Origin of the sequence: Thiocapsa bogorovii, from assembly GCF_021228795.1 — a bacterium.
Lineage (GTDB): Bacteria > Pseudomonadota > Gammaproteobacteria > Chromatiales > Chromatiaceae > Thiocapsa > Thiocapsa bogorovii.
Window position 1 is genome coordinate 2,871,399 of sequence record NZ_CP089309.1, and the last position, 56,667, is coordinate 2,928,065.

General features: G+C 63.7%; 54 protein-coding genes (1 of these 54 cut by a window edge). 15 read left to right on the plus strand and 39 right to left on the minus strand.

The window, feature by feature from the left end; all coding sequences use genetic code 11:
* The 3 genes in view from LT988_RS12985 to LT988_RS12995 are tightly spaced (at most 22 nt apart) and all read right to left on the minus strand, a layout consistent with a single transcriptional unit that may run on beyond the window.
* Positions 1–333, minus strand: the 5' portion of a protein-coding gene (locus LT988_RS12985; RefSeq protein ID WP_232405997.1) for a type IV pilus inner membrane component PilO. Its footprint begins 273 nt before the window's first position; 333 of the gene's 606 nt are visible here — the first part of the coding sequence; it begins with the start codon at positions 331–333; the stop codon falls past the left edge of the window.
* 22 nt (positions 334–355) lie between these two features.
* Entirely contained in the window at positions 356–973 is a 618-nt protein-coding gene (locus LT988_RS12990; protein WP_232405998.1) for a PilN domain-containing protein, read from the minus strand.
* Positions 974–2,059, minus strand: a complete 1,086-nt coding sequence (locus LT988_RS12995) for a pilus assembly protein PilM (RefSeq protein WP_232405999.1) — start codon at positions 2,057–2,059, stop codon at positions 974–976.
* Positions 2,060–2,263: 204 nt separating this feature from the next.
* On the opposite strand from LT988_RS12995, the gene LT988_RS13000 reads away from it, so the two are divergent.
* Positions 2,264–2,872 carry a hypothetical protein gene (locus LT988_RS13000; RefSeq protein WP_232406000.1) on the plus strand — a complete coding sequence of 203 codons (609 nt, stop codon included), beginning with the start codon at positions 2,264–2,266 and terminating at the stop codon, positions 2,870–2,872.
* 25 nt (positions 2,873–2,897) lie between these two features.
* On the opposite strand, the gene LT988_RS13005 is transcribed toward LT988_RS13000, so the two are convergent.
* From LT988_RS13005 to uvrD, 7 genes are all read right to left on the minus strand, one after another.
* The gene (locus tag LT988_RS13005) at positions 2,898–4,193 is read right to left on the minus strand and encodes a citrate synthase (protein WP_232406001.1); all 1,296 of its coding nucleotides are present in this window, start codon (positions 4,191–4,193) and stop codon (positions 2,898–2,900) included.
* A gap of 219 nt (positions 4,194–4,412) precedes the next feature.
* Entirely contained in the window at positions 4,413–5,351 is a 939-nt protein-coding gene (gene mdh, locus LT988_RS13010; protein ID WP_232406002.1) for a malate dehydrogenase, read from the minus strand.
* A 363-nt stretch (positions 5,352–5,714) separates the two neighbouring features.
* Positions 5,715–5,915 carry a 50S ribosomal protein L31 gene (gene rpmE / locus LT988_RS13015; RefSeq protein ID WP_093192065.1) on the minus strand — a complete coding sequence of 67 codons (201 nt, stop codon included), beginning with the start codon at positions 5,913–5,915 and terminating at the stop codon, positions 5,715–5,717.
* 148 nt (positions 5,916–6,063) lie between these two features.
* A complete protein-coding gene (gene hemW / locus LT988_RS13020) occupies positions 6,064–7,248 on the minus strand; it encodes a radical SAM family heme chaperone HemW (protein WP_232406003.1) in 1,185 nt (394 codons plus the stop codon).
* Positions 7,245–8,330 carry a TRAP transporter substrate-binding protein gene (locus LT988_RS13025; protein WP_232406004.1) on the minus strand — a complete coding sequence of 362 codons (1,086 nt, stop codon included), beginning with the start codon at positions 8,328–8,330 and terminating at the stop codon, positions 7,245–7,247. The genes hemW and LT988_RS13025 overlap by 4 nt, the downstream gene beginning before the upstream one ends.
* Before the next feature lie 110 nt (positions 8,331–8,440).
* Positions 8,441–9,658, minus strand: coding sequence for a 30S ribosomal protein S1 (locus LT988_RS13030; protein WP_232406005.1), 1,218 nt, complete (start codon positions 9,656–9,658; stop codon positions 8,441–8,443).
* Positions 9,659–9,777: 119 nt separating this feature from the next.
* Entirely contained in the window at positions 9,778–11,952 is a 2,175-nt protein-coding gene (gene uvrD / locus LT988_RS13035) for a DNA helicase II (RefSeq protein ID WP_232406006.1), read from the minus strand.
* A gap of 584 nt (positions 11,953–12,536) precedes the next feature.
* Between uvrD and hemE the strand changes: the two genes are divergently transcribed.
* The gene (gene hemE / locus LT988_RS13040; protein WP_232406007.1) at positions 12,537–13,601 is read left to right on the plus strand and encodes a uroporphyrinogen decarboxylase; all 1,065 of its coding nucleotides are present in this window, start codon (positions 12,537–12,539) and stop codon (positions 13,599–13,601) included.
* Positions 13,602–13,982: 381 nt separating this feature from the next.
* Here hemE and LT988_RS13045 read toward each other — a convergent pair whose 3' ends face one another.
* Entirely contained in the window at positions 13,983–15,416 is a 1,434-nt protein-coding gene (locus LT988_RS13045) for an FAD-dependent oxidoreductase (RefSeq protein ID WP_232406008.1), read from the minus strand.
* Between the two features lie 353 nt (positions 15,417–15,769).
* Between LT988_RS13045 and LT988_RS13050 the strand changes: the two genes are divergently transcribed.
* Positions 15,770–16,693 carry a DNA ligase gene (locus tag LT988_RS13050; RefSeq protein WP_269752042.1) on the plus strand — a complete coding sequence of 308 codons (924 nt, stop codon included), beginning with the start codon at positions 15,770–15,772 and terminating at the stop codon, positions 16,691–16,693.
* A 37-nt stretch (positions 16,694–16,730) separates the two neighbouring features.
* Here LT988_RS13050 and LT988_RS13055 read toward each other — a convergent pair whose 3' ends face one another.
* The 5 genes from LT988_RS13055 to LT988_RS13075 form a co-directional block, all read right to left on the minus strand.
* Positions 16,731–17,033 carry a DUF3240 family protein gene (locus LT988_RS13055; RefSeq protein ID WP_232406010.1) on the minus strand — a complete coding sequence of 101 codons (303 nt, stop codon included), beginning with the start codon at positions 17,031–17,033 and terminating at the stop codon, positions 16,731–16,733.
* 51 nt (positions 17,034–17,084) lie between these two features.
* Positions 17,085–17,483 (minus strand): hypothetical protein, encoded by a 399-nt coding sequence (locus LT988_RS13060; protein ID WP_232406011.1) that lies wholly within the window; start codon positions 17,481–17,483, stop codon positions 17,085–17,087.
* An 82-nt stretch (positions 17,484–17,565) separates the two neighbouring features.
* Positions 17,566–20,652 (minus strand): efflux RND transporter permease subunit, encoded by a 3,087-nt coding sequence (locus LT988_RS13065; RefSeq protein ID WP_232406012.1) that lies wholly within the window; start codon positions 20,650–20,652, stop codon positions 17,566–17,568.
* A complete protein-coding gene (locus LT988_RS13070; RefSeq protein WP_232406013.1) occupies positions 20,652–21,740 on the minus strand; it encodes an efflux RND transporter periplasmic adaptor subunit in 1,089 nt (362 codons plus the stop codon). The genes LT988_RS13065 and LT988_RS13070 overlap by 1 nt, the downstream gene beginning before the upstream one ends.
* Before the next feature lie 206 nt (positions 21,741–21,946).
* On the minus strand, positions 21,947–23,164 hold the full coding sequence (locus LT988_RS13075) for a TolC family protein (protein WP_232406014.1): 1,218 nt from the start codon (positions 23,162–23,164) through the stop codon (positions 21,947–21,949).
* A 109-nt stretch (positions 23,165–23,273) separates the two neighbouring features.
* Between LT988_RS13075 and LT988_RS13080 the strand changes: the two genes are divergently transcribed.
* Both LT988_RS13080 and LT988_RS13085 read left to right on the plus strand, forming a co-directional pair.
* Complete coding sequence (locus LT988_RS13080) at positions 23,274–23,528, plus strand: toxin-antitoxin system HicB family antitoxin (RefSeq protein WP_269752145.1); 255 nt, start codon at positions 23,274–23,276, stop codon at positions 23,526–23,528.
* Positions 23,529–23,843: 315 nt separating this feature from the next.
* Complete coding sequence (locus LT988_RS13085; protein ID WP_232406015.1) at positions 23,844–24,095, plus strand: type II toxin-antitoxin system HicA family toxin; 252 nt, start codon at positions 23,844–23,846, stop codon at positions 24,093–24,095.
* Between the two features lie 290 nt (positions 24,096–24,385).
* Here LT988_RS13085 and LT988_RS13090 read toward each other — a convergent pair whose 3' ends face one another.
* The 12 genes from LT988_RS13090 to LT988_RS13145 form a co-directional block, all read right to left on the minus strand.
* The gene (locus LT988_RS13090) at positions 24,386–25,720 is read right to left on the minus strand and encodes a sensor histidine kinase (protein ID WP_232406016.1); all 1,335 of its coding nucleotides are present in this window, start codon (positions 25,718–25,720) and stop codon (positions 24,386–24,388) included.
* Positions 25,717–26,379, minus strand: coding sequence for a response regulator transcription factor (locus LT988_RS13095; RefSeq protein ID WP_232406017.1), 663 nt, complete (start codon positions 26,377–26,379; stop codon positions 25,717–25,719). Before LT988_RS13095 ends, LT988_RS13090 begins: the two co-directional genes overlap by 4 nt.
* A 197-nt stretch (positions 26,380–26,576) precedes the next feature.
* Positions 26,577–26,879 (minus strand): PepSY domain-containing protein, encoded by a 303-nt coding sequence (locus LT988_RS13100; protein WP_232406018.1) that lies wholly within the window; start codon positions 26,877–26,879, stop codon positions 26,577–26,579.
* 250 nt (positions 26,880–27,129) lie between these two features.
* Positions 27,130–27,501, minus strand: coding sequence for a helix-turn-helix domain-containing protein (locus tag LT988_RS13105; protein WP_232406019.1), 372 nt, complete (start codon positions 27,499–27,501; stop codon positions 27,130–27,132).
* Positions 27,502–27,509: 8 nt separating this feature from the next.
* A complete protein-coding gene (locus LT988_RS13110; RefSeq protein ID WP_232406020.1) occupies positions 27,510–27,821 on the minus strand; it encodes a type II toxin-antitoxin system HigB family toxin in 312 nt (103 codons plus the stop codon).
* Between the two features lie 72 nt (positions 27,822–27,893).
* Complete coding sequence (locus tag LT988_RS13115) at positions 27,894–30,164, minus strand: TonB-dependent copper receptor (RefSeq protein ID WP_232406021.1); 2,271 nt, start codon at positions 30,162–30,164, stop codon at positions 27,894–27,896.
* A gap of 333 nt (positions 30,165–30,497) precedes the next feature.
* Positions 30,498–31,427 carry a cation diffusion facilitator family transporter gene (locus tag LT988_RS13120; protein WP_232406022.1) on the minus strand — a complete coding sequence of 310 codons (930 nt, stop codon included), beginning with the start codon at positions 31,425–31,427 and terminating at the stop codon, positions 30,498–30,500.
* 177 nt (positions 31,428–31,604) lie between these two features.
* Complete coding sequence (locus tag LT988_RS13125) at positions 31,605–32,660, minus strand: ethylbenzene dehydrogenase-related protein (protein ID WP_232406023.1); 1,056 nt, start codon at positions 32,658–32,660, stop codon at positions 31,605–31,607.
* A gap of 520 nt (positions 32,661–33,180) precedes the next feature.
* Positions 33,181–33,360 (minus strand): hypothetical protein, encoded by a 180-nt coding sequence (locus LT988_RS13130; protein ID WP_232406024.1) that lies wholly within the window; start codon positions 33,358–33,360, stop codon positions 33,181–33,183.
* 106 nt (positions 33,361–33,466) lie between these two features.
* A complete protein-coding gene (locus LT988_RS13135; protein WP_232406025.1) occupies positions 33,467–34,069 on the minus strand; it encodes a diheme cytochrome c in 603 nt (200 codons plus the stop codon).
* 16 nt (positions 34,070–34,085) lie between these two features.
* The gene (locus LT988_RS13140; RefSeq protein WP_232406026.1) at positions 34,086–34,442 is read right to left on the minus strand and encodes a DUF1924 domain-containing protein; all 357 of its coding nucleotides are present in this window, start codon (positions 34,440–34,442) and stop codon (positions 34,086–34,088) included.
* Positions 34,443–34,454: 12 nt separating this feature from the next.
* Positions 34,455–35,066, minus strand: a complete 612-nt coding sequence (locus LT988_RS13145) for a cytochrome b/b6 domain-containing protein (protein ID WP_232410580.1) — start codon at positions 35,064–35,066, stop codon at positions 34,455–34,457.
* Between the two features lie 224 nt (positions 35,067–35,290).
* Between LT988_RS13145 and LT988_RS13150 the strand changes: the two genes are divergently transcribed.
* The 3 genes from LT988_RS13150 to LT988_RS13160 all read left to right on the plus strand — a co-directional run bounded on the left by LT988_RS13150 (position 35,291) and on the right by LT988_RS13160 (position 37,856).
* Positions 35,291–35,647 carry a PepSY domain-containing protein gene (locus LT988_RS13150; RefSeq protein WP_232406027.1) on the plus strand — a complete coding sequence of 119 codons (357 nt, stop codon included), beginning with the start codon at positions 35,291–35,293 and terminating at the stop codon, positions 35,645–35,647.
* Positions 35,647–36,315 (plus strand): response regulator transcription factor, encoded by a 669-nt coding sequence (locus LT988_RS13155; protein WP_232406028.1) that lies wholly within the window; start codon positions 35,647–35,649, stop codon positions 36,313–36,315. Before LT988_RS13150 ends, LT988_RS13155 begins: the two co-directional genes overlap by 1 nt.
* Positions 36,316–36,479: 164 nt before the next feature.
* Entirely contained in the window at positions 36,480–37,856 is a 1,377-nt protein-coding gene (locus tag LT988_RS13160) for a sensor histidine kinase (protein WP_232406029.1), read from the plus strand.
* Here the strand turns inward: LT988_RS13160 and LT988_RS13165 are convergent.
* Together LT988_RS13165 and LT988_RS13170 are read right to left on the minus strand one after the other, a co-directional pair.
* A complete protein-coding gene (locus tag LT988_RS13165) occupies positions 37,835–38,488 on the minus strand; it encodes a cytochrome b/b6 domain-containing protein (protein WP_232406030.1) in 654 nt (217 codons plus the stop codon). The two genes, LT988_RS13160 and LT988_RS13165, sit on opposite strands and share 22 nt — an antisense overlap.
* Positions 38,488–40,143 (minus strand): tetrathionate reductase family octaheme c-type cytochrome, encoded by a 1,656-nt coding sequence (locus LT988_RS13170; protein WP_232406031.1) that lies wholly within the window; start codon positions 40,141–40,143, stop codon positions 38,488–38,490. The genes LT988_RS13165 and LT988_RS13170 overlap by 1 nt, the downstream gene beginning before the upstream one ends.
* Positions 40,144–40,508: 365 nt before the next feature.
* Between LT988_RS13170 and LT988_RS13175 the strand changes: the two genes are divergently transcribed.
* From LT988_RS13175 to LT988_RS13190, 4 genes are all read left to right on the plus strand, one after another.
* Positions 40,509–41,168: a cobalamin B12-binding domain-containing protein gene (locus LT988_RS13175; protein WP_232406032.1), complete on the plus strand. Its 660-nt coding sequence runs from the start codon at positions 40,509–40,511 to the stop codon at positions 41,166–41,168.
* A complete protein-coding gene (locus LT988_RS13180) occupies positions 41,165–42,253 on the plus strand; it encodes a uroporphyrinogen decarboxylase family protein (RefSeq protein WP_232406033.1) in 1,089 nt (362 codons plus the stop codon). Before LT988_RS13175 ends, LT988_RS13180 begins: the two co-directional genes overlap by 4 nt.
* A gap of 2 nt (positions 42,254–42,255) precedes the next feature.
* Entirely contained in the window at positions 42,256–43,881 is a 1,626-nt protein-coding gene (locus tag LT988_RS13185) for a diguanylate cyclase (RefSeq protein WP_232406034.1), read from the plus strand.
* 152 nt (positions 43,882–44,033) lie between these two features.
* Positions 44,034–44,207, plus strand: a complete 174-nt coding sequence (locus tag LT988_RS13190) for a hypothetical protein (RefSeq protein WP_232406035.1) — start codon at positions 44,034–44,036, stop codon at positions 44,205–44,207.
* A 44-nt stretch (positions 44,208–44,251) separates the two neighbouring features.
* Here LT988_RS13190 and LT988_RS13195 read toward each other — a convergent pair whose 3' ends face one another.
* Both LT988_RS13195 and LT988_RS13200 read right to left on the minus strand, forming a co-directional pair.
* Positions 44,252–44,809: an alpha/beta fold hydrolase gene (locus tag LT988_RS13195; protein ID WP_232406036.1), complete on the minus strand. Its 558-nt coding sequence runs from the start codon at positions 44,807–44,809 to the stop codon at positions 44,252–44,254.
* A complete protein-coding gene (locus tag LT988_RS13200; RefSeq protein WP_232406037.1) occupies positions 44,758–45,165 on the minus strand; it encodes an alpha/beta fold hydrolase in 408 nt (135 codons plus the stop codon). The genes LT988_RS13195 and LT988_RS13200 overlap by 52 nt, the downstream gene beginning before the upstream one ends.
* Positions 45,166–45,280: 115 nt before the next feature.
* Between LT988_RS13200 and LT988_RS13205 the strand changes: the two genes are divergently transcribed.
* Positions 45,281–45,781, plus strand: coding sequence for a hypothetical protein (locus LT988_RS13205; protein ID WP_232406038.1), 501 nt, complete (start codon positions 45,281–45,283; stop codon positions 45,779–45,781).
* Between the two features lie 24 nt (positions 45,782–45,805).
* Here LT988_RS13205 and LT988_RS13210 read toward each other — a convergent pair whose 3' ends face one another.
* The 3 genes from LT988_RS13210 to LT988_RS13220 form a co-directional block, all read right to left on the minus strand.
* Positions 45,806–46,348 carry a glutathione peroxidase gene (locus tag LT988_RS13210; protein ID WP_408648005.1) on the minus strand — a complete coding sequence of 181 codons (543 nt, stop codon included), beginning with the start codon at positions 46,346–46,348 and terminating at the stop codon, positions 45,806–45,808.
* 145 nt (positions 46,349–46,493) lie between these two features.
* Complete coding sequence (locus LT988_RS13215) at positions 46,494–48,026, minus strand: alpha/beta hydrolase (RefSeq protein WP_232406039.1); 1,533 nt, start codon at positions 48,024–48,026, stop codon at positions 46,494–46,496.
* Positions 48,027–48,072: 46 nt separating this feature from the next.
* Positions 48,073–48,258, minus strand: coding sequence for a hypothetical protein (locus tag LT988_RS13220; protein WP_232406040.1), 186 nt, complete (start codon positions 48,256–48,258; stop codon positions 48,073–48,075).
* 398 nt (positions 48,259–48,656) lie between these two features.
* Here LT988_RS13220 and LT988_RS13225 point away from each other — a divergent pair, with 398 nt between their 5' ends.
* Together LT988_RS13225 and LT988_RS13230 are read left to right on the plus strand one after the other, a co-directional pair.
* Positions 48,657–48,881 carry a glycine zipper domain-containing protein gene (locus LT988_RS13225; RefSeq protein ID WP_232406041.1) on the plus strand — a complete coding sequence of 75 codons (225 nt, stop codon included), beginning with the start codon at positions 48,657–48,659 and terminating at the stop codon, positions 48,879–48,881.
* Positions 48,882–49,291: 410 nt separating this feature from the next.
* A complete protein-coding gene (locus LT988_RS13230) occupies positions 49,292–49,786 on the plus strand; it encodes a DUF1269 domain-containing protein (RefSeq protein ID WP_232406042.1) in 495 nt (164 codons plus the stop codon).
* Positions 49,787–49,874: 88 nt separating this feature from the next.
* On the opposite strand, the gene LT988_RS13235 is transcribed toward LT988_RS13230, so the two are convergent.
* The 4 genes from LT988_RS13235 to LT988_RS13250 all read right to left on the minus strand — a co-directional run bounded on the left by LT988_RS13235 (position 49,875) and on the right by LT988_RS13250 (position 56,597).
* Entirely contained in the window at positions 49,875–53,492 is a 3,618-nt protein-coding gene (locus LT988_RS13235; protein WP_232406043.1) for a translocation/assembly module TamB domain-containing protein, read from the minus strand.
* 83 nt (positions 53,493–53,575) lie between these two features.
* Positions 53,576–54,274 (minus strand): DUF3611 family protein, encoded by a 699-nt coding sequence (locus LT988_RS13240; protein WP_232406044.1) that lies wholly within the window; start codon positions 54,272–54,274, stop codon positions 53,576–53,578.
* A gap of 199 nt (positions 54,275–54,473) precedes the next feature.
* Entirely contained in the window at positions 54,474–55,685 is a 1,212-nt protein-coding gene (locus LT988_RS13245) for a potassium/proton antiporter (protein ID WP_269752043.1), read from the minus strand.
* 60 nt (positions 55,686–55,745) lie between these two features.
* Positions 55,746–56,597, minus strand: coding sequence for an isocitrate lyase/PEP mutase family protein (locus LT988_RS13250; protein ID WP_232406046.1), 852 nt, complete (start codon positions 56,595–56,597; stop codon positions 55,746–55,748).
* Positions 56,598–56,667 lie beyond the last annotated feature (70 nt).

Sequence of the window (56,667 nt, forward strand, 5' to 3'; positions counted from 1 at the left end):
CCCGGTTTGAGAGACGTCGACCAGGAGCGAGGCGACCTCGGTTCGGTTCGGCAGCTGACGGAGCATCGCTCCGAAGGATTCCTTCATCTCTTCGATCTGCTGGCGATACCCTTCGAGATTGGCCGCTTTGCGCTGCTTGGTCTCGAACGACGCGCGCAGATCGCGCTCGGCTGCTTCGGCACGCTCGAGTCGACCCAACTGCTCCTGCGTATCGAAATAAAAGACGGCCCCGCCCAAAGCGATGCAAGCGAGCAGAATCGCGATCACTTTGACCGAGATCGGCCACTCGCCGACGCTGTTGAGATCGAGTTGGTTGAGCTCGCTCAGGTCCATCCGGAGGTCTCCGCACGTCTCCTCATCGGCGAGTGTCGGCCATGAGTAGCGTCTCCGATCGCGTGCCCTGAGGTACGTGGGTCTGCATCGGTGCGGCATCCGCCGAGGGACTGACTTGATCGAACGCCAAGCGAAACTGGCTCAGGCCGGTGCCGGTCTTGTCCTCGATCAAGAGCAGGCGAGGGCTGCCGATCCACGTCGATGCCTCGATGTTTCGCATGAAGGCGGAGACCCTTGCATTCGACTGCGCGCGCCCCTCGACGACGACGGTCCGGCCGGTCTGCTCCAGTTTGGTGAGATACACCCCTTCGGGAATCGTCACCACCAGCTCCTCGAACAGACGCACGATCTCCGGGCGGCTCTCCTGAAGCTCTTGGATGATCTCCATACGCGATAAGAGATCCGCCTTGATCTTCTCAAGATCCTGTATCTCCTTGATCTGACGGTTCAATTGCGCGATCTCGCCGTCAAGGAGTTGGTTTCTGGCCTGCTGATCGCCGATCCTCCCTTCGATCTGCAAGTGGACCAATACGGCCAGAAGCAGCGTAAAGACAAGTGCAAGACCCCCTGCGGCAGCAAACTCCTTGCGTCGCCGTTGCCGCGCCTCTTCCCGCCAAGGCAGAAGGTTGATGCGGGTCATCTAGTCGAACCCTCGCAAGGCCAATCCGACGGCAACCATCATTCCGGGTGCCTCCCGCATCAATTCCTGGGTGTTGACGCTCGGTGAGACGGACATGCGACGAAAGGGGTTCGCGACACCGGCGGGCAGCTTGAGGCGCTCGGCCATCAGGAGATCGATCCCGGGGATGCTTGCCGGTCGACCCGCAAGCAGGAGTCGATCCACGCGATTGAAGCTGGTCCCGGAATAAAAGAATTGCAGCGCTCGCCCGATCTGTTGTGCCAAAGCCTCCTTGAAAGGTCCGAGCACATCGATCTCGTATCCCTCGGCGACATCTCCGTCGAGGATCTTCCCGAGAGCCACCTCGCGCGACAGGCCGTAACGGCGCTGGACCTCGTCGAGCAATTGCTGACCTCCGAAATTCTGCTCGCGCGTGTAAACGATCTGCCCCTCGTGCATCACATGCAAGGTCGTTGTCGCGGCACCGACGTCGGCCACGGCTACCGTTCGAGTGGCCTCGAGCTCGGTTTCGGCCGGCGCTTCCTCGTCGAGGATCAGCGAACAGGCGTTCTCCATCGCATAGGCCTCGACATCGACGACCGCCGGGGTCAACCCCGCGGCTTCGAGCGCGCCCACGCGGTCTTCGACGTTCTCTTGACGCGAGGCGACCAAGAGTACGTCCACCATCGATGGGTTACCCTTGGTCGGCCCCACGACCTGGAAATCGAGATTGACCTCCTCCAACGGATACGGGATGTATTGATCTGCTTCGAGCTGGATCTGGTTCTCCATCTCGGCGTCGCTGAGGGTTCCGGCCATGGCGATCACCTTGGTGATCACCGCAGAGCCGGCAACGGCAACTGCGGCACGCTTTGCGCGCGTTCCGGTGTTGCCGACGGCTCTGCGGATCGCAGCCGCGACGCGATCGAGATCCGCGATTTTCTTTTCGACAAGTGCGCCCGGCGGGAGGGGTTCGATCGCGAAACATTCGACTCGATACGCTGCGGCCGTCTCGACGGGCAATCGCGACAGTTCGATGAGCTTGATCGCCGTCGAGCTGATGTCGATCCCGACGAGGGGTTTTATTTTATTGCTGAGGCCGAACATCGCCATTTCGTAGGGTGATTTCCGTTCTGTTTCGGTTCGCCGCGCGAGTGGACGAGCGTCCGGTGCGTTTTTCCGGTGCGCTCAGGCCCCGCGCCGGGGCCAAGCCTTGGCTGGCCCCATTATAGACACGCCGAACACCTATGCGCGGACTTTGAGCGTATGAACGAATCGCCGATTCCGGGGCGCAAGTGAATGAGGTACGCCATGCCGACGAGAGAACGGATCGACGCCCAGCGCGAGCGACTTGCCTACGAGGCCGCTCGAATCGTCCTCGAACAAGGTCTGGAAGACTTCGACCGGGCTAGGCGGAAGGCCGCCGAACGTTTCGGCGTGCAGGATCGGCGTCGTTGGCCGAGCAACGAAGCGGTGCAGGACGCAGTTCTGGCGCAACGTCGGCTCTTCATGGGTCCGGCCGACGGGGAGGAGTTGCGACGCATCCGCGCGGCTGCCCTCCAGGCGATGGAGCAACTCGACGCCTTCGCGCCTCGATTGATTGGCAGTGCACTCAGCGGTGCGCTCGGCTGCGGATCAGGCATCGAGCTTCTGTTGTTTGCCGATCGCGCCGAGGACGTGATCTTTACGCTGCTCGACCTACGTATCCCGTGGCGCGAGGCCGAGCGGGCGATGCGCTATCCGGACGGGCTGCGCTGCGCCCATCCAGCCTTTCGATTCGTGGCCGGAGACGTCCGTATCGAGCTGATCGTGCTGCCGCGTCGGGCCTTACGCAATCCACCTTTGGATCCCGTCACGGAACGTACGCAGCGCGGAGCGGATCGGCACGAAGTGGCTCGTCTCATGGCATTCGACAACTGACGCAACGATCGGATCGGCGTTTCTCTTATCGCTTCGAGATGGGTAGGTAGTCTCTCTGGGTGGGGCCATGGTAAATCTGGCGGGGTCGGCCGATTCGATTGTTGGGGTCCGACATCATTTCCATCCAGTGCGATACCCATCCGACCGTGCGGGCCACGGCGAACATGACGGTAAACATATTGCGCGGTATGCCGAGCGCCTGGTAGATGATCCCGGAGTAAAAGTCGACGTTCGGATAGAGTTTCCGCTCAACGAAATATTCGTCGCTGAGAGCGATTTCTTCCAATTTCATCGCCAATTCAAACAACGGGTTGTTGGTATCGGCGAGCTCTTCGAGCACCTGGTGACAGACCTCGCGAATGATCTTCGCCCGCGGGTCGTAGTTCTTGTAGACCCGGTGCCCGAAACCCATCAGGCGAAATGGGTCGTCCTTGTCCTTGGCCTTTTCCATATAGCGTTGGACGTTCTTGACATCTCCGATCTCATGGAGCATGTCCAAAACCGCTTCGTTCGCGCCCCCGTGCGCAGGACCCCAGAGCGAGGCGATCCCCGCCGCGACACAGGCAAAGGGATTCGCGCCGGAGCTGCCGGCGAGACGCACCGTCGAGGTGCTGGCGTTCTGTTCGTGGTCGGCATGGAGAATGAAAAGCAGGTTCATCGCCTTCTCGGCGATCAGTGTGGGCTTATAGACCTCGCAGGGCGTGGCGAACATCATGTGCAGAAAGTTCGCGCAATACCTCAGATCGTTTCGGGGATACATGATCGGTTCGCCGATGCTGTGCTTGTAAGCCGCAGCAGCAATGGTCGGAAGCTTTGCGATGAGACGGTGCGCCGATATCTCGCGGTGGCGTGCATCGTTGACGCTAAGCGAGTCGTGATAGAAAGCCGAGAGTGATCCGACGACCCCGATCAGGATCGCCATGGGATGGGCGTCGTAATGGAAACCGTTGAGAAAGTCCTTCAGGTTTTCATTCAGCATGGTGTGGCGAGTGATCAGCTTCTCGAACCCAACCAGCTCTTTTTCGACGGGTAGCTCACCGTAGAGGAGCAGATAGGCAACTTCCAGAAAACTCGCCTTGGTTGCGAGCTGCTCGATCGGATAGCCCCGATAGAGGAGAATCCCGTCCTCGCCGTCGATGTAGGTGATGGCGCTGTGGCAACTCGCCGTCGACATGAAGCCGGGGTCATACGTAAAAATTCCGGCCTCTTTATAAAGGGAGGAGATATCTGCGGCGGACGGGCCGACGCTGCCGGAGCGTAACGGGAAATCGAAGCTCTCGCCCGTGACATTGTTCGTGATGGTGATCGTTTGGTTCGCCATAAACTCGCTCCTGGCCGTCTTCGGGGCGTCGCCCCGCCGATGTTGGTGTATTGGTCTCGAGTCTCGAGTGCGGCGCTCCGGCAAACAAGCCCGATCTGCCGGGGTCGGTCGCGGCATCCTCTTCGGTCGTCGACGTGCACGCTGCTTTGTCGAAGAAGGGGCAACGACTCGGCCCGGCGCCGTCGGGCACGACGGAAACAAGCAATTATCAGCCCAACCTCACGACAGGGATAGGTTGCGCAGACGCTCGATGTCGGCCCGTACCGCGCTTGCCGAACGGTCGAAGTCTGTGCGCTCGCGCTTATTCAGATCGAGCTCCACGATCGACTCCATGCCTCGCTCGCCGAGGACACAGGGAACGCCCATGGCGATGTCGCTTTCGCCGTATTCACCCTCGAGCAGGGCGACACAGGAGAGCAGTCGCCTGCGATTGTTGACGATCGCGTCGACCATAGCGGCAACCGCGGCCCCGGGCGCATCGTAGGCGCTGGAGTTCTTGCGCAAGGCGAGGATCTCTGCACCGCCTTGGCGCGTACGCTCCATGATGGCCTCGATACGCTCCTCGGAGATGAAGTGCGAGATCGGGATCCCGTTGATGGTGCAAAAACGCGGCACGGGCACCATCGTGTCGCCATGTCCGCCGAGCACCATGGTCGTGATGTCGAGCGCCGAAAAACCGGTTTCCTGAGCGATGAAGCTTGCCATGCGCGAGGCGTCGAGGACGCCGGCCTGTCCGAAGATCCGACTGCGGTCCCAGCCTGTCCGCTGTGCGACCCGATAGGTCAGTGTATCGACCGGATTGGAGACGATCAGCACCATCGCATCGGGCGCATATTGCATGATCTGATCGGTGACGCCGTCGATGATGCGGACATTCGCCTCGAGCACATCCGAACGTGACATGCCCGGCTTTCGCGGCAGCCCCGCGGTGACGATGACCAGATCCGAGTCCCTGAGGATTTGCGGATCGTTGCTGCCGTTGATCGCGCAATCGAATTCGAAGAAAGGAGCCATTTGAAGGATATCCAAGGCAATCCCCTCGGGGATTCCCTCGCGAATATCCATGAGGGCTATCTCGCGACAAAGCTCTTCTTCGGCCAGGATCTGCGCCGTCGTCTCGCCGACTCGGCCAGCGCCGATGATGGTGATCTTGTTCACGTGGCAGTTTCTCCGATCAGTGGTCCGTTGACCACGGTCGCGCGGACCAGCCTCGTCGCCGTGGCCTCTAGGGGCTCAGACGGACTCGGCCCCCGCGGGCTATCTTACACCCGCATCACCATGCGTGACCCGACGTGCGGGAGCGTGGTCGTGTCTGGCAATCGACGGGTTGTTTTGCGGAGGCTCGATCGGGTTCGAGACCGTCGCCATCCTGCGTCGACCACGGTCGTGCTCGGGAGAGATCCTGGAGTAGCGCGGATGAGCCGGTCGGCATATCCGGAGGGACCGGGCGTCACACCGGGGGAGCCGGCTCGGACGACAAGCCGGGGAGCACCGGGCCCGAAAGCGCCCGGTGCATGCGCATCAGCGTGCGTATTTGCGCCTGAACTTGTCGACACGCCCGGCGGTGTCGAGGACCTTTTGCTTGCCGGTGTAGAAAGGATGGCAAGACGAACAAACCTCGACGTGCATTTCTTTGCCCAAGGTTGAGCGGGTCGTAAACTCGTTACCGCAGCTGCAGACCACCTTGACGTCGGCGTAGTTGGGATGGATTCCTTCTTTCATGATGACCCTGGCGTTGGCGTTGGCCCCGATCGGGCGCTGAAAAATCGATGGAACGCGGTAGAATACAACCCCCGGCGCACACCCGCAACCCTGTGTTGCGGCTCGATTGCCCTTTCCTCGCCCGAGCGCCTCTTGCCGGGAATGACCATCATCCGGTCGCGAAACGCCCGACGAGGTCGTCGAGGAAGCGACGACCCCGATCAGTAGGTTCGACGCGTTCGGAAAGGATCCGGAGCATGCCGTCACCCTCGGCGCCGAGGACGATTTGCGAAACGCGTGACCAAGGCAGTCCGGTGGTGCGTGTGAGGAGGTCACGCGGGAATCCCTCGGTCAGGCGCAGGGCGTTGAGTGCAAACTCAAACACGAGATCCTGTTCGCACAAGATCCGCGTGCTGCTGAGCAGGGTTTCAAGGGATGTCTCCAAATATGCCGCGGGGTGGCGGCGTTTGGCGGTTCGCGAAACCTGCCGGCCGTCCCGGGCCGCGTCCTCCCGGGTCAGCTTGCCGTGAGCGCCCGCGCCGATACCTAGATAGTCGCCAAACTCCCAATAGTTGAGATTGTGGCGACACCGCGCTCCGTCCCGCGCATGGGCGGAGACCTCGTATTGTCTGTAGCCGGCCAGAGCAAGGGCCTCTAGACCCTGTTCCGCCATGTCCGCTGCCAAGTCGGGATCCGGTACACGAGGAGGGCGCGCATAAAACGCTGTGTTGGGCTCGAGCGTCAGTTGATAGTAAGAAATATGCTCGGGTTCCAGAGCGATCAGCCCTTCGAGATCCTCTCGTGCCTCTGCAAGGTTTTGCTCGGGAAGCGCAAACATCATGTCCAGATTGAGATTGTCGAAGCCGGCCGCGCGAGCCATCCGCAGGGTGTCGTAAACCTCGTCCGGTCCGTGAATCCGTCCGAGCGCACGCAAACGGGGGGCCGAGAGGCTTTGTACCCCGATCGACAGCCGATTGATCCCCGCCTCACGATAATGCGCAAAACGGGCCGCATCGCGTGTCCCCGGATTCGCCTCGAGGGTCATCTCGATCCCCGGGACGAGATCAGCACGCTCCCGAATACCGTCGAGCAACCGCCGAACCGCCGGGCCGGGGAAAAGGCTGGGTGTTCCGCCGCCGATGAATACCGAGGCCAGCGGTCGTCGTGCACCGGGCCGATCGAGCTCGAGGTCCAGATCCGCCAGCAGGCGTGTCACATAGGGTTCGAACGGCGGGGCGTCCGCGGCATGCGAGTTGAAATCGCAATAGGGACATTTGCTGACACACCAGGGGGCATGCACGTAGAGCGCAAGCGGCAACGCCTGCGCGCCGCCGCTGCTTGCGGATTCGGTCACGCCTGATCGCGTGCCTGCAGGTAGGTCAACTCCCCGATTCCGCTCCACTCCTTGCTTTGGCTGAGGAATTTTTTGTAGGAGCTGTAGACCTTGGACGAAAACTCGTCCTTCTGCGCGATCTCCGCGACGACCTCGTCTGAGAGTGCTCGCAGCTTGAGGACGACGTCGCTCGGAAAGCGTCGCAGGTCGACATTGTGCTTGGTGATCAGGGTCTGCAGCGCGACCGGGTTGCGCGCGGTGTACTCGGCGAGCATGTCCTGATTGACGACTTTGCAGGCGTTCATCACGATCGATTGCAGATCGGGCGGCAGCCCGTCGTAGACCTTCTTGTTGATCATGGCCTCCAGGATGGTGCCCGGCTCGTGCCAGCCCGGATAATAGTAATACTTGGCCGCCTTGTAGAGACCGAACGCAAGATCGTTGTAGGGGCCGACCCACTCGGTCGCATCGATCGTACCATTCTGCAATGCGGTAAAAAGCTCTCCTCCGGGCAGATTGACCGGAATACCACCGGCCCGCGCCAAGACCTCGCCGCCGAGGCCCGGGATGCGCATCTTCAAACCTTTCAGGTCATCGACCGAGTTGATTTCCTTGTTGAACCAACCACCCATCTGAACGCCGGTGTTCCCGGCAGGCGCAGGGACCAAACCGAATTGGGCGTAGAGTTCGGTCCAGAGCTCCATCCCGCCGCCATGGTAGATCCAGCCGTTCATCTCCTGTGCCGTCAGACCGAACGGCACGGTGGAGAAAAACTGAGCGGCCTCGCTCTTGCCTTTCCAGTAATAGGCCGAGCCGTGGCCCATCTCGGCGGTCCCGCGCGAAACTGCATCGAAGATCTCGAAGGCGGGGACGAGCTCGCCGGCACCGAAGACCTTGACCTCGATTCGACCACCGCTCATTTCGCCGATCAAGGCAGCGAGGTTGTTCGCGCCGGTGCCGAGGCCCGGGAAGTTCTTCGGCCAGGTGGTGACCATCTTCCAAGAGTATTCGGCCTTGGCATGAGCCGACTCCATACCGCTGGCCAGCGCCCCGACAGCCAGCGAGCCAGCACCGACCCCTTTGATGAAATCGCGGCGTTGCATCCCCGTCCTCCAATCTGCGTGTTGATGATCTGTTTGCCGTGGGCCCGGGTGCCAACGGCGGAATCCGTGGTCCCCGGACTGCATTCGAGTCTGAGAAGGCCCGAAGACACCTACGATCGGCCTTTCTTCAAGGATTCCTGCAAAAGCGCGCCGAAGCTACCCAAGGTCTTCTCCGCGGCCTCTGCGACGGGTGCCCCGGGCGTGACGCCAGGCGCCTGCGATCCCGCTTCGAATCCCTTGGTGTCGTCGAGCGACAGACTGATCCGACGTCGCTCCGAGTCGACCGCCAAGACGGTTGCTTCGACAGGGTCCCCGACGTTGATGACCTCGCTCGGATGATTCACGCGGCGCCCGGCGCCGAGCTCGCTAATATGGACGAGACCGTCGATCCCGGGGGCGAGCTCGACGAAAGCACCGAAGGGTTGCAGTCGACTCACCGTACCGCTCACGCGCTGACCGACGGGGAAGTTGTCGGCGGCTTCTTGCCAAGGATCGCGGGCAAGTGCACGGATCGAGAGCGCAATCTTCTCCCGGCTTTTCGGACCGCTCGGCGGCTCGATGCGCAGGACCGAGACCTCGACGGGCTGCCCGACGCTGAGGATCTCCCCGGGATGCTTCACATGACCGAAGGCCAGTTGACTGATGTGGATCATGCCCTCGAGACCGCCGATATCGACGAACGCCCCATAGTCCTTCAGCGAGGTGACAACCCCGGACAGCACCGCACCTTCGTGCAGTTGCGCCCGCGTCTCCTCGGCACGCCGGTGTTGCTCCTCTTCGAGCAGCACCTTACGCGATACGACCAGATTCGGTCGTCGGCCGCCTTCGAACTTGGTGATGCGGAAATCGAACCGCTGGCCGACAAGCTCGGAGAGGTCTTCGATGAAGCGGATGTCGACCTGAGAGGCCGGACAGAAGGCACGCAGCCCGGCCACTTGGACCTCGACGCCGCCTTTGACGGCCGCGGTGACCTGACCTTGCACCGGGAGCCCTTGCCGATAGGCGCCTTCGACCTCCTCGATCCCGTGATAGCGGTGCCCGTGCTGACTGCCGAGCAGGAGCGTCCCGGAATCCTCGTCCTTTCCGGTGACATGCGTCTCGACCGTGTCGCCGACGGCAGACTTCAAATTGCCTTCGGCATCTTTAAGTGCCGAAACATCGAGACGACCCTCGGACTTGCCGCCCAGATCGACGAAAGCATACTCATCGCCGATCGAGACCAAGACCCCGCGGACCTTGTCCCCGACCCCCGGCTCCTTCGTGCTGGATCCCGGATGGGTCTGGTCGAACTGCTTGAGGAGGTCTTCGAAGCTTTCGGTCTGGGACATGGTGAAGTCTTGCCGTCGTCGGGTTGAGAGTGAAACCGTGTGTGCCGAGAGATGCCGCCGGTCGCAGTGCGCCCGACCGGCCGGCCACCCGGTTTGGTTGGTTGCTCCGGTCCCTGGAGTCAGCTCGCCGGCTCAAGCCGAGCATAGGCCAGGACCAGCCATTTGGCGCCGGCCTTCTGAAAATTGACCTGTATCCGAGCCGCGGATCCGCGACCCTCGCTGTTCAGGACCACGCCCTCGCCGAACTTCGGGTGAACCACACGTTGTCCGAGCCTGAAGAGACCGGTGTCGCCGCTCGACGTCGATGTCAGACTCGGACTCAGTCCTGACGCCGCACGGCGGGCCGCGCTGCGCGCCCGGACCTCTTCGACCAATCCGGGCGGGACCTCGCGCAGGAACCGCGAAGGCATCGGGGACTCCTCCCGGCCGTAGAGCCGCCGGCTCTCTGCGTGGGTGACATAAAGCTCGCGCATCGCGCGTGTCATGCCGACATAGCAGAGTCGGCGCTCCTCTTCGAGCCGGCTCGGGTCCTCCGCCGACAGACTGTGGGGGAACAGGCCCTCTTCCAGCCCGACCAGGAAGACCACCGGAAATTCCAGCCCCTTCGCGCTGTGTAGTGTCATGAGTTGCACGCTGTCCTCGAAACCGTCGGCCTGGGTGTCGCCCGCTTCCAGAGCAGCATGCGCAAGAAAGACCGCAAGCGCGTCCGTCTCTTCCTCGTGCAGGTCCTCCTCGAAGCGCGCGGCCGTGTCGACCAGCTGCTCGAGGTTCTCCACTCGATCCTGGCCTTTGCCGTCCTTGTTTTTTTTATAGAAATCCGGCAAGCCGGCCGACTCGATCAGGGCAGTCACCAACTCGTGCAACGCCAGACCCTCGCGCGCTCGGCGCTGCTCTCGGATCAGATCCATGAATCCATGCAGTGCGGCACCGCCCCTCGGCCCCAGAACCGAAGTCCCGGTCAGATCGGCCGCCGCCTGCCAGAGCGACACCCGTGTCTCGCGTGCTTGCTGGCGCAACAAGTCCAGGGTGCGGGCACCGATGCCACGGTTCGGTGTGTTGACCACGCGCTCGAAGGCGGCATCGTCGTCCGGGTTGGCGACCAGACGCAGATAGGCCAGCGCATCACGGATCTCGGCGCGTTCGAAGAATCGCAGTCCACCGTACACCCGATACGGGATCTGCGCCTGGATCAGCGCCTCTTCGAAAAGACGTGACTGGGCCGTCGTGCGATAGAGGATCGCGCATTCGTCGCGCCGATGCCCTTCGTTTTGCGTAAAGCGGCGAATCCGCTCCACGACGAAGCGCGCCTCGTCGACTTCGTTGAACGCCGTGTAACGTCGAATCGGCTCGCCCTCGCCGTCTTGGGTCCAGAGGTTTTTCCCGAGACGGCTCGGATTGTGGGCAATCAGGGCGTTGGCCGCAGCCAGAATGTTGCCGCTCGAACGGTAATTCTGCTCCAGCCGGATGACCTGCGTGTTTGGATAATCCCACTGAAACGATTGGATATTTTCAACCTTTGCGCCGCGCCAGCCGTAGATCGACTGATCGTCGTCGCCCACGGCGAAGAGGTTGTCGTTCGTCCCGGCAAGTAAGCGCAGCCAGGCGTACTGGATGGCGTTCGTATCCTGGAACTCGTCCACCAGGATATGCGCGAAGCGTCGCTGGTAGTGCTGCAGGATATCCGTACGCTCGCGCAGCAGCTCCAGAGTCTTGAGCAGCAGATCGGCGAAGTCCAGCAGGCCCGAGCGTGCGCGCTCCTCCTCGTACTGACGATAGACCGCAATCATCTTATCCGTGAAGAAGTCGCCGCCGCCGTCCAGGTGGTTCGGCCGCAGACCCTCGTCTTTCTGCTTGTTGATGAAAGCCTGCACCTGACGCGGCGGCCAACGGGCCTCGTCCAGCTGCATCGCCTTGAGGATGCGCTTGATCAGACGGAATTGGTCATCTGAATCCAAGATCTGGAAATGCTGCGGGAGCCCGGCGTCTTGCCAATGGGCGCGCAGAAAGCGATGGGCGAGCCCGTGAAAGGTACCGACCCACATCCCGCCGATCGGCACTCCGAGCATGGTCTCGATCCGACCGCGCATCTCGCGCGCCGCTTTGTTGGTGAAGGTGACCGCGAGCACGGCATAAGACGGCACCTGTTGCACCTGGACCAACCAGGCGATGCGATGCACCAGGACACGCGTCTTGCCGGACCCGGCGCCGGCGAGCACCAAAAGGTTACCTGACTCAGCGCCGACGGCCGCGCGCTGAGCGTCGTTGAGGGGATCGAGAAGGGCGGACACATCCATCGCCCGGATTCTACTGAAACCAGCTCCCGCATGACATGCGTTGTTGTCGGTTGGCTCCAACCGAGGAGAGGTGAAGTCAGACGCAGGGATGCGCACGAAAAATATATTAATTCAGTCTGTTGGATGATTCTCGGAGCCCTGCGAGCGGGATCGACCGGTTTCCCGGCCGGATCCTTATTTAAAATAGTTTAAATAAAAAGACAGTAATCTTAATAAGCTCTGTGGATAACTCGACCGTGCCGAAAAAATATATTAACTCAATTAGTTGGAACGATCTTTGGGTGTTCCCGGAGAGTTGCCCAACCTGTGCGTAACCGGTGTGCAAAATAAGGCCGTCCAGGAGGTCACACCTTATCCACAGAACTCTGGTTCTTTCGTGAACAGACTTATACAGTCGGCCGATCCCAAGGCCTCCCCCTCGGACGAGCGGTCGCTGTTCGGCCTGCCCCTCGATCCGGTGCCCCCACCGCAATGGCGGACTTGAGCAGCGCCGACCTTCGCAACCTCGTCATGAGCGAAACCCGTAGTAGAATGGGCGCCCGAACCACCGAGACCCTTCTACTCGACTGCCCAGGTCCTGCTTCATGACGCCACTCATCAATGACACCTTCCTTCGTGCAGTGATGCGCGAACCCGTTGAATACACGCCGGTTTGGATGATGCGCCAAGCAGGCCGCTATCTGCCCGAGTACCGTGCGACGCGCGCGAAGGCCGGCAGCTTCATGGATCTGTGCAAGAATCCGGAGTTGGCCTGTGAGGTCACGCTGCAGCCGTTGGAGCGTTTTCCGTTGGATGCCGCCATCCTCTTCTCGGACATCCTGACCGTGCCGGATGCGATGGGGCTGGGTCTGTATTTCGCCGAGGGCGAAGGGCCGCATTTCGAGAGGCCGGTGCGTACGCAGACGGATGTGGATCGGATCGCTGTGCCGGATCCGGAGGACGAGCTGCGTTACGTGATGGATGCCGTCTCGACCATTCGACGCGAGCTCGCCGGCCGCGTGCCCTTGATCGGCTTCTCCGGCAGCCCCTGGACCCTGGCGACCTACATGGTCGAGGGCGGAGGCGCGAAGAACTTCTCGCATGCGAAAGGGATGATGTTCGACCGCCCGGACCTCCTCCACGCCCTCTTGGCCAAGACAGCGGATGCGGTGATCGCTTATCTGAACGCCCAGATTGCACGCGGCGCGCAAGCGACCATGATCTTCGATACCTGGGGCGGTGCGCTGGCGCCGGCCAACTATCGGGAATTCTCCCTGGCCTACATGCAGCGCGTGGTCGAGGGGTTGAATCGCGAGGCGGAGGGACGCGCCGTACCGGTGATCCTCTTCACCAAGAACGGCGGTCAGTGGCTGAATCACATGGCCGACACCGGTTGCGACGGACTCGGCGTGGACTGGACGACGGATCTGGCCGACGCGCGCATCCTGACCGGTGACCGTGTCTCGCTGCAGGGTAATCTCGACCCTTGCGCGCTCTACGCCTCACCCGAGCGGATCCGCGAAGAGGTGGCGCGCGTGCTCGCCAGCTACGGCAAGGGTCCGGGTCATGTCTTCAACCTCGGGCACGGGATCACTCCGGACGTGAATCCGGAGCATGCCGGGGCGATGGTGGCGGCGGTTCATGAGCTCAGTCGGCCCTACCACGGCTAAACCGCGTCCGGTGCGATAGGGAATGTTTTGGGATGGGGCTCGCGGTTGCGCGAGCCCATGGGCTCGGTGTTGACGCGGTTTAGGATACTTTTTCGAAAGGATTGTCCTGGCTCGGCTCTAAGGCGCCGCCCGGATACCGGGCCTTGATGATAGACCGGCCGTAGGGTGGACGCGTCGGAGCGAAGTCCACCGAGGTCTGCGCAGGCGTTGGTGGACTGCGGTGCGCTTACCCCTACAGTGCTTGCCGACCAGAAAGTGCGTCGCTTGTAATCCTTTCCTCGCTTTTAGCCTCTGAATCGCGTCCTGCTGAAACGCTTCAGGTTATGCCGAGGGTGAAACTCCCCTCAAGCAAAGCATAAGCCCCCGAGGACGCGATTCATTTTAGACCGCCTCGGCTAGCGCCACCGCATCCGATTCAGTCTCCACGGCCGCCGCTGCGTCACCCTGCCCGCGCGTATCCTCGTAACCCATCAGAAGCTCGCTGGCCAAGCCCTGCTCGTCGATTCGGGCGCCTAAATAGGCGGCAATCGAGCGCATGTCGGTCTCGCCGCTGCCCAGACAACTTGTACCGCCGGGCGAAGGGGTCATGTTGAAAATGAGTCCGCTCCCGTTGGTGATCTTGGCCTCGCCCATGCGCAGCTTGCCGGAGGTCTTGTCGATCAACTGGGGTCGCAGCCCGCCGAAGCGCTCGGCATAGCTGATGTCGGCCGCCTTGATCGAGGGAACGATCTTGCGGATCTCGCGCACGAAGAAATGGCGATTCAGGCCCGGTACCTCGTAGAGGAGGTTGCGCAGGATGTAGTGGCGGATATCGCGCTCCTTGAGCATAGCCCAAAAGGCCGCGGCAACGCGTCGATCGAACCTCAGGACCTTGAAGAACTCCGGGATGCTGTCGCGGTTGTACCGCTCGAGCATCGGCAGCATGAAGGCGGTCGGTCCGAAGCGGGTCTTGCCGCTTTCCTTGATGTCGTGGTCGCCGTGGACCGCGGCGAACGGTAGGCTCGGATTCTGAACTGTGTAGACCTTGCCGTGCAGCGCCTCGGGGGCGAAATAGAAGGACCCGGCGACCGGCATGCAGGAGTAGTCCAACCCGAGCCCCATCTCCTGCGCCATCAAGAGCGAGTGTCCACCCGCGCAGACAACGAGTGCCCGCGCCTTCAACAACCCCCGGTTGGTCTCCAAGACGTAGTCCTGGCCATCGCGGCGGATCTTGTCGACCTTGGTCGAGAACAACTGGGTGATCTGCTTAGACGTCTGTCGGTCCAGCCGCACGCAATCCGCCGAGAAGGATTGAGCCAGGGCTTGGAAGTCGACGGCACAATAATCATCCCGTGTGCCCGTGGCGACGATCTCCTCCTTGCGCCAAGTGCCGTCCACAAGGGCGACGTTGGGCTCGATATCGGCGATGTCTTTACGCTCGAGCAGCTCCATGCGCGGGTACAACTCCTTAAAGCGCTCGTAGCGATCACGGATGTAGCGACATTCGGTCTCGCCGACGCCCAGCACCATCTTCGGCATTCGGTGGATGATGCGATCGCGATCGCGCTGGGCTAGCTTGGTCGCGTAGTTGATGACCATGTAGGCGGTGCGCTTGATGGCGCGCGCCTTCTCCAGGGTGTAGTTGGTCTCGATGTCGCCGCAGTGGATGGTTTGACTGTTGTTGTGCGCGTGCGAGTTGACCGTTGCGATGCTGTCGTATTTTTCGACCAGGCAGAGGCGGTTCAGGTCGGTGAATTTCGCCAGCTGATAGAGGAGTGCGGTACCGGTGACGCCGGCACCGACGATGAGGACGTCGTAGTGAGTCGAAGCAGTCATGGTCTTGTGGTCCTGACAAGCGGCCGTAAGGCCGAGCGCTCGGGTCAAATGTCCAGAGGTCGTCGGGACGATTTTTGTGCAGCGCAACAATACCGTCACGTTAGCCCATGTCCGCACAGGAAAGAATGCAGCAGGACGGATTTAATGTATTGAGTAGAACAATCGGATTTGGTTGGAGGGCCAAGCGCACGACGGTTCAGGGCGGCGTGATGTAGGGCCTGAGTGGTCCGTTGACACCTATGGCGCAGCAGCCATGCTGCGGCGGTTTAATGATCTTCTCGTGTACGTCGATTTTGTGTCGACGCCTAATTGAGCTACAGTGTTGCCATCGAGAAATCAACGGAACGTGATCGATGCCGCACAGGTCCAGTCTTCGATCAGGACTCCCCCTGCTTCTTCTCGGCCTGCTATCCGGCCCGGCTGCCGCAACGCCCGAGGGAGCGATCGCTGCCGGGGATGTGTCGGCGACCCCGCTCGCCCCCGCGAGCACGTCGTCGACACGGCCGGTGCCCGCTCTGGCACTTGGGGAGGTCTATCGCCCCGGCATCGATCTCGAGGGTTACCTGGTCAGCGAGAAACTCGACGGCGTGCGCGGCTACTGGGACGGCCGCCGTTTCATCACGCGCGGCGGCATGCCCATCACGGCGCCCGCTTGGTTCACGACCGATTTTCCCGCGGTTGCACTCGACGGAGAGCTCTGGATGGGCCGCGGCACCTTTGCCCTCCTGTCGGGCACGGTCCGACGATCCGAGCCGGACGAAGACGCATGGCGTCGAGTCCGCTACATGGTGTTCGACCTGCCGGGCCACCCGGGCGATTTCGAGACCCGCCTGAAGGTGCTGCGCGGGCTGGTCGCAGCCTCGCCGAGTCCCTTCCTCGATCTGGTCGAGCAGACCCGCGTTGCCGATCACGACGCCTTGATGGCAGCCTTGAATCAAGTCGTCGTCGCGGGCGGCGAGGGCTTGATCTTGCATCGGCGGGATTCCCTCTACCGCATCGGACGCTCCGCGGATCTACTCAAGGTCAAACCCTATCTGGAGGGCGACGCCCGGGTGGTCGCCTATGTCCCCGGTCAAGGGCGACATGAAGGACGCTTGGGATCACTCGTGGTCGAGGAAGCGGATGGCACCCGATTTCGGCTCGGCACCGGTTTCAGCGATGTCGAGCGCGACGACCCGCCGCCCTTAGGCAGCGTCGTCAACTTCAAATATCACGGGCGGACGACAAACGGACTGCCGCGTTTCGCGAGCTTTCTGCGTCGGGTCGAGGCCTTTTAAGCCGCCGATACCCAACCACCGAAAAGGCTGTCGCGGATCAGATCAATCGCCCCTGCTCGATGGCGGGCACCAGCCAATAATGGATACCGCTGGCCCCGAAATCCTGACTCAAGCCGGCGAGGACCGCTTGAGCGGTTTCCTCGGGGAGCAGCAACATGAACATGACCCGACGACTGCGACCGGCGACCTGCTCGGCGGTGGTCATGGAACGCTCGGACGAACCGTGTCCGGCAACCGCGCTGCTGGTGAAACCGGGGATGTCCTCGCGCTCCAATAGCCACTCCACGAGCGCGTCTTCCGCCTGTAAAGGGACAATCAGATGGAGTAGATGGTGTGGCATGTCTCGGTCTCCGATCGGGTCATGAAATCGCGTCGGTGCGCCTGGCGGCGCTCAGTTCCCGTCCATGGTCTTACCGACCCGGTGCGCGACCTCGATCGTCGCCGTCTCTTTCGGCACCTCCGGGAGCAAGGTGCTGAAGCTGGCCTTCTGCGGATTGGTCCGTGTCGGTGAATAGTGCACCATGTAGGTGTCTTTCTGAGCGAGCACCGCGCCGGCGTCGTCGAGCAGCCGGATCTCCACATGACCGAGTATTCGCCCGGAGTGCGGATGACGCTTTGCGACCCAACCCTTCACCTCGAGCCCTTCGGGCGAGACTCGGTAGGTGACCTCGGTCGGGATCACCGATGTCGTGTCGTCGATGAGCAGCTTCAGCTCGGCCGCATGACTCGGGATCAAGGCCGTGGCCGTGAGCAACACCGCGGCCAAAGCGTTCAAGGTTGATTTCGACATGCGTGTTGCCCTCCGTAAGGTCGTGAGTCCCTGGTGTCGGGCATCGCCCCATTTCGAGACAATGGCCGTCGCCCTCGGCTGATTAGATCCGTTCCGCACCGAAACGTCGGTAGAGGATCGGCAACAGGATGAGCGTGAGCAGGGTGGCCGAGACCAAGCCGCCGATGACCACGATCGCCAGCGGGCGCTGGATCTCGGATCCGGGTCCGGTCGCGAAGAGCAGCGGTACCAGTCCGAAGGCGGCGATGCTCGCGGTCATGAGCACCGGTCGCAGGCGTCGTCTTGCCCCTTCGACGACCACCTCCTGCATGGGTCGGCCGAGTGCACGCAGTTGATTGAAGTAGGTGACCATCACCACGCCGTTCAGTACCGCGATGCCGAGCAGGGCGATAAAACCGACCGAGGCGGGCACCGAGAGATATTCACCGGTGAGCGCCAGGGCGAAGACGCCGCCGATCATGGCGAAGGGCACGTTCGAGAGCACCAACACGGCCTGCTTCACCGAGCCGAAGGTCGAGAAGAGCACCAGGAAGATCAGCACCAGCGCCACCGGCACCACTAAGGCTAGGCGCGCCGCGGCGCGCTGCTGGTTCTCGAACTCGCCGCCCCATTCCAGCCAATAGCCGGGCGGCAGCTCGACGTTCTCGGCGACCGCTGCACGCGCCTCGGCGACGAAGCCCACCAGGTCGCGGCCGTCGACGTTCGCGATAGCGACCGCCATGCGGCTGCCGCGCTCGCGTCCGATCGCGACCGGTCCCTCCATGCGCTCAATTCGCACCAGGTTGTTCAGCGGCACGGCGCGCCCGTCGGGCAAGGACACCTGGAGTCCGGCGAAGCGCGAGGGCGACTCGCGCAGCGCCTCGGGACCACGTACCAGCAACGGGCGGCGTTTGCCCTCGACATCCAGAGTCCCGACCGTCAGTCCCTCGACCTGGGCGCGAAGCAGATCGGCCAAGGCGTCCGCGTCCACCCCCAGTCGCCCGGCCTCCAGACGGTCGACCACCAGATTCAGGTATTGGGCGCCGTCGTTGCGGGGGGTATAGACGTCCTGCGCACCGGCGATGCCCTCCAGAACGCCCACGATCTGCTCGGCGAGCCCGTTGAGTCGCTTGGAGTCGGGGCCGAAGATCTTCACGGCGAGATCGCCGCGCACCCCCGTCAACATCTCTGAGACCCGCATCTCGATCGGTTGCGTGAAGGCGTAGTCCATGCCCGGGAAGCGGTCCAGCACCGTGCGGATGGCATCCATGAGCTCGTCCTTGGTCTGGAAGCGCCAGGTATCATGCGGCTTGAGGACCAGGAAGCTGTCGGTCTGGTTGAGCCCCATCGGGTCGAGGCCCAGCTCGTCGGAGCCGGTGCGGGCGATGATCGACTCGACCTCGGGCACCTCGGCGAGGATGGCCGCCTGGACGCGTTGGTCGATGGCGATGGACTCGGCCAGGTTGATCGAGGGCAGCTTCTCCAATTGGACGATCAGGTCACCCTCGTCCATGGTCGGCATGAAGGACTTGCCGACCTGGGTATAGAGGGCGCCCGCGGCGACCAGCAAGGCCAGCGCTCCGCCCAGCAGGACCCACTGATGGCGAAGGCTCCAGTCGAGCACCGGCACATAGATGCGGGTGAGGATGCGCACCAGCCAGGGCTCGGCGTGCTCGCCCTCGCCGTGTGCGGCGCCTTTGCCCAACAGATACGAGGCCAGTACCGGGATGACCGTGAGCGAGAGCAGCAACGAGCTGGCCAAGGCGAAGACGATGGTCAGCGCCACCGGCATGAACAGCTTGCCCTCGAGTCCCTGCAGCGTCAGCAAGGGCAGGAAGACGATGATGATGACCAGGATGCCGGACGAGACCGGCAGCGCCACCTCGCGCGTGGCGCGATACAGGATGTGCAGGCGCGGCAGTCGTCCGCCCGCACTGCCTCGATTGAGCTGAGTGACGAGGTTTTCGACGACCACGACCGCCGCGTCGACCAGCATGCCGATGGCGATGGCCAACCCGCCCAGCGACATGAGATTTGCCGACAACCCGAACTGATGCATGAGGATGAAGGTTGCCAGAGCCGAGAGGGGCAGAATGAGGGCAACCGTCAGGGCCGCGCGCAGGTCGCCGAGGAAAAGCACCAGGAGGATCAGGACGAGGACCGTCGCCTCGACCAGAGCCTTGGTGACGGTATGGACCGCCTTGTCGACCAGGACTCCGCGATCGTAGAAGACGTCGATGCTCACACCCTCCGGCAGCGCCGGCGCCAGCTCGTCGAGTTTGGCATGGATGCCCCGAACGACCTCCCGCGCATTGGCCCCGCGCAGCGCCAGGACCAGACCCTCGACCGCCTCGCCGGTGCCGTTTCGCGTGACCGCGCCGTAACGGGTCAGTGCACCGAAACGCACCTCGGCAACATCGGCGACCCTGACCGGCTGACGTGAATCGCCCCCCACCACGATGGCGGCGAGATCATCCAGTGTCTTGATGGCCCCTTCGCTGCGGACCAACAGGACCTCCTCGCCCGCGCTCAGGCGTCCGGCGCCGTCGTTGCGGTTGTTCGCCGTGATCGCCGTGGTCAGATCCGCGAGTCGGACGCCCCGTGCGGCCATCCGTGCATTGTCCGGCACCACCTCGAAGGTGGTGACCAGACCGCCGAGCGCGTTGACGTCGGCCACTCCGGGTACGGCACGCAAGGCCGGGCGGATGGTCCAGTCGAGCAGGTCGCGACGCGCCTCCAGGCTCAGATCCCCGCCCTCGATGCTGAACATGAACATCTCGCCAAGCGGCGTGGTCATGGGCGCAAGCCCTCCTTCCACCCCCTCCGGCAGATCGGCCCAAATGCCGCCCAGGCGTTCGGCAACCTGCTGACGCGCCCAGTAGATATCCGTGCCCTCGGCGAAATCCAGGGTGATGTCGGTCAGGGCATACTTGGCGATGGAGCGCAGCATCGTCTGGTGCGGGATGCCGAGCATCTCCAGCTCGATCCGATTGGTGATGCGCGTCTCGACCTCTTCCGGTGTCATCCCGGGCGCCTTCACGATGATCTTCACCTGCGTGGTCGAGACATCCGGGAAGGCGTCGATCGGGGTGGACTTAAAGGCCATCCAGCCGCCGCCGATGAGCGCCATCATGGCCAGCAGCACGAGAAGCCGCTGGGTCAGCGCGAACTGGATCAGACGGGCGAGCATTATTCGGCGCCCCCGAGCCAGGCCGCCTTGACAGCCACGACACCCGTGACGGCGATGCGATCGGTCGCTGTCAGGTCACCCGCGACGACGGCACTGCCTTCCTCCTCGGCGAGCACGCGCACCGGGAGCGCCTCGAAGCCGTCGCCCCGGCTGACGAACACATAGGCGTTACCGGCATGGCGGACCACCGCCTCCGTCGGAACCCGCCAACTCTCGCCTTCAGCCTCGGCGCTCAATTGCACCTCGACGAATTGGCCCGGACGCAGACGCTCGATCCCCTCGCTGATTTCGGCGCGCACCAGCACGCCCTGGTCCTGATCATGGACCATCCGCCCGATGGTCACGACGGTCCCGGCGGTGCCCTCTCGGGGCAGGAGGACCCGCCCGCCTTCCTGTAGGCCGACAATGCGCTCTACGGGCACATGGATCTCGAGCCACAAGGGATTGAGCTCGGCCACACGATAGAGCGGCGAGGCGGTCGCGACCGACTGACCCGTGCTCACCATCTGCTCCAAGACCACGCCGCGGATGGGCGCGCGCACCGGGAGCCGACTGGTGAGCCGACGTGTACGCGCAAGGGTCATGATGTCCTCGCTGCTGAAACCGGCCAGCTCGAGCAGCTGAAGACGTTGCTCGACAAGCGTCGTCAGCTCGCGCTGTTTGGACTGGCTCTCGAGCAGACGTCGCTCGGCGATAATGCCTTCGCCAAACAGCGTGCGATCTCGCGCCAGCTCGCTTTCGATCAGCTCAAGCCGGGTCAGTGATTCCAGATACTGACTCTGGGCGTCCACCAGCTCGGGACTGCGCAACTCGGCCAACACCTGTCCGACCTCGACCCGCTCGCCCTCGGCGACCAGGAGACTCTCCAGCACGCCGCTCTGGGGTGCGGCGACGACGCGCATCTGCCGGTTCGGGACCGTCACCTCGGCCGGGTACCGGCGCGTCAGGGTCTCGGCGGCCGGGAGCGGGGTAGTCAGGGTGATGCCGAACGCGCGCTGCTGGTCGGCGTCGACGGCGATGAGGCTCGCGGCGGAGACGGTGCCGCCCTGCGCCAGTAACGCAAGGAGCACACACAGGGTTGGCGTCACGCGGAGCCGACCGCTTCCAGCCTCCGGCGCCCGGCCCCGCGCCCTCTGCGTCCTGCTGTTTTCGGCAAGCCGGATGGCGCGTCGACCCTGCCGGGACCCGACCTCGGACCCGACAAAGCAGGTCAACCCTGCAGCCGGAGGCTGGCGGCCGGGTGCCGGCGGCTGCTTCTGCCCCAGTCCTGCGGTGGCAACACGACGGATCAGGCTCATTCCGGGATCACTCCTAAGGCTTGATTGAGCCGGGCCAAGGCACGGCCTTGCTCCAGGCGACGCAGCTCCAAATCCATGCTCGCGATGCGAGCACGCTCCTCGGCACGCAGCAGTTCGGCGAGATCGGTCTCGCCGAGGTCGAAGGCGCGGCGCATCAGACGCAGTGCGTCCTGTGCGAGCGCGTGTCGGCGCTCGGCGACGCCCAATGCCTCGGCCGCGCCGAGACGTTCGACCTCGGCAGTGGTCAGGGTATGCTCGGCCTCGAGCCGGACACGATGCAGCTCGGTGATCCGCTCGGTGTAGGTCCGCTCGGCCGACGCCAGGGCAGGTGCCGATTGACTGGCCAGACCGAAGGGGAGGCTGACTTCGATCTGCAAGGAGTCCAGGGCGTCCTCGCCCCGCATCGCCTGAGCGCGCTTGCCGCCGAGGCTCAGGATCGGATGACCGCGCCGATCCACCCCGACCTGCTTGCGCTCGGCGCGCGCCCGGGCCAAAGCCCCGTCACTGTCGACCAGCAACGGATGGTCGGGCGGCAGCTCGGGTGCCGGCGAGGCTGGGGGCGGGGACTCGGCGAGGGATTCGGGTAAACGTTCTTCGCCTGTCAGGTGCCGATAGGTTTCGAGTGCTTGTCTGGACTCGATCTGCGCGGACTGAAGATCGACTTCGCGTCCGAGGGTCTCCTGGCGGGCCGTCAAGAGATCGACCCGAGCGAGCTCACCGGCATTCGTGCGCTTGGCGACCGTTGCCTCCAAGGCGCGCGCGGTCTCCAGCGCGATCTCGGCCTGGCGCAACCGGCCCTCGGCGAAGGCCAGCTCCCAAGCGGCTTGCCGGACCCGCCCGGCCATTTCCCAGCGCAGCAGGCGCTCGAGCGCCCCGGCTTGACTGCCGATTGCACCGGCCACGTCTTGACGGGCGCCGCGCTGACCCGGTAACCAAAGCGGAAGATCGACCATCGCCTCCCATTCGGTCGCTCCGCCACCCTCGGTCAATTGATCGGACAGGTATTTCACCCGAAGCGCCGGATCTTGAGCGACGAGACTCCCCGCCTGCGTGCGGATCGCATCCGCCTCTCGACGCGTGGCGGTCACCCGTGGGGTCTGCTCGGCCAGCGTCAACGCGGCATCGATCGTTTCGGCGAGCGTCGCCGCCGAGGCGCTGCCCGCATCGGCCAGAAGCAGACCGATCAACGGAATGATGAGGAGAGTACGGGACATGGCTCCGATCGCGACCTGCGTGAGGTGGGCACGAGGGAGAGTCTAGGGGGTCAAACTGAATCGGTGCTGAATCCGAAGGGATGTAATCACGTTCGAGGGTGAGACCTACCTGAAGGTCGAGCAGCCCGATCGCGGATTGAAAGGCATGATGCCGCTGCGCCTGACACCCGAGGTTCATCGTCGCGCCTCTGCGCGAGCCGAGGCTCAACCTTCAATTGACTGCCGGCCGAACTTAGCGTGCGGTGACAGGCAACGAACCACGACGTCACCCTCCCGGCGGGAACTTGCGGCACGTCGACAAGAGCAGTTGCAGCGCGTCCACCGAATGGCGAAACTCCCAACCGACCAACTGAGATCGGCTTGAGACCTTTTGTCAGGTAGCCCATGAGCTCCTCTTCGCGGAAAAGCGACAAGGACTCCGGACGTAACTCACGAAGAAATGCCTCGATCCGGCGCGCGTAATACGGGCGCATCATATTGGGTACAGCGCTTGGCGCGAGCGGATCGAGAGAGCGATCCCAATGGGGTGGCGCCCCGTCCTCGCGGCGCTTGTGGGGGGCGATGGGCGCGGGCATGGTTGAAGATATAACGGCAGGGGCGAACTTCACGCTAACACCCAAACATCCTCTTGAAGCCGAGCACCCGGATGGCCCGTGTCAGTCTAGGTCAGACGTCGCCCGTGCCAACCTATAAACACCTTGAACTCACGAAAAAAACAGGCGAATCGATGCCTCAGGAAATTCGTGACCTCTTGGCGGCCCCCAGGGATGCAGGCTTCGAAGAGATCCTGGGCGCAGGCAAAGGCTCCCACCGAAAACTTGTCCATCCAAGGTATACAGGTGCGGTAACCGGAAGCGGCAAGACCGGTGACGACGCAAAACGCTACCAAGAAAAGCAGGTTGCGCGGGCAATCGACATGGTGAGCAAATGAAAGATTTCGACAAATGCCACAAATGGGTGGAGTGGAGTGATGAGAATCAAGTGTACATTGGAAAGTGCCCTGATCTGATTACCGGCATACATGGTGACGATCCCATCGCTCTCTATGGTGAGCTTTGTGACGTCGTGCAGGATGTCGTAAAGCATTTCAAAGCGGAGGGTCGAGCACTCCCGCCGCCACGGGTTCGTCCGATGAGCGAGGCTGCGTAGTTAGATCGTCCGAGAGCAGCGAGCGAAGCTCCGTTTGTTGGAAAAACCTGGGATCGTCGCGCCGTCGATGCCTCATTCGCTCACCGGCAATCTGACCTGCGCGCACAAGCCGCCGAGCGCGGACGAGCGACCAAAGGCGATGTGCCCCCGATAGCTCTCGACGATCTCCTTGGCGATCGCCAGGCCGAGTCCGTGACCGCTGATCTCCTCGTCGAGACGTACGCCCCGACCGGTGATGTCGGCGATCTCGGTGTCGGAGCAGCCGGGACCGTCGTCCTCGACCTTGAAGACCAATTCTTGCCCGTCCTGCCACAGGCTGCACCGAACCCGCCTGTCGGCCCACTTGCACGCATTGTCGAGTAGGTTGCCGAGCAGCTCCAGCATGTCCTCGCGGTCGGCATCGAGCGGGCCGGAGGTGCGGATGTCGAGCTGGATGTCGAGAACCTTGGGAGCGTGGATGCGGCCGAGGAGCCGGGTGAGGGTCGGAAGCTCCTCGTCGGGATCGAAGCGCAGTCCGGCCCCGCCGACGCCCGCGAGGCGCGCGCGCTTGAGCTGGCGCTCGGCGAGACGGTGCAGACGCTCGACCTGCTCGATCAGCGCCTCGCGTGCGGGTGCATCGACCGAGAGAGCCGGGTCATGAAGTTGTTGTCGCAATAGACCGAGCGGACCCTTGATCGCATGTGACAGGTTACCGGCCGCGGTACGCGAGCGCTCGAGGCGTTGAGCGAAGAGCAGCAGCAGTCGGTTGAGCTTGCGCACCAGGGGGAGAATCTCGCTCGGCACCTGCTCGGTGAGCGCGACGGTCTCGCCGGACTCCAGGCGTCCGATGTCGCGGTAGACGGGGATCAGGGTCGCGAAGGCCCGTCGCACGACGAAGCGCTGCACGAGCAGCATCAGGATCAGCCCTCCGACAGCGAGCGCGGCGAACAGCCGCTCGTAGTGCACCAGGGCATGATCGAGCGGCGTGACATCCTCGGCCACGGCAAGCGAGAAGTCGGCCCCTTCCAACCGATAGCCGCCCCCGAGTACCAGCAGTCGTTGCCGGTCCGGGCCGAGGGTGCGCCAATATTCCGACATGCCCGGTCCGAGCGGCCGACCGGCGAGATCCTGATCCCAGAGCGAACGCGACCGGATGCGTTGCCCGTCGTGCGTCTCGATCACGAAATAGTGCCCGGAGTAAGGCTGATGATAGACCGGCGTCAGCCGCTGTTGCCCCAGGTCGAGTCGCCCGTCGGCTGTCCGGGATAGGGCACCGACAAGCCCCTCGGCATCGTGCGCCAGTCTCGACAGGACGAAGGCGTCGGCGGTGCGATGCAGGGCGGCATGACCGACCCACCAGACCGCCCCGATCAGGATGACCAGGCTGGCGGCCAAGCCGAGCTGCAGACGACCTTCCAGCGATCTCATCGGCGCGGGAAGAGGTAGCCTTGACCGCGTAGAGTCTGGATGCGGTCCTTGCCGATCTTCTCGCGTAGACGGCGCACATAGACCTCGATCAGATTGCTGCCCCGGTCAGCTTCCAGGTCGTAAACGTGATCGATGATACGGGTTTTGGAGAGGATTCGGTCGGGATTGAGCATCAGATAGCGGAGGAGCCGAAATTCGGTTCCGGTCAGCTCCCGAACGCTGCCGTCGGCAAGAACGACGCGCTGCAGGTCCTCGTCGAGACAGAGTCCACCGACCTCGATGCCGCTGCGCAGATTGCCGGCCGCGCGTCGTGTCAGGGCATTCAGGCGCGCGATCAGCTCTTCCATATGAAAGGGTTTGCCGAGATAGTCATCGGCCCCGGCCTTGAGTCCGTCGACGCGCTCGTGCCAGGCGTCGCGCGCGGTGAGCACGAGAACAGGTGTCGTCACACCGCGCACACGCCAATTGCGCAGCACCGTCAATCCGGGCCGCCCCGGGAGCCCGAGATCCAGAACGATGGCGTCGTAGGGCTCGCCGGCGCCGAGCGCCTCGCCCGTGACCCCGTCGGCGGCGTGATCCAGGACAAAGCCGGCGGCCTTGAGCGCCTTTTGCAGCTCGGCCGCGAGGGCGACGTCATCCTCGACCAGCAGCAGGCGCATTAAATCGCGTCCCGACTGACATGCGGCGTTTGCCTAGCTCTCCACCTCCGGAGCGACAGGAGATCCTTGGAGTCGACGCGATTTAAGATAAAAGAATTCAATATCCTGAACCGCGTCTGCTGCGGCGTCTGTTGGTGATCGAAAACTCGCCTAAGGATACAGGAGCGCATGGCGTGCCCGACGCGGTTCAGCGCGGTTCAGTGCTTGAGCACTTCGCCCGTGGCGGCGTCGAGCTCGAGCTTGTGGACCGTCCCGTCGGCGGCCAGGATCTTGATCTCGTAGAGATAGGCGCCGTCCCCGCGCTCGAGCTCGGCCTCGACGAGCTGACCGGGCTGCACGGTCTGGGCGCTGGCCATCACCTCGCTCATCGGCAGGATCTGCCCGGCCTCGCGCAGTTGCTTGATCTCGTCGTGGTCGAGCCGATCACCGGCGATGGCACCACCCGTGACCCACAGGAGTCCAACCGAGACGGCGAGGGTCGTTAGCCGTGGTCTCTGCATGCGCCTGGTCCCCTTGGGTCGGATGAGTAGCCTTTGTGGCTCGTCTTCCCTGCGAGTCAGAGCGAGCCGACTTGGCCGAGGGCGACCCATGTGTCGCCTTCGCCCCGAATGCAGTCTCGTTCCCGAACCTGAATTGGCGCTGAACCGGATTTCAAAGCGAGCGCGGAGGAGAACGCGGGTGGGTGGTGTGTCCACGCTTCGGCGATCCAAGGTTACTCTGGGGTTATGCGATTTGCCGCTGCGTTGACGATCACCTGGTCACCGTTTCTGCGATCAGTACCTCCGCGGGAATACCGAGGTGCCGGTGCAGCCTGCGAATCATGGGCAGCGTCAACGGCCGTTTGCGATTGAGGATTTCGTAGACCCGGTTGCTCTTGCCGATGAAGGGTTCCAGGTCTTTGACGGACAGGCCACTCTGCTCCATCCGAAACTTGATGGCCTCGACCGGGTCGGGAGGATCGATGGGGGCGTGCTTGGCTTCGTATGTCTGAACGAGCGTTGCCAAGATGTCCAGTCGATCGCCCTCGGGAGTGCCCCAATCCGGATCAGCCTCCATGAGAGCCGAGATTTCGTCGAGGGTGGCTTTGTAATCGGCTTCGGTGTGAATCGGGCGAATGTCCATGGTGTGCTCTAGGTCGATGAGGTGCTGTCAACCGTTTCCGCGTCCACGGCATCGTATTCCTTGTGAGTGCCGATGAACTTCACGTAGACGATCTGTAGCTTATAGGCAATGGCCACGATCAGCCGGTAGTCATTGCCCTTGATATTGAAGACGACGCGACGGTTCTTAAGGATACTTGCGCTACGATACAGCGCCTTGATGTCGGATGGCTGCGTCCAAGAGGCATTGGCGGCTTCCTCGAACCAAGCCCTCAGCGGCTGCTCGGCATCTGGATGCCGCTGCCAGAAGGCGCGGAGCGTGGAGACGGCAATGACTCGCATGCAGGGCAGAATAGTCCCGGAATGGGACTAATGCAATCGATGAAGATACCCCGGCCAGGATGACGCGTTTCGTCAAAAATCAAGCGACGCCCGCGCCCACAACTGCCGTCCCGGCTCGTTGACCTGCACCGGACCCGGGTTGAAGGGATCAACGTTGGCGCGGTTAACGGCATAGGCGTAGGCGCGATCGAAGAGGTTGTCGACGCCGAGGCTGAGCGTCGCGAACTTGGAGATCCGGACCTGACCGTAGAGATCGAGGATCCACCAACCGGGCGTCGGGCCGACGTCCAGACCGCTGCCGGTGATCGGGTTGTCGTCGACGCGGTTCTGCGTGTCGTTCCAGATGAAGGTGGTGCCGATGGACCAACGCTCGGCGAGATAGTCGAGGCTGACGGTGCCGCCGAGCGGCGGGGTTTGCGCGATGGGCGTGGAATCGGTGCGATTCTGGGCATAGACATAGGCCAGCGACGCGCCGGCTCGCCAGTGTCGGGCGAATTCGATCGAGCCGGTCCATTCACCGCCGGTGAGCTCCGCATCGACATTCCGATAGATGAAGGTGCCGTCGGCCAGCAAGATCCCCGGCTGGCCGTGGGCGCGATCCCGCAAGATGTAGTCGTCGACCCGGTCGTAGAAGAGGTCGAGCTGGGTGTTCCAATGCTTGGCGACCTTGGCCAGTGTTACGCCGATCTGGTGATGTGCCTCGGGATCCAGACCGGGGTTACCGACCCAGCGTTGATTGTTCGCGACCGTCGACGGCGGGGCGTTGGAGGCAATGTAGCGTTCGGTGGCATCGGCCGAGCGCAGGGTGCGGCTGACTCCGATTGAGAACGAGAGGCCGTCGTCCAGGTTGTGCGCGTAGGTCAGGAATCCGCCGAGATTGTCATCGTCCGTGTCTTCGGCACCGACACCATAGTAGGCCCGATACAACTGATCGGCTGAACGCACCCAGGCCGGCCCGACGGGCACAAGCGCGGCACGCGACTGCGAGACGCTGGCCTCGGTGCGGTCGTAGCGCAGCCCGGCGGTGAGTCGGGATTGCTCGGTCAAGGGGCGCTCGATCTCGACGAAGAAGCCGAGGTCGGAATTCACCACGTCCGGCCAGAGATAGGAATTGGGGACATCGACCGCCGTGGATTGGAAGTTCCAAAAGCGTGTGGCATCGCGATCGACCTGGAGATAATCGGTCCCGAGGGTCCAATTCATGCCCATCGCTTCCAGAGCCGCGGTCAGACGCCCGCCCGCGGTGTCGGCGGTGCTGGGGGCGCGCATCTTAAACATCCCGGTGAGCGGCCGGAGGCTGTAGTTGTCCATCAAGTGATCGACCGAGACGCTGTAGAACTCCGCGTTCACCGCGGCGAAGGGGCCGATCGGGGTGTCCTGATCCAGCCGCAGGCGCCACTGGTCGCTGTCGCTGTAGATGCCGTCCATGCCGGCGCCGGCATAGAGGACATCCCAGTCGTGGGTGTAGTCATAGCTCAGCACGGCACGGGTGTCGTCGTTCGGGGTGAGGCCGAGCGACAGACCGGCGCCCTCGGTGTTGTACGCGCTGCGCACCGGGTTGCCGTTGCCGTCGTCGTAGTTGTCCGCGGTCTGATACTGGCCGGTGGCGCGTGCAAAGCCCTCGGGGATGCCGACGGTGACGTCCGCGCCCAGGTTGGCGGTGTGCGAGTTGTCGGTGATGCCGCCGGTGAAGCGTGCGCGGTAGACCTCGTCGGGCTCGAAGCGCGGGGTGTCGCGCTCGAACAGGATGGTGCCGCCGGTTCCGCCGCCGCCGTAGCGGACCGTCTGCGAGCCCTTGATGACGGTGACCGAGTCGTAGTTGTCCAGATCCACATAGACGGTCGGCGGGTCCATCCGGTTGGGGCAGCCGCCGAAGGCATAGGCACCGTCGATCAGGATGTTGAGCTGCCCGGCGGTCTGGCCGCGGATGATGGGGTCGATGCCGAAACCGCCCATTCGGGAGCCGCTCACACCGGGGACGGAGCGCAGCAGGTCGCCGCCGTCCGCCGGAACACCTGGCGTGACCTCGACGATGGGTGCGACGAAGGTCGCGGGCGGGAGATCCTGCATCCGATCTGCGGTCACCTCCAGCTCGGGCAAAACCACGCCGCCGTCGTCTGCGGTTTGCGCGGTCGCCGTGTCGACCCGGAGCGCGAGCGAGGCTCCCGCCAGCATAGCGATCAGGATGCCGGTCCCGGCGGCAATCTCGTTGCCTATCCAGTTGCCGAGCGGGATATCGCGCCGTGCCGGTATCGATGTCCTGTTCGGGGCTTGGAGTGTTGCCGGGCGCGTCCCTAGGCTCGGGAGTGGACGACCGCAAGACCTTAATTTTATTGTGCTCATTGGATGTGTCTCCTCGCGTCTCGTCTGCGTGATCGAGTGTCGAAGGAGCCTATCCAAGTTCTTTTCCCGGTTGCCGGGATTTGAGGTTTTACTGATCGGAGACAGAAAAGAGCGCTTGATATCGCCGAATCTGTGCTTGATATCCCGCAGGGTCGCGCCGGGCCGTTGAATGAGGTTGCTCGGGAGATGTCCAGGCTCTTCAGTCCTGTCGATCTCGATGAGGGGCAGAGGCCGAGCAAACCGCGCGTCGTTAAACCGCGCGGATTCCAACGCTCGTCAAGTCTGCCGGGGTCGATCCCATCGACAAACGTCGCATACCGTTTTGGGCGCGTTTTAACCAGGCAAGCTTTCTTCGCCGAGGCTGACCGGATCCTGATGGATCGTGATGTCCGAGTCCGGATGCAGATCACGAATGCGCGCCTCGACATCGAGCGCGACCTGATGGGCGGCGAGCAGCGGCAAGGTGTCGTCGAGCTCGAGATGGAGCTGGATAATCAGGGATTGTCCGGAGCGGCGTGTCCGCAATCCATGCACCCCCAGTGCGCCGGGAACCGAAGCTGCGAGGTCCAGGATACGGCGGCGTGCCTCTTCGGGGAGCTCGCGGTCCATCAGGAGTTGGACGGCGTCGAAGCCGATCCGCAAGGCGCTGTAGAGGATGTAGGCCCCGATGGCCAGCCCGAACAGCGGATCGAATCCGGACCAGCCCGCGGAGGCAAGCAGCAACGCCACAACGGTCGCGGCATTCGTGGCCAGGTCTGTCGCGTAGTGCAGGGCGTCCGCCCGGATCGCCGCCGACCCGGTGCGGCGGATGACGTGCCGTTGGAACGCCAACAACGCGAGCGTGATCAGGATCGCGAAACCGATGACGAGCAGTCCGACACCGGCTTCCGCGATGGGTTGTGGATGGAGCAGACGGTCGACCGCCTGCACTCCGAGGAACACGGCCGAGCCGGCAATCAAGGTCGCCTGTCCGAGCGCGGCGAGGGCTTCGGCCTTCCCGTGACCGAAACGATGCTCGGCATCCGGCGGCATCAGCGACCAATGCACCGCCAGCAGGTTCACCAGCGAGGCGCCCGCGTCCATCGCGGAATCCACCAACGAGGCCAGCACGCTGACCGATCCCGTAACCAACCAGGCTCCGAGCTTCGCCAGGATCAGTAGACAGGCCGTCGCGACCGAGGCGTAGGTGGCCAGACGGAGGAGTCTGCTGTTCGAGCCGGCGGTGTCGGCTGATCCGGCGGACTCGGGCGTGCTCGGACTCACTGCGGTGCTCCTTTTGGGGTGACGAAAGCCTCCAGCGATCGGCCTCCGGCCATGAGCCATCGGCGTTCGATGTCCGGATCCGGATGGGGCAATGACCCCACCCGGTGAATACATTCACGCCGGCCGACTGCGGCTGGAAACGGGAGGCTCTCCCGAGAACGCGAACGCCCGGCGCCGCTATTCCTCGAACACCAATGCGATCGGCTTCTGCATAAAGGCATGTCTGACCTGGGCATTGTCGAATACCGAGACGCCGAACGGGTAGGCGGCCGTCAAATCTTCAAATTGCACGTCCGTCTCGCTGCTGGTGACCAGCTTCCGCCGCATCTCCATCGTCCAGACCCCGTCGTTCCAGGACAACCCGAGCGCGATATCGCCGCGGTCGCCCTCGAAGGGGGCGATCATGATGGACGCGACCTCATCGCCGGGCTCGAATCGACTCTCGTCGAAGGGGACCTTGTCGTCAGCCATGACCCAATAGGCCCCGCCTTTGTTGGCGGCCTTGCCGTCGCTGGCCATGAATTCCGGCATGCCCTCGACCAGCTCGATGTCCGTGTATCCGCCGCCGGTCTTCGCGTCGCTCTTTCGCCCGGCGTTCTTCGCGGTCTCCGGGTCGAAGCGGGTGTGATCCAGCCACTGGTCGTCGACTTGTCCAACGGGGCCGGTGCGCACGCTCTTGATGTGCCACATATCGCCGCGCTCGCCTTCGTTTTCAGTGTACTTGTTACCGTATGGCTTAGGTGGCTCGTCGTCGTGGCACGCGGCGAAACAGCCATCGGCCTCGAAGTCAGGGATCGAGTTGTCGATCGGCCAGATCAGGGCGGCCTTGTCTTCGTAGAAGCTGTTGTTGTCGCCACCGACGTCTTCGGGATCCTTGAGCTTCTTCCAGGAGCCGTCGGCCTGTTTGACGTAAGGCGAGCGCCGCTCCGAATGGGTCGGGTCCTCGTACTGCAGCAGCAGAAAAAGCTCGTCGCCGACGCGTGCCGCGCGAATGGTGCCGTCCGTGCTGCCCTTATCGCCGAAATTCGCGCCCTTCTTGAAATGGAGCTTCGCCGGTGCGGCTGCGGCCCAAACCGCATCGTCGGCCACCCCGTCTAGGGTCGGCGCCGTGTCGAAGGCAATTGCCGTCACCGTTTCGAGCGCCCGCGAGGCGAGCGCGGGAGCACAGAACGCACCGCTGGCGACGAGCAGGGCCGAGAAGGCCATCGTCTTTCTTTTCGGGTTTGCAATCATCTTCGGGTTCCTCTGGTGGTCGTCGTTGTTGTTTTGATTGCCCGGATCGGAACTCTGCCGGTGACGTGCCCTCGTGGATCCTGCGTGCGCACCGCCCTCCCGCCCTCCCGTCGTCCTCCGATTCCGACGAGTGCATGGGGTGGATGAGACCGCAGCGCGTACGTCCGTTCGAGGTACGCGGCAGCCGGTGCGAATGCACGGGCCTTTCGTATTTCGCGATCGAGCGATAGCCAACCTGTCGAATCGGATACCGCTCTCCGTCTTGTACCGCCGACCAGGACGCAACACAATCCCGCCGCAGGCTCCCGAAGCATCCCGGTCAGTCGTCGTTGCGACACTCCTCGCGGTCCTCGGCATCGCCGCTGCGATGACATTCCGTTTGGCCCCGATTCAGCGAGGCGGAGCCGAAGGATTCGGATGTGGATATTCCAGGCCGGCACGCCGGCGGTTTCCAGCGCAGGAACCAACGCCGCCATCATCGGGGGCGGGCCGCAGACATCGCATTCGTAACGGCCGAGGTTTAGTGCCGCTTGCAGAAGTCGGATAGCCGATGCAGCGCCGCGCCCGCTTCGCCGCCAACGCGTTGGGTTTGCAGTGCGCGGAACTTGCCTCGGAAGCGATGACGGGCGACCAGGGCGAAACCGGCCACCTGCGCGAGAATCAGAACGCCGATCAGGCTTGAAAGGGTTGCGGTACTCATGATGCCTGTCCGATCAAAGTGGTCCCCGGTGGCCCGCCGACACAGATGCCGCACTCGGCCACCGGGGATGAGATCAAGGTCCGATCTCGACGCAGCCCGAGAAGGCTCAGTCGTCCCAGCGTCCGTGACCGGGGATGGAGACCTGCTTTTCGTTGTAGACACCCTCGGCGGCGCCGCGGTGGCAACTGTTGCACTGGCTGAAGCTGCCGACCTCCGGGTTGCCGGTCACCAGACGGGCCGGGATTTCGTCGTGCTCATGCAGGAAATAGCGGGTCTCGGTGATGCGCGGGAGCGCCGTCCCTTGGCCCAACGCCGATGTGTTCGCGCTCACCGCAAAGGCTCGCGAGCGCGAACGCTCGGCTTGGTCGGCCGAGTTGCTCAGCAGAAACGCGGTGATATCGGCGCGGACGTCGTCGGCCAGCGAGGCGTCGTCGCCGTAGTGGTCGCTCAACCCGGCTGGACTCATGATCTGCGTCCAGGCATCGCCGGGCAGCAAACCCGGCTGATAGGCCATGTGGCAGGAGCCGCATTCCTCGCTGTAGGTCGCATTCACGACCGGGGCGACATCGGGGCGGGATTTCAGCCAACCGTCGCCTTTTTCATGCCTTTCGTGATCGTCGTCGTCGGAATCGCCGAGCGCCAAGCCGACGGCGCCCAATGAAAGGATTGCGATGGCCAGTATGGCGACCGTCTTTGTCGATGTGCGCATGGGGGGCAGCTCCTGATTACTGGGTTTGGATGTAACTGATGAAATCGGCCTTCTCCCCGGCGGTGCATTCCCGCCCGAGGGTCCAGCGGCAGTTGCGCAGCAGCCATTTCTCGACCTTAGCCTGATCCGTCAGGCGCTGCGGATTCACCGATGGCGCCAAGGGCTCGATGACCTTGTTGGTCACCGCGTGTCGGCCGGGTTTGGTCAGGTCACGGCCGTGGCAGGTGACGCAGCTGCGCGCCGGTGAACCGTCCGTTTGTGGGTACTCCTTGGTCCAACCCGCGGCACCTGCCGCCGCGTCGCCGGCAAGGGACGCGGCCGGGATTGCCAAGGCACCGGAGACGAGGATCAGAGCGGCTAGAGTTGCTTTCATGTCGGGTCTCATTTAGATGTTCTTCCGCTTCAATCCGGTGATCATGCCGCCGATCAGGTTTTCCCGATGCGAGAGACTGGAGAAGATGACGCCGGCCACATGGGCCAAGATCAACACGAGCGTGAGATTGGCCATGACCTCGTGGACCTCCTCGAAGAAGTGGCCCCAAGATCCCGGCAGGCCGCTCATCAGCGGTGCCAGAGGACCGGAGAGCTCCTCCGCGCCGTAGACCGCGAGCCCGCTCAGTCCGGTGAGTGCGACCGCGATCATCAGGGCGATCACCATGGCGCCGCCGGCCGGGTTGTGTCCCAGGTAGCGCGGTGCACGCAGCCTCAGGGCGTCTCGGACATAGGCCAGGACGTCGCTCGGCTTGCGCACAAAATCGCTGAATCGGGCGTGACGGGTGCCGATCACACCCCAGACCAGGCGAACGGCGATCAGGCTCAACACCAGATAGCCGGCCCAGACATGGACGCCGAGAAGGTCGTCCTCGACGATGAAAGCCGTGGCGAAACCGCCGACCAGTGCCCAATGAAAAACCCGGACCAGAGGATCCCAGACACGGATGCGGGTCGTGGGTTCGAGCTCGGCAGCCCGAGATGGATGGGTCGCCGAGGCGGCCATAGCGTTTGTCGTCATCTGCATGTTCTCCGTTGTCGATTGAATCTGAACCACGACCGCTGCGGCGGCTCCGAAGCGTCTCCGGCCGACCCCGAGGTCGACTGCGGAAGAGCGCGTTGCCTGTCTTACCGGTCGCGGTTGGGTGCAGATTACGGAGGTGACACTGACGAAATCCTGTGCGCCCTTGTCAGCAAACGGTCAGCTTGGTTCGGTTCATAATCGCTGCCATGAACACCCAGCCGTATCGTCGTCGACTCTTGGCCGCCCTCGTGGCGTCCGCGATCGCCCCGTCCGTGTCTCTCGCGAATCCGCCGGGACATGAGGGAGTGGGCGAGGCGCGTCATGATCACGACCGTGCCCGGAACGCCTTCCAGCAGGGCGAGGTCCGCCCAATCGCCGAGATCCTGCGGGGAGTTGCGGACGCGGTTCCCGGAGAGGTCATCGAGGTCGAGCTCGAGCGTGAGAATTGGCTCGGCGAGAGGCGCTGGGTCTACGAGATCAAGCTGATCGCGCCCGACGGGCGAGTGCTGGAGGTGTTGGTCGATGGTCCGACGGCCGAAATCATTGCGGTGGAGGAGGATTGATGCGCCTGCTCTTGGTCGAGGACGATGCACGGCTCGCCGAGGGCCTGGTGGCCGCGCTGAGCGGCGCGGGTTTCGTTGTCGATCACGAGGCCGACGGCGAGGCCGCCTGGTTCAAAGGCGATACCGAGAGCTATGCCGCGGTGATCCTTGATCTGGGGCTGCCGAGGATGGACGGGCTCTCGATCCTGCGCAAATGGCGGGCGAACGGGCAGCGGTTCCCGGTGCTGATCCTGACCGCGCGGGGCGACTGGCATGAACGGGTCGAGGGTATTGACGCCGGCGCCGACGACTATCTTCCCAAGCCCTTCCGGATGGAGGAGCTGCTGGCGCGTCTGCGTGCCCTGGTGCGCCGTTCCGCGGGCCAAGCGAGCGCCGTGCTCGTCAAGGGTCCGGCCGTCTTGGACACCCGGCGGATGGCCGTCACGGTCGAGGGTGTCCCGATCCACCTCTCCCCTCAGGAGTACCGCCTCGTCAGCTATCTGATGCAGCACGCCGGGCGCGTCGTCTCCCAGCTCGAGCTCACGGAGCAGCTCTATGCGCAGGATTTCGAGCGTGAGTCCAACGCCGTGGAGGTCCTGGTCGGGCGAGTACGCCGCAAGCTCGGGGTGGATCTGATCCAGACGCGGCGTGGGTTCGGGTACTTGGTCGAGGAGGCCGACGATGATTGAACGTGTTTGCGTCACCCTGACGCGCCCTGTCCGAACAGCGGTCTAGGGTGCGGTGAGGTACGAACCGCACCGATTGGCGCTCCGGTCGACGCACGGTGCGGTTCGTACCTCACCGCACCCTACGCGAGCTGGAACCCGACGTGTTGCGCGGGACGGGTTTTAACATGACCCGCCGCTCGCTGCGCGCTCGCCTCTGGATCGGCGCCGCGCTCTCGATCACGCTGGCCCTGGTGGTGTCGGGCCTCGGCCTCTTGACCCTCTTCGAGCGCCATGTCGAGCGCCGTATCGGCGAGGAGCTGCGGGCGCAGCTCAACCAGCTCGCCGCCGCGGTAACGGTCACGCCGGAGGGCGGCGTTCAGCTCGCGCGCGAGCCTGCCGATCCGCGTTTCGGACAGCCGTTGAGCGGGCTCTACTGGCAGATCGACGGCGCCGCTGGGTCGGGTCTGCTGCGCTCGCGTTCGCTCTGGGATCATCTGGTGGTGCTGAGCGACGACGACCTGGATCCGGGCACCGTCCACGCCCATGAGGTCGCGGGTCCCGATGGGCGACCCCTATTGGTCCGCGAGCGCCGGATTCGTCTGCAGACCGGCGACGGGCTTACATCCTTGCGTCTCATGGTGGGAGTCGATCGAGCGGAGCTCATCGCGGCGCGGGATGCATTCGCGGCCGACATGCTGCCCTATCTTGCCCTCATCGGGCTGGTCCTGGCGCTGGCGACCTTCGTCCAGATTCAGACCGGTCTCGCACCGCTCGACGCGGTGCGACGCGGCCTCGGGGAGATTCGTGCCGGCGGGACGCGGCGCCTCGGTGAAACCTACCCGGACGAGGTCATGCCGCTGGTCGGCGAGGTCAACGCCCTGTTGGAGGCCCGTGAGCAGGCGATCGAGCGTGCCCGGGCCTGGACCGCGGATCTCGCTCACGGACTCAAAACCCCACTCGGCGCGCTGGTGGCGGACGCGCAGCGCTTGCGCGAGGATGGCAATGCACTCCTCGCAGATGACCTGGAGCACTTGGCGATGGGCATGCGGCGGCGGGTCGAGCGCGAGCTGGTCCGCGCCCGGTTGCGTTCAGGCGCCGGAGTCCAGCCGCCGGCCCATGCCGACGTGGTCGAGACCATTCACCGGCTCCTGCGCACGCTCAAACGCACCCCGGAGGGCGCGCGGCTGGACTGGCAGCTGGTCGCGCCGGCGCAGGCCCGTGCCGCGGTCATCGCCGACGATCTGCTGGAGTTACTGGGCAATCTGCTTGAGAACGCGGCCAAATGGGCGCGAAACGAGGTGGACATCCGAGTCACTGCCGGCGATCGCATCGAGATCTGCATCGAAGACGACGGTCCCGGCGTACCGGCAGAGCAGACGCCGAGGCTCGGCGAGCGCGGCTTGCGGCTCGACGAGCGCAGAGAAGGCAGCGGCCTCGGACTCGCGATCGCCCGGGATGTGGTGGATGCCTACGCCGGAGCGCTCGACTTCGAGCGCGCAAGCAAAGGCGGACTCTCGGTCCGGGTTTTGTTGCCGATGGATCAGCGAATGTCTCCCGGTTGATCCTTGCTCAGATAGGCCTCTTCTTCCGGTGTGAGGTCCACCTCGTCGAAACCGTTGATCATCGGCATCACATGCTCGCGGAAGGAGTGGCCGATGGTCAGCATGTAGACATGGATGAGCACGAACGCGAGGATCATGAAGGCGGCTGCCGTATGCACCACGGCGACGCCGTTGAGCCATTGCGTGGCGTGGGGCACGTCGCGCCAGGCGAAATAGAAGAGGTAGGCGAGTCCCGTGATCCAGATCGCCGGGAAGAGCACGATCTTCAGCATGAGATAGGCCAACGCCTGCAAAGGGTTGTGTTTGCGCCAATAGGCCTTGCGGTAGGGATGGCGCTCGCCCTTGAAGATACCGTAGCTATAGAAGCGCAGCACACCCCACATCCCCGATGCGGAGGGGATGAAGTGGCGCCAGGTGCGGGTCGTAAAGAGCCAGAACACACTGAAGATCCAGAGCAAGAGCAACGCGAGGGCGGCCGAGGTATGCAGGGTGACGGCCTCTTCGAAGGTGAAGAGATCATGGAAACCGTGCAGCCCGAAGCCGGTGATCAGAAGTGCGACGATGAGCAGCATCTGGGACCAGTGCCAGAAGCGCTCGAACAGGCTGAAGATCTTGACGCGGCGTGTGGCCATCAGTGGTGCTCTCCCTTGGAGCCATGGGACGGCGAGAAGAAGCGAACCAGGCCGTGGATGAGGATGCCGCCCAAGGTGCCGGCGACCAGCAGTGTGCCGATGATGTCGAGCCAACGGTTATGGTCCCGGCCCGGCATGTAGACCCCCTCGACGAACTGAAGGCGGCTGTCCTGCGGCGTATGACAGTCGCCGCAACCCAGAGCCTGCTCCTTGGGTGCGACCATATGGGTGATCGGCCACCAGGAGATGGTCTGGATGAAGCCGAACTCGCCTGAATAGGGCAGTCCGAAATCGGCCATGCCTTTGGCGATGGATTTGCCCATGTCGTAGTTGCCCCAGTAGGCGGCATCGTCCTCGCCCCATAGATGGGTATAGACCAGTGTGCCGTTGCCCTTGTCGTAGGGTTGCCAGGTGTGCATCCGTTTGAACGGCCAGATCCGGGATTTCGGATCCTCGCGCGAGCCGGTGAATCCGTTGATCTCGATGGATTCGGCCTGCGGATCGAATTGGGTGTCGATGGTGGTATAGAGCATCTGGCCATCGAACCATCCGTATGCCGGCGGGAATTCTTCGTCGTAGGTGAAATTGCCCTTGATCGATTTGTAGGTGTAACGGTGGTTGCCGTTGCCCTGGATGTAGCCTTCCTCGTGATAGCCTTCGCCGTCCTTGGTCTTGCCGGCGGTGCGCCAATCCCAATCGACGACGGTTGCGACACCGCCGCGCGCGATCTCGGGGATATGGCAGGTCTGGCAGGCGATGCTCTGCACGTGATCGTTGAGCTTGAAGCCCGCGAGCGAGTCCACCGGATGCGGCGAGAGACCGTGACAGGATTCGCAGGTGGCCACGTCGGTGCGCTGGCCCGGCTTGCCCGTGCCCTCGGTATCCTTGGAGACGACTTGGTAACGGCTGCCGGCCCAAACATGGCGGTTGGTGATGTGGCAGGCCGTGCAGGCGAAGTTCAGACCGTCGACACCCATGTGGACGTCGAGTGTCCTCGGCGGGCTCTTCAAGGCTGAGGAGAGGTCGCCGTGCTTGACGTTGTCTCCGCCGCCGCCGTTGAAGTGGCAGGCCCCGCAGTTCGCCCGCTGCGGGAGCGTCACGCTTTGTGCGACCGCGGCCAGATCGATCGGCGGTTTGCCCTCGAACATGACCGAGCAGGCGGCATTCCCGGCGCTGTTCGGTGTCTTGTAATAGGTGCCGGTGGTCTCGTGGCAGACCAGACAGTCGATGTTGGTCTCGTCGGTGAAGTCGAAGCTCTCGTCCTTCCAACCGTAGCCGGCATGACATTGTGCGCACATCCCCTCGTTGCCGCGGGAGTTGGTGCAGAAGTTGTTGATCAGATAGCGCTTGCCGAGCTGCTGACCGGTCTCCTCGTTGGTGTAGGACCAGGTCCAGTGGATGTTGCGCATAAAATGATCGCCGGTCTCGGTATGGCAGCCGAGACAGGCGACAGTTACTTCCGGCCCGGAGCTGAACGGCCCCTTGAGCTGGTCGAATTTGGTGTGGTCGGCGGTGCCGCCCTGCAGCGGGCCCGAGACCTGCGGTGGCGGTATATCGGCGGCCGGCGGCGTCGGCCAGGTATCCCGGGCGCCGGAGCTTAGGCTGAAGAGTGCGGTCAGAAGAAAGCCGGCGACGATGGCGATCGAGGCTCGCATGTTGTGGCTCCGGATGGTGAGCTGGGGCCGGGTCTGCGCCCGGTCGTGGTCTGGACATGCGCTACAGCTGCCGCCCGCCCGTTTACGCTCTGGCAGACTAGTTCAGATGAGTCGCTTTTTCCCTGACGAGACGCAATGACTTTTGTGTGAAATGCCGCACCAGCGCTCGGCCTATCCATGCGTACGAAGACGCAGGACAGGTTGTTCGAGGGGGACAGACGATCGATTTCAGGTCATATGACCCGAAAATATTTCCGGTAATATTACCCGGAAAATGTTGTGAGATTCCCTCTATTATGCAAATGCTTTCGTGCGGGGGGAGTCTTCGGGCGATACTCGTCCGTCACACTCCGGTGGCCAACATAATGACAATAACGAGCAATGATCCCGTCGAGACCTTCCTCAATGCATTGCTCGCGATGGACCGCGTCGCGGCGAAGCGGGCGCTCGGTGACCCGGCCTCCGCCGATGTCCGGCTCGATGTCGTCGAGCGCCTGGTCGTGCCGTCCCTCGAGCGTATCGGGGACCTGTGGGAGCGCGGCGAGGTCTCTCTGTCGCAGGTCTATATGAGCGGTCGGATGTGCGAGGAGATGGTCGACGCCATCCTGCCGCCGTCCGATCCGGCTCGGGTGGATCAGCCTCCGATGGCGATCGCGGTGCTCGACGACTATCACCTGCTCGGAAAACGTATGGTGTATTCGGTCCTGCGCGCCAGCGGCTACGAGCTGAAGGACTACGGCACGGTCGACGCCGATGCCCTGGTCGGTCGGGTTGTTCGCGACGGCATCGTCGTGCTGTTGATCTCGGTTCTGATGCTCCCCTCCGCGCTGCATATCAAAAAGGTTCGGGAGGCGCTGGGCCGGGCCGGTTCTCATCCGTTCATCCTGGTGGGCGGCGCGCCTTTTCGTTTCGACACCGAGCTGTGGCGGGAGGTCGGCGCCGACGCCATGGCGGGCACCGCGGCCGAGGGCGTCGCCGTGGTGCGTGAGCACCTTGAGAAACGGGCGCAGGAGCATCGCGCATGAGCGCCCGCCCCATGACCTCCCTCGAACGCGTCCTGACCACGCTTGGCCATCGGGAGCCGGATCGGGTTCCGCTCTTTCTATTGCTCACCATGCACGGCGCCCAAGAGCTCGGGCTCTCCCTCGAGACCTACTTCTCGCGGCCGGAGTATGTGATCGAAGGTCAGCTGCGTCTGCGTCGCAAGTATCGCAACGATTGCCTCTACACATTCTTTTACGCCTCGGTCGAGACCGAGGCATGGGGCGGCGATGTCCTCTATACGGACGATGGCCCGCCCAATGCGGGTTGTCCCGTCATTCGGACACCCGAGCAGATCCGCACGCTCGAGCCGCCACGGGTCGCCGATTGTCCCTGCTTGCTCAAGGTGTTAGAGGCCGCCAGCGGTCTCAAGACCGCAGTGGGCGACGAGGCCCCCATCATCGGCGTGGTCATGTCGCCGTTCTCGTTGCCGGTGATGCAGATGGGTTTCGAGGCGTACCTCAACCTCATGTTCGAGCAACCGGACCTGTTCGAACACTTGATGCGTCTGAACGAGGCCTTCTGTATCGAATGGGCGAACGCCCAGTTGGCGGCGGGTGCCACGGCCATCTGTTATTTCGACCCGGTTTCGTCCTCGACCATCGTCTCGCCCGAGCACTTTCGCCGGACCGGACTTCAGGTCGCGATGCGCACCCTGGCCGGGATCAAGGGTCCGGTGGCGATGCATTTCGCATCCGGTCGCTGTGCGCCGATCCTGGATGATCTTCCCCGCACCGGTGCGGCCGTCATCGGAGTCAGCATGCTCGACGATCTCGCCGCCCTCAAGCAACGAGCGGCCGGTAAGGTCTCCTTGCTCGGTAACCTCAACGGCGTGGAGATGCGTCGTTGGACACAGGAGCAGGCCGAGGCACAGGTCAAGGCGGCGATCGCCTCGGCCGGCCACGGCGGCGGATTCATCCTGTCCGACAACCACGGCGAGATTCCCTTCCAGGTTCCGGAAGAGACGCTGCTGGCCATCTCCGAGGCGGTCCATCGCTGGGGAACCTATCCGCTAGCGGTTTCCGGGGAGCACGCAACCTCTTCGCCCCTGAAGGACCCCCGGAGCTGACCGTGCCGGACACGGTGTGCCTGAGGGTCTGCAGCTATTTTCGAGGCGATGTCGAGACCGCTCTGGCCGGCCTCGGCGAGGAGGGTGTGCGCGTCCAGGCTTACCCGGCCGTTTGCACCCTGCGTCAGGGACGGTGCAACCTCGCGGAAGCGCGCGAGACGCCGCCACCCGAGGGCTATGACGGCGCTTTGGTGCTTCTCGGGTGCGAAACCGAAACGCGCGCGGCTCCGCTGGATCCACGCGTGCATCTGGTGAAGCTTGATCACTGCGTTTACCTCTTAGCCGGGCGCGACGTCTTGGAGCCCGAGATGCAGGCCGGTGCGTATCTCGTCACGGCCGGCTGGATCAAGCAGTGGCGCGAGCATTTGCGCGTGATGGGCTTCGATCGGGAAACGGCGGGGCAGTTTTTCCGCGAATGTACGCGCGAGCTCCTGCTCCTGGATACGGGCAACGATGCGCATGCCGTCGAGGAGCTCGAGGCGATGGGGCGGTATTTAGGTGTGCCGTGCCGCAGCCGCTATGTCGGATTGGACTATCTGAAGCTCTTTCTCTCGGGTGCTATCGCCAAGTGGCGCCATCTCGCAGCAGAGTCGAAAACCCGCGAGGTCCTGGCCCAGGCCAACCGTAAGGTCGCCGATTACGCCATGGCGTTCGACCTGCTCGTTCGCCTCTCGCACATCACCGACGAGGGGGCCACGATCGCGGCGATTCAGGAGCTCTTCGCGATGCTCTTCGGGTGCACCAACCTGGTGTACGCCCAGGTGGAGGAGGGGCGGGTCAGGGAGATCTTCGCCGCGGAGGAGCGACCGCAGGACCGACTCGATCTGCAGCAGGCGCTCGATGCCCTGCATGAGGGCTATCTGATCATGCCGTCCGGGAACGGTTTTTTCCTCCGGATCGACTACCGCGATGCTGTCTTGGGCCTGATGTTGGTGCGCGAGATCCCGTTTCCCGCCTATCGGGATCAATATCTGAATCTCGGGCTGGCGATCTCCAATCTCTGCGGTTTGGCGATCTCCAACGCACGCACCTTCGTGAAGCTTCAGGAGACCGAGCAGAACCTGCGCCGAGAGCGCGATATCAATGCTGGGCTCTTCGAGCAGGTGCGGGCCCTGGCCGATACGGATCCCCTCACCGAGCTGCTCAACCGCCGTCGCTTCTCGGAGCTGGCGGAGGCCGAGTTCGCGCGTGCCAAGCGGTTTTCCAACCCGATCGCCGTGATCATGCTCGACATCGATCACTTCAAGCGCGTCAACGATACCTATGGTCACGGTGTCGGCGATCAGGTGCTCAAGGCGATTGCCGAGCGGCTACGCGTCGTTCGGGTGTCGGACATCCTGGCCCGGTACGGGGGCGAGGAGCTGGTGGCGCTGTGCCCCGAGACAAACGCCCAAGAGGCCGAGCGACTCGCCGAGCGACTGCGCATGGCGCTGCGCGAGCACGCCATCGAGACCACGGAGGGTCCGATCCCGATCACGGCGAGCATCGGTGTGGCGACGCTCGAGGACGATGTCGACCATCTCGACGATCTCGTCGATCGTGCCGACCAGGCGCTCTATGCCGCGAAAACCGCGGGGCGTGATTGCGTTCGGGTCTACGGGAGGAACGCCCACATCCCCGAGTCCTGAGCCAGTCTGTCCACTGGGTGTGGCAGCGTGCGATCGGCGTCGTCGAGCGCGCAGCGTGTGAGGGCCCGGCGTGAAGTGCTTTTCCAGGTCGGTTCCGCTAGGCTAAAGGGTCTCGGTGCGCCGCAGGTCGGCGAGTTTCGGACTCCAGGGCTATGATTCCAGTCGGCAACGAGATCATCGTGAGCCAGAATCTCGTCCTATCGATCGACTATCTCGCTAGGCAAGGCTCGGCCTGCGTTGAGCTTGTCGAGACAATCAGACGCTCGCACCTGGTGAAACAGCGGCAGGTCGACCGTCAGTTGGCGCATCTGTACCGTCATCTTTGAGTGCGCCGTCGCATCGAGCCTGCCCGCCGCTCGAGCCGGAGGGATCACCGGGCGTCGGGGGTTTTGCTCGATTGCGGATCGAGCACCGTCGCGGTGAGGAACTCGCGCACCACGCGCTGATACGCCTCGGGTTGCTCGATCATCGGCAAGTGGCCGCAGTCATCGAGCTGAACCTCTCGGACGTTGCGGATCCGGGCTGCGAGCGCACGGGCACCCGATGGCGGCATCACGGCATCCGCCTCGGCGTTCACCATCAGGGTCGGTGTCGCCATCGTCTCCAAGACCGCCGTGAAGACCGGGCTTCCGGCACCGACGGCACACTCGAGCGCGCTGAGCGGATCCGTGCTCAAGAACTCCCGTACGCCGATACGCACCATCTCCTCGTCCACGGGGAGCTGGTGCAGGACGTGCGCCGCGATCGCGCGATACACTAGCGGCTGAGCGCCGAGCCAGTCGATCGTCGGGCGCGAGAGCGCGAGCCAGGGCCGTGACATGGCCAGCCAGGGCCGCCAAAGCGACAGGACGAGGTTCATCTGATGGAATGCGTGCGTCAAGGCGAAACGCTCGAGCGCGTTGCGGGCGGTGCCCAAGCTGGTGAGCACGAGTCGACCGACCGCTCGGGTCGATGCGCCGCGACCAGGATCGCGACGGCAGCACCCCAAGAATGGCCGTTGAGGTCGAGGCGATCCAGGCCTAAACGGTCGGCGAAGTCGATGACCAAACCTGCCATTGCTTCGGGACCGGCCGCGCCGGATCTGGCGGGCGTCTCTCCGTGACCCGGGAGGTCCAGGGCGTATAGATCGCGGATGTCCGAGAGGTCTGCTGCGGTTTGCTGCCAGTGCCGCGAGGATCCACCCCAGCCGTGGATCAGCAGGAGAGGCGGTTTGCCGTTGGTGACCTTCCGATAGACGACAGGGCCGTCGGCGAGCGTCAGGCGATGCCGGGTCGAGAAGTCCATCGGCGTTGCTCCGTCAAAGTTGTGTGCGGCGCAGCATAATGGCCGTCCCAAGGGCTCGCAAGACCTCGTCAGAACGAAAGCGGCAGCCCCGCATCACACCCGAGAAGGTGCAACCATGACCAAAATCACGCCGGCTTCCCTGCGCATCAGCGTCGCCGCGCTCACCATCACGTGTGTCTTGATTGCGAGCTGCTCGGGCCCGCGCGAGGATGTGCGCGTGAGCTTCTGCAAGAAGCTTGTGGCGACACAAGTCGGGTCGCCGGGCTCAGTGCGCTGGACGGACGTGGAGACCCGGCCCCGCGGCCATTCGGGGCTTTCGGTCGTGCTGGGGTTCGAATCCGGTGGTGTCGGCACGCGTCGGACAGCGACCTGTCACTATCGATACAACGCGGTCGACGACACCGCGTTGACACTGAGCGACCCCTTGTCCGCCTACTCGACTTCTCCGGAGACCATGTCGATCGACGGCGAGTCATTGTCCAGGTCCGCGCTTGCCGAAGCGGTCAAGCAGGCGGTGATCGCTCAAGGCAAGGCGATCATCGACCGTGCACAGAAGGGGATCGAGGATGCCGCTGCGATGGCGCGCGAACGGCTTGGATCCGGAACCGGTAACTGAAGCCGGCAAGGCCGTCGATGGCGGTCAGAGCAGGCGTTGGATGGCTTGGATCATCTTCTCGCTCTCCGGGCCGGTGCGGCTGGGGAAGACCTCGACGACCTTCCCGTCTCGATTGATCAGGTACTTGTAGAAATTCCACTCGGGGTAAACGCCCGTCTCCGCGGCCAGCTGCTCGAAGAAGGGTGCCGCCGCGCCCTTACGGACTTGAACCTTCTCGAACATCGGAAACTCGACCGAGTAGGTTAGGCGGCAGAACTCCTGGATCTGCTCCTCGGTGCCGGGCTCCTGATTGGCGAAGTCGTTGGACGGGAAACCGAGGACCACCAGCCCGCGCTCGCCGTATTCACGGTTGAGGGCCTCGAGTCCCTCGTACTGGCCGGTGAAGCCGCATTTGCTCGCGGTGTTGACCGCAAGGATCACCTTACCCTGATAGGCGTCGCACAGTCGCACGGTCTCGTCGCCGGCGAGGCGACGCATCTCGAAGTCGAGGGCCGGGGCGCACGCGGCGAAGGCGGCGCCCGGCAACAGCAGTGTTCCGAGCATCGGGAGCAGGACGAACATTCGCATCTTCCACACCTCGTCAGGTTGTTCATGACTTAGACAGAGTGGGAGATGTGGCGGTCAATCCCTGAACACAATGGCCGGCTGTCGTTCGGTGTGCCCAATATCGGCATCTTCAGGTGACGCGTGCCGATCGCTGCGCCCTTGCGGTTCAACGTCCGTTTTCGAAAGCACGGGCGCCCCGCGCTGCCTCCGCCTCGCCTTTCGCGCCGTCGTTCTTCTCGGCGAGAGGCGCCTCGATGATTCCCTCCTCGATTCGCTCCACGATATACGGAAAGAAGGGATTCCAGGACAGGCGCACAAGCGAGTCCAGACTCATCACCAGAACTCCGCGCTCGCCGCGGATCGCCAAAGCCCCGAGGTGGGCACCGAAATCCTCGTCTTCGTTCGGCTCCAGACCGTAGAGCGAATCGTCGATCGGAAACGGCAGCGCGACGTGCGAGAGCGAGAAGACGTCGCGCGGATAGGTCAGCCCCAGCACTCTGACCCGCTCGGTCGTCTCCCCCGCGTCGGTGGCCCGCTCGACAACGTCGCTGCTGTCCGGGCCCACATTGGTGATGACCGTTGTCTTGAAGGTGCGCGGCGTCGCCGGGAGCAGGCGGTCGAGTGCGGTCTCGGTGCCGGGTCGCATCAGCGGACCGAACTTGGTGTTGCGGTTGATATCGAAGAGCACCAGCTCGCTCCCGTTATCCGGGAGCTGAGCGTAGAGACTCGTGACGATGGCGCGCGTGCTGACCGTGAAATCGACCACGGATTGGAAGGTGATGATCGGGGGCAGCTCCTCGACACGCCCCTGGCGTGCGTAGCGGGCGATGCGCGGTTGCAGCGCGCGTGTCAGGAGGGACGACTGGCGTGCCCCGTTCACCGGAAAGGAGTTGTACTTGAATGGATTGAACTCGGGGATGACGCCGAGCCAAGCAGCATTCGCGAATGCCGGAAAGACCGCGGGCAAGCCGGCGAATCCCGCAAACCTGGCCATCTCGGTGATCCCGATCATCGGAGTGATCAGGATGACCCGATTCGCTTGCCGCAGGGAGGGGTCCTCGACGGCGTCGAGCACATAGTTCATGGCCAACGCCCCGCCGTTGGAGAAACCCACCAATTGCAGGGGTGCCGATGGCCCGATCCGGCGCGCGGCCTCACGCACGGCCAAGCGCGTTGCGGCCGACCAATCCCCCCAACGCACGGTCGTCAGCCCGGCCGGGACGGTCCCGTGCCCGGGCAGGCGGATCCCGATCACGACATATCCCGACTCCCGGTAATGGCGGCCGATGTGGCGCAGGCTATAGGGCGAGTCCGTCAGGCCGTGGAGCAGAACAACTGCACCCCGGGGCTCGCCGTCGGGCTCGAGGATGTAGGAGCGGTTCCAGTCCCGGGCGAAGCGCCCCGGATAGAGCGGGCTTCCCTCGAAGTAGCGGTTGGAGAGGAGGCGCTCCTGCGGCGCGAGCCTGTCGGTGACCTCCGTGCGCACCTGATCGACAAGCAACTGCTCCCGCTCCAAATAGGCTGTCCAGTCGGCCTTGTCGAGCTCCTCGGCAACCATTTCGTCCGGGGCGAAGGTATGCCACAGGGCGAGCGGGTCGCTTCGGTACGCGTCGTAGGTGCGCACGGCGAGGAAGGTCAATGCGCTTACGGCGATGAGCTGTGCGACCAGTTTCAGGATTCGTGCCGTCCTCGCAAGCATTGGAGGGGTCCTCGTTCGGAACGAAAGGCGGAATCGCCGCGAACACTCAGGCTTCCGAAGCGTCGCGGACGCTCTCGAAGAGACCGATATCCCAGGCCACCAGATCGCGTCGGACGGCGTCCGCACGCAACGCCAGCTCAATGGCTGGTCCGTTGAAGCCCGGCAGTGCGGCGTTCACCGACATGGCTGCGCCCTTCTGCTCGAACTCGTTTCCGGGCGCCGTCGCGGACACCCATGCAAAGTCGGGTACGTCGATGAAGTCGATCCGGTCGCAGAGCCCGTCACATTGCCGGCCGGCATCGTCACCCTACTTTTCGGAGAATCTGAGCTATGATCGCGAAGCCGGATTCCGGCTCGAAGGGGTCGGAGCACACCCCGAAGGGATGAAACGCCGACCGCCGGACGATACGCCGAAGGCCGTCGGTGAACAACCCGACCCGGCGTGGGATGCTCCGGCGACAATCCGCTCGCGAGCGGCCGAGTCCTTTGGTGGCCGGCGTTGACGGGGGGCGTTGACCGGATGGCCGGGCGGTCCCGTTCGACCCGTCCGAGGACACGTCTCCGACCGCTTCATCGTGAAGGAAACTGCCCGTTCCCAGGGCGTTGATACTGAGATTAGGAGAGACCAATTTGAAGACGATCGCTATCTCTTTGACCCTTGCTGCTGCCGTTGTGCTCTCGGGCTGCGGAAGCACCACGGGGGCCCGTGTCGGAAGCGGCACCGCACTTGGTCTTGCGACCGGCGCCGCGATCGGGGCGTTCAGTGCTCAGGCCGGAGCGGGCGCGCTGATCGGTGCCGGCGTCGGGGCGCTCGGAGGCTATCTCGTCGACGAGCATAAGAAGGGCAATCTGTAGCGTCGTGGTGCGGGTCCGTGAACTGCCCGCACCGCGCTGACTCCTAGTACCTCGTTCCACCTTATTTTGCACGCTCAGAGCCCCCCGAAGGCGTCAGGGCAAGGCACAGCCCGCGGGGAATAGTGGGTGCTATTTCCAAGGGCTGTAGCGCTGCCCTGGCGCCTTTGGTTGGCTCCCGAAGGGCGAGGCGAGAAGCGTTCAGCGCCGTTGTTGCGCGAGCTTGAAAGAGGGTTACTCTTCCTTCACTCGCGCGCCCAGCCGCTGAACGCTTCTCGCCTCGCTGAGCACGCAAAATAAGGTGGAACGAGGTACTAGACTCCGAGAGCTGTATGGGCTCGGCCGAGCGAGGGTTTCCTCATGAGCGGGGAATGCTCGAGCCGATCTTCGCACCCTGATCCGAGGAAACATCCATGAGTGATCTGATTGTCGTGTCGTTCCCCGAGGAGCATCTGGCGTTCGAGTTGCGCGCAGAGCTTGCCAAGATGCAGAAGGCCTACCTCATCGACATGGAAGACGTGGTCGTCGTAACCAAGGACGATTTAGGTAAGGTTAAGCTCCATCAGGCCGTCAATCTATCCGCGGTCGGCGCGGTCGGCGGCGGCTTCTGGGGGATGTTGATCGGTTTGGTGTTCCTCAACCCGCTGCTCGGCGCGGCGGTCGGCGCCGGCGCCGGCGCGCTTTCCGGAAAATTCTCGGATATCGGTATCAACGACGACTTCATGAAAGGCTTGGCGCAGAACTTCCAACCCGGCTGCTCCGCGGTCTTCATCCTCGTGCGCAAGGTCACGGCGGATAAGGTCCTCGACGGGCTCGAGGGGTTCAAGGGCAAAGGCAAGGTCCTGCAGACCTCGCTGGAAAAGGACCAGGAAGAGAGTCTGAAGGCGTTCCTGGAAGGCACGAGCTGAACACACCCGAGGGGTAGGGTGGGGGCGGTGCGGTCGATCCGCGCCGTTCCGCTCCTCGGACCTCGACCCTCCGAGCCGACGCTGCCGTTCATTCGCCGTCGATCGGTTTATCCGGCGTGGGTTCCATCCCTCGCCGGCCGGACCTTGCCAGCTCGATGCTCCAAAACAGATCGACACTCGGGCTTCGACCGCTTTGGGCTTCCAGCTGGATGCGGTCGGTCAGGTTGCGGCGCAGCCTGAATCGATTCCGGGCATCGCCGAGTCCGGTTTCGTACTCGAGGAAGGTTCCGGGTGCGATGTATCGGCCGAAGGCGAGCGCCGCGCTTTGGTCGGCATCGGTGCCACGGGGTGCGATTCCGGTGATCAGGAAGGTGATCGCGTCGGACTGGCTCATTGCCGGATCCGTGTTCGAGAAGAAGGTGAATTGCGGGTCGGCGAGTGTGCCGATGACCCTGACGTTTGCCGTCGTCCGACCGCTACCGCGCTGTGCGAGAAAGAGCAACCCCGGATTCCGGATCGGGCTTTGGACCCAGATCAGCTGGCCGCGGGAAATCGTTAAGGGTGCCACCAGATCCGCCGTCGGTCCGAATCCGGTCGGAATCCGGTAGCGTCCGTCGAGGATCTGCAGCTGTCCGTCGCCCGAGAGGTTACGTCCGGGCGTTTGGCTCAGGTCGAGGTTTCCGGCGAGTCGTCCGGACAAACCGAAGGCATCCAGATTGACCCCCTCGCCGACGCGTAGCCCGATTGCGAGGTCGATCGGATAGCGCGGTGGGCGGTCCGTTCCCTTGATGACGACGTCGTTCGATGGCCTCACCGTCCCCTCGGGAAGCGCCCGCGGGGTGATCCGCGCCTCGGGGATGAGGATCTCTCCACGCACCCGAGCGCCCTCGGTCGTCGCGTCCACCTCAAGCCTCGGTGAGACCCTGACGAGATATTCGCTCGTGTCGATCAGGACGAGACGCTCTCCGGCGGCATGAATCCGTGCACGCGGGCCCTCCGGACCAAATCCGCCCTCGCCGCCGATCGTAAGGCGCTCGCCGCCGACGTCGGCGCCTCCCGAAAATCGGATGCGCTGTGCCGAAGCAGCGGTTGCCGAGAGCGTCAGATCCGCGACTGCCAGGCCGACGAGCGGGACATCGAATCCGCCGCGATCGACACGGACCTCGCCGCGAAGGTCGGGTTGTCCGAGTGTGCCGCTCAGCGCGAGATCCGCGCCGAGTGCGCCTCGCGCGCGGGTCAATTGGGGTATCGGGCGTGCCAACCATCCCAAGCCGTCGAATTGCGCTCGGAGCCGACCGCTCAACGGTTGCGCGGCGCGGAGCGGATCGTCGAGCCGCCAGCCGGCCAGCTCCAGATCGATATCGGCCTGGCCCGATCCTTCCAGCGGCACGACCAGCCGGCCGCGCAGGTTGCCCGGTCTTGCATCGACATCGAATCGTGCGCCCGAAAACACGAGGACCTGATCCTGACCGCGTGCGGACGGAAGGCGCAAGCGGCCGGCCGGAAGGCTGGCCGTCGCACGCCCTTCCAAGCCTGTTCCGGCGGCGACGAAGCGCCCGTCGAGCGCGGCGCGACCTTCCAGCAAGAGTTCCTGCGGCAACAGGGGCGCGACAAGGTCAAGATCGAGCCGGTCGACGGCGACCGCCAGCATCACGGCCGGGCTCGCGTCCCGCGAGATCTCGAGGCAACCGCCGGATCCGCGATCGTGCCGGAGGCAGAAGGGTCCCGCGGCGAAGCTCGGCCAATTGATCTCGATCGGACTTGTCTGATTGATGCGCCAGGTCTCGAAATCCCGGCTGTCCAAGCGCAGCTGTGTCACCTGTCCGCGATAGCGGCCTGTCTCCGTCAGCCCACCCGAGAGGGCCAACTCGACCGAGAGCGGGGCGCCCGCCAACGATAGACCGAGTCGATGGTCCGCTCGTCGGCCCTCGCCCCGGATCGAGAGACGCGTCCAGGGCCGGTTCTCGATCAGAAGTTCCTCGCCGTCCAAGCGGATCTCCAGACGTCCCTCGGGCGCGAGATCCAGGTCGGCGAGGCCAGACAGACGTGCGATCCCGTGTTCTGCGACCCTGAGGTCTTCGGCGTTCAGCTCGATCCGCAGCCGCGGCGAGCCGACGGCACCGGAGACCGAGCCGGAGGCTCGTAACTGCCCCGCCGTCCCTGGATAGAGGCTCGCCAGGTCGGGCGATTCCAGCGCGAAACGCAGCTCGAGCGCCCCGTCCAGCGCACCGTCGATCTGCAGCGTGCTCGGCCCGGATTCGGCGTGAAGGGCATCGATGATCAGTCGGCCATCGGCGAGCTCGAGTTCTCCGCTCGCGGAGACCGGATAGCCGCGCAGCTCGCCGCTCAGCCCTTCGAGTGACGCGCTGAATGCGGGGCCCGCCTCGGTGAGCCGGCCTCGGGTCGCGAGCTGCAGATCGAGAAGGCCGGACCAAAGCTCAGGGTCGGTATCCACGACGAATGCGGCGAGCAACTCCGCGGGGTTCAGTGCCGTGCCGCTCAGGCGCAGATCCCAAGCCGGTGCGGAAACCGAGGTGTTCAGATCGATCAGACCCCTCGCAGAGAGTTGCATGACCGAGTCTGCGCGGCGTAAGTCCAGAGACCGGATTTCGAGCTCGGGGTCTTCCCACTGCAGATCCAGCGAGGCGGCGAGGTGTCCGAGAGCGGGTCGCTCGGCGGATTCCGCTTGGATCTCGCCGGTCATCCCGGTCGATGTCCTATCACCCTGAATCGCGAGGCTGCCGCTGACCGCAACCTCGCGCAGCTCGGCATCGAAAGCGGGCAGATCCACCGCCACGAGATCGAGCGTACCGCTCCACCGGGCATGCCCGAGCGGATCGCTGATCTCGACATCGAGATCGACATCGGCGGAACCGGTCACCGTGCTCTGTGCAGTGAAACGCGTCAGGTCTCCGTTCAAACGGGAGTGGCCCAAAACCCAGGCGTTCGGCGTCGGCCGCAGCTCCCAGTTCAGGTCAAGATCGAGCGGGTAAGCACCGGTCAATCGTGCCGTTCCGCTGCCTTGCCCTTCAAACGCCGACTCGGCCAGGACGGCCGCGACGCGGTCGATGGACAGCAGGCCGTCCTCGAGCTGCCCGGAGAGTTCGGCCCGTTCGACCACGGCAAAAGGCGGGTCACCGGCCGCCGTGAAGATTCGCAGGCGCTCCACGCGTGCTGACCCCAGCTCGAGGGCCAGCGGCAAGAGCAGATCGGGCAGAACAATAGGGTCCTCGGGGCCTCGGGCGCCATCGCTCAACATCAGGTCGACGTCCGTCGCACGGATCTCGGCGATTGAAAGGGTTCCGCCGAAGGCGCGCAGGGGCGACCACGCAAGATCGATGCGGCCGACGCGGATCGCGACGGCCGGCAACTGGATCGAGAGATCGGCGAGGACGACATGACCGAACAGTCGCCCCTCCACCTGACCGACCTGAAAATGGTCCGGTACCAGCTCGGCGAGCAGTTCAACAAGCGTGCGCAGACCGGACTGGGTCGCACCCAACCAGAGCAGGAACAGCAGGAAGACGAGAGGAAATCCGGCAAAAGGCCGCGGATTCAGGACGCGGAAACGGTGCTGCCGCTGCCGCGGGCGCGAGGCGAGCGCGGTGTCGGGTGTCGCAGGATCGGGCCCGGATCCGCCGGCAGGCGCCGGCCGATCCGCATCGGCCGGCGCCTGTGGACCCTCGGTGTCGGGCAGATCGGTCATCGGTGCCTGAAAAGAAGCCCGAAGGACGTTGGCCGCGTCGGTACAGCGCGCGACGCGGCGGGATAACCGATCGGGAAGGCGTTCTAGACGACGACCTTGCCCCCGCCGTATTCGGGCGAGCCTTCGGTCACTCGGAACAGTAGCCAAAGGCTAAATACCAAGACGACCAGTTCGGCCAGAAGCGTGAGCACCATCGACATGAGGCTGAGCATATCGACGGCCGACACCCAGCTCGCCGGTCCTGCTCCCGTCGTTTGAATGACGGGGACACCGCCTTGCGGCGCGGCCAGGAAGTAGAAGAGCAGGTGCGCAACCTCGACGAACATCACCGTGATGGTGAAGAAGATCGCCAGGCTGCTCGCTAAGAGACCGATCCACACGCTTCCGGCAAGCTCCGTCTCCGTCGGGGAGGTTTCCGGTCCTTTAATCTTGTCGGCGATACGCGTGTACCGAAAAAACCAAAAGGTGGTAAAGACCAGCATCGCCAAACTTCCCAGCGTCAGATACTCGACGATCGGCAGTCCTGCGCGCGGCCCCGTCACCGATTGCGCGAATACGAAGCTGTAAAGCATGAGGACGAGCGGGATCACGCCGACTAAAACCTGAATCCAGAATCCGGTCCAGCCCAGCCGTTTGAAGGATTTTGCCAGGCTTTTGTGCGGCAATGCGCGCGTATCCGAGAGCTTGGTTTCGACCCAATTTTTGAACACTTTCAGCATGTCGACTCGATCCTTAATCTGGGTTGGCATTCGAAAAACCCGCGAACGGGCGGTTGTCGTCACATCGATTCAAGCAACTTATGCGATTCTGGAGCCGTCTCGAACGTGATCGAGCGGTATCGAGCCTGTCGAAAACCCTCGATGGAATGCGGCAAAAGGATAGTCGCGCCGCCTCACCGTCGCAAGACGTGCTTCCGGCGCCGCAGACGCGATCGCGTCGTCGACTAAGTCGATGATCCGCATCGACCCTTTCGGACGTTTGTCACGGATCATGTCCCGATGCAGGAGGCTCGACCTCGAGATCAAGCCGCCGTGCCAGCCAAGGGATGGTCCAGCCCTGCAGAACGAGCGAGGCGATGACCACCATGAAGACCACGTTAAAGAAATTCACGTCGACGGGGCCAGGACTCATGACCGGGATGATCGCGAGGAAGATCGGGACAGCTCCCCGCAAGCCCACCCAAGCGATAAAGAGACGCTCTTCGAGACTGAACGTGAACGGTGCCAGACCGATCGCCACCGCAAGCGGACGGGCGATGAAGATGAGGAGAAAGGCCAACCCGGCCGCATGCATGATCTCGCCCGTGAACTGATGCGGCGTGACCAGTAAGCCGAGCATGAGGAACATCAGGATCTGACTGAGCCAGGCGAGGCTCCCGTGAGTGATGTCCAGCTCCTCCCGGCGCACCCCGCTGACGCGATCCATCAGGACCACCCCGCAGATATAGACCGCGAGATAACCGCTGCCGCCGATCAATTGGGTGCCGCCGAACAGGGCCATGGCGCCGGATAAGGCCAATACGGCAAAGAGTCCGCTCGCCAGCTCGAGGCGGTTGATCAGCCAGGCGAGGATCAATCCTCCCAGAAGCCCTGCACCAGCCCCCACCCCCAACTGCAGCACGAAGGCACCGCCCAGCTCCCACGACAGCTCGGCACTCCCGGCATCGACGAAGGACACCAAGACGATGGTCAGAAAGATCGCCATCGGATCGTTGAGGCCGGACTCGACCACGATCGTCTCCATGACGCGACCTTTCAGCCGGATGCCCCGACCTTGCAGCAGCAGGAAGGTCGCCGCCGCGTCCGTCGATCCGACGACGGCGCCGAGCAAGAGGGCCACCAACAAGGAAACCCCCAGCAGCCAGACCGACAGGCCGACAACGGCAGCGGTGATCAACACGCCGACCGTCGCGAGCGTCAGGGCCGGACCCCAGCAGACGCGGATATCGCGAACCCGGGTACCCAAACCACCAGCAAACAGGATCACCGCCAGTGCGATGCTCCCCACGCGGTAAGCGAGCTCGAAGTCGTCGAACGCGTATCCCCCCGGCCCGTCCTGACCGACGAGCATGCCGATCCCGAGGAAGATCAGGAGGATCGGCGCGCCGAGACGGATTGCGAGCGGGCTCATGAGAACACTCAACAGAACCAAGCCGGCGCCCGCCAAAAGAGCCCATTCCAATGACACGATCACGCTTAACCTCGTCTTCTCATCTCATTTGACCTCGCCGGTATTGACGGCCCGTTCGGCGCCTCAGTAGCGCTTCAATAGATCGTCGTAGGCATCGAATCCGACCAGCTCGCGGAGCGTGCCGAAGTCGACTCTGCGCGTCGGTGTGCGTCCGGCGGCCAGATCGGCGAGGGCCTCGCGCATGGCAAAGACGGCCGCGCTCAACAGGGTCAGCGGGTAGGCGGCGATGCGGTAGCCGATCTCGGCGAGATCGGTCGGCGGGAGGATGGGTGTGATGCCCTCTTCGAGCATATTGGCCATCTTGATGCCGGGGACCTCGGTGCAGAAACGGCGCATCTCGGCGGCGTCGCGCGGTGCTTCGAGAAAGAGGATGTCGGCGCCCAAGTCGGCGAACGCCTGCATCCGCCGCAGAGCCTCCTCCAGGCCGAGCGCGCTGCGTGCATCTGTGCGCGCGACGATCAGTGTGCCCGCGCCGGCGTCGCGCGCATCCACGGCCGCGCGCACCCTGCGGATCGCCTCGTCGCGGTCCACGACCTCCTTCACGCCGGTGTGACCGCACCGCTTCGGCATGACCTGATCCTCGATCATGACGCCCGCGAAGCCTGCGCGGGCATACTGATCGACGGTGCGCCGGACGTTGGCTGGATTGCCGTGTCCGGTATCCCCGTCGCCGATGACCGGGATGTCCACTGCCTCGCAGATGTTGCGCCCCTGATCGAGCATCTCCGTGACCGAGATCAGACCCGTGTCCGGCAGGGCCAAGCGGCTCGCCGAGACCGCGAAGCCGCTCATGAAGGTCAGCGGAAATTCGGCCTGCTCGATCAAGCGTGCCGACAGGGCATCGAAACAGCAGGGCATGACGAGCATGTCGCCGCAATCGAGGAGTGTGCGCAGCCGTGCGGCGGGCTCGTTCACGTGGGTCGATCCTGTCGTGGTTGCCGAGGCTCGAGTATAGCGGCCGTAAGCGCCTGAAGGGACTGAGGCC

Bases quoted from the DNA above. Each gene is read 5' to 3' on its own strand.
- LT988_RS13090 (WP_232406016.1), bottom strand. From the start codon at position 25,720: ATGAGATCGCTGGAAGGTCGTCTGCAGCTCGGCTTGGCCGCCAGCCTG.
- LT988_RS13075 (WP_232406014.1), bottom strand. From the start codon at position 23,164: ATGTCCCGTACTCTCCTCATCATTCCGTTGATCGGTCTGCTTCTGGCC.
- LT988_RS13030 (WP_232406005.1), bottom strand. From the start codon at position 9,658: ATGTCCCAGACCGAAAGCTTCGAAGACCTCCTCAAGCAGTTCGACCAG.
- LT988_RS13025 (WP_232406004.1), bottom strand. From the start codon at position 8,330: ATGCAACGCCGCGATTTCATCAAAGGGGTCGGTGCTGGCTCGCTGGCT.
- LT988_RS13210 (WP_408648005.1), bottom strand. From the start codon at position 46,348: ATGCGAATGTTCGTCCTGCTCCCGATGCTCGGAACACTGCTGTTGCCG.
- LT988_RS13170 (WP_232406031.1), bottom strand. From the start codon at position 40,143: ATGCGAGCCTCGATCGCCATCGTCGCCGGCTTTCTTCTGACCGCACTC.
- uvrD (WP_232406006.1), bottom strand. From the start codon at position 11,952: ATGGATGTGTCCGCCCTTCTCGATCCCCTCAACGACGCTCAGCGCGCG.
- LT988_RS13175 (WP_232406032.1), top strand. From the start codon at position 40,509: ATGACAATAACGAGCAATGATCCCGTCGAGACCTTCCTCAATGCATTG.
- LT988_RS12995 (WP_232405999.1), bottom strand. From the start codon at position 2,059: ATGTTCGGCCTCAGCAATAAAATAAAACCCCTCGTCGGGATCGACATC.
- rpmE (WP_093192065.1), bottom strand. From the start codon at position 5,915: ATGAAAGAAGGAATCCATCCCAACTACGCCGACGTCAAGGTGGTCTGC.
- hemE (WP_232406007.1), top strand. From the start codon at position 12,537: ATGACGCCACTCATCAATGACACCTTCCTTCGTGCAGTGATGCGCGAA.
- LT988_RS13135 (WP_232406025.1), bottom strand. From the start codon at position 34,069: ATGCGCACATCGACAAAGACGGTCGCCATACTGGCCATCGCAATCCTT.
- LT988_RS13045 (WP_232406008.1), bottom strand. From the start codon at position 15,416: ATGACTGCTTCGACTCACTACGACGTCCTCATCGTCGGTGCCGGCGTC.
- LT988_RS13205 (WP_232406038.1), top strand. From the start codon at position 45,281: ATGACCAAAATCACGCCGGCTTCCCTGCGCATCAGCGTCGCCGCGCTC.
- LT988_RS13145 (WP_232410580.1), bottom strand. From the start codon at position 35,066: ATGGCCGCCTCGGCGACCCATCCATCTCGGGCTGCCGAGCTCGAACCC.
- LT988_RS13200 (WP_232406037.1), bottom strand. From the start codon at position 45,165: ATGGACTTCTCGACCCGGCATCGCCTGACGCTCGCCGACGGCCCTGTC.
- LT988_RS13150 (WP_232406027.1), top strand. From the start codon at position 35,291: ATGAACACCCAGCCGTATCGTCGTCGACTCTTGGCCGCCCTCGTGGCG.
- LT988_RS13005 (WP_232406001.1), bottom strand. From the start codon at position 4,193: ATGGCGAACCAAACGATCACCATCACGAACAATGTCACGGGCGAGAGC.
- LT988_RS13000 (WP_232406000.1), top strand. From the start codon at position 2,264: ATGCCGACGAGAGAACGGATCGACGCCCAGCGCGAGCGACTTGCCTAC.
- LT988_RS13155 (WP_232406028.1), top strand. From the start codon at position 35,647: ATGCGCCTGCTCTTGGTCGAGGACGATGCACGGCTCGCCGAGGGCCTG.
- LT988_RS12990 (WP_232405998.1), bottom strand. From the start codon at position 973: ATGACCCGCATCAACCTTCTGCCTTGGCGGGAAGAGGCGCGGCAACGG.
- LT988_RS13065 (WP_232406012.1), bottom strand. From the start codon at position 20,652: ATGCTCGCCCGTCTGATCCAGTTCGCGCTGACCCAGCGGCTTCTCGTG.
- LT988_RS13060 (WP_232406011.1), bottom strand. From the start codon at position 17,483: ATGTCGAAATCAACCTTGAACGCTTTGGCCGCGGTGTTGCTCACGGCC.
- LT988_RS13105 (WP_232406019.1), bottom strand. From the start codon at position 27,501: ATGGACATTCGCCCGATTCACACCGAAGCCGATTACAAAGCCACCCTC.
- LT988_RS13115 (WP_232406021.1), bottom strand. From the start codon at position 30,164: ATGAGCACAATAAAATTAAGGTCTTGCGGTCGTCCACTCCCGAGCCTA.
- LT988_RS13140 (WP_232406026.1), bottom strand. From the start codon at position 34,442: ATGAAAGCAACTCTAGCCGCTCTGATCCTCGTCTCCGGTGCCTTGGCA.
- LT988_RS13055 (WP_232406010.1), bottom strand. From the start codon at position 17,033: ATGCCACACCATCTACTCCATCTGATTGTCCCTTTACAGGCGGAAGAC.
- LT988_RS13165 (WP_232406030.1), bottom strand. From the start codon at position 38,488: ATGGCCACACGCCGCGTCAAGATCTTCAGCCTGTTCGAGCGCTTCTGG.
- LT988_RS13160 (WP_232406029.1), top strand. From the start codon at position 36,480: ATGACCCGCCGCTCGCTGCGCGCTCGCCTCTGGATCGGCGCCGCGCTC.
- LT988_RS13110 (WP_232406020.1), bottom strand. From the start codon at position 27,821: ATGCGAGTCATTGCCGTCTCCACGCTCCGCGCCTTCTGGCAGCGGCAT.
- LT988_RS13095 (WP_232406017.1), bottom strand. From the start codon at position 26,379: ATGCGCCTGCTGCTGGTCGAGGATGACGTCGCCCTCGCGGCCGAGCTG.
- LT988_RS13180 (WP_232406033.1), top strand. From the start codon at position 41,165: ATGAGCGCCCGCCCCATGACCTCCCTCGAACGCGTCCTGACCACGCTT.
- LT988_RS13190 (WP_232406035.1), top strand. From the start codon at position 44,034: ATGATTCCAGTCGGCAACGAGATCATCGTGAGCCAGAATCTCGTCCTA.
- LT988_RS13130 (WP_232406024.1), bottom strand. From the start codon at position 33,360: ATGAGTACCGCAACCCTTTCAAGCCTGATCGGCGTTCTGATTCTCGCG.
- LT988_RS13100 (WP_232406018.1), bottom strand. From the start codon at position 26,879: ATGCAGAGACCACGGCTAACGACCCTCGCCGTCTCGGTTGGACTCCTG.
- LT988_RS13050 (WP_269752042.1), top strand. From the start codon at position 15,770: ATGCCGCACAGGTCCAGTCTTCGATCAGGACTCCCCCTGCTTCTTCTC.
- LT988_RS13235 (WP_232406043.1), bottom strand. From the start codon at position 53,492: ATGACCGATCTGCCCGACACCGAGGGTCCACAGGCGCCGGCCGATGCG.
- LT988_RS13125 (WP_232406023.1), bottom strand. From the start codon at position 32,660: ATGATTGCAAACCCGAAAAGAAAGACGATGGCCTTCTCGGCCCTGCTC.
- LT988_RS13230 (WP_232406042.1), top strand. From the start codon at position 49,292: ATGAGTGATCTGATTGTCGTGTCGTTCCCCGAGGAGCATCTGGCGTTC.
- LT988_RS13215 (WP_232406039.1), bottom strand. From the start codon at position 48,026: ATGCTTGCGAGGACGGCACGAATCCTGAAACTGGTCGCACAGCTCATC.